Genomic DNA, 47,478 nt, shown 5'->3' with positions numbered 1-47,478 from the left:
AACTGAAACCGCACCGGCCAAGGGCCTCACCACACCGGACAGCGCACCGGACAACGAGACGGCACCCCCGCGCCCCAGATCGCTACGCGCTCCTCATCCCCGGCGCCCAACCCCCGTCTGGGGCTGGTCGTAGCCACCAACCTCGATCTCCGGCGCTCGATTCGTAATTGCGTTCGCATGAACACCCACACGGATGTACGTATCGACGTCTTTATGGTCATCGTGCACCCGGCCACCCCCTCCGCCCCCTTTCCTTCGCGATCACAGCACTGGATGGATGACTACTTTCCGTGCTCAGATAGATACGTTCCGTAATCACCGCGCGAAGGGACCCGTCCATGAGTGAGCCGCAGGCCACCGAGCAGCAGATCCGTGAGGCCCTCGCCTCCTCGCCCATCATCCTGGCCCCCGGGCCCCAAGAGCCGCCCACCCAGATCCCCCCGGTCCCGCATGACGTGTGGGACCTTCCCGGTGGCACTGCCTGGGTCTACTACGCCGAGGGCGGCGACCGGCTGACCAAGCCCGTGATCGCCGCCGACGGGTTCAACATGGGATCGAGCAGCATCGACATGCTGTGGCAGGGCCTGGACTGGGGGGAGTACGCCTTCTTCAGCGAGCTGCGCCGCCGCGGGCACGACGTCATCGTCCTCGGCTTCCACGAGCGCAGCGCCGCCATCCAGCAGAACGCGGACGCCGCGATCGAAGTGATCACCCGCGCCGGCAACGAGCGTCAGGGCAACCACCGGCTCGCCGTCGGCGGCTTCAGCATGGGCGGCCTCGTCACCCGCTACGCCCTCGCCAAGATGGAGGACCAGCAGATCGACCACCAGACCGGCCTCTACTGGTCGTACGACACTCCGCACCGTGGCGCCTGGATCCCCCTCGGCCTGCAGGCGTTCGCGCACTACTCGCGCAAGCTCAATGACGCCTTCTCCCGCCAGATCAACAGCCCGGCCGCCCGACAGCTGCTGGCCTGGCACATCGAGGAGTGGGACAGCAAGCCCGGCGTGGACGAGATGCGCGAACGGCTCCTCGCCGAGCTGAACCAGATGGGCAACTGGCCCGCGATCCCGGTCAAGATCGGCGTCGCCAACGGCGTCGCGACCGGTCAGGGCAACGGCATCAAGCCCGGCGACCACGCGGTCGAGGGCAAGGGCCTGTCCATCCTGGGCACCAACCTCTACGCCCAGCGCGGCGGCGACAACCAGATCGTCGCGACTCTGCGGCTGGTGACCCCGCCGCCGGCCAAGGAGGTACCGACCGACGACCTCCCCGAGATCGACGGGGCGCCCGGCGGCACCCTGGAGGGCTTCGGCATCCTGGCCGACAAGCTCAACGAGCAGCCGCCCATCCTCGGACTCAAGACCAACGCCCACGTCCGCCACCACTCGTTCGTCCCCTCCGTCAGCGCCGTCGCCATCCGCGACGTGACCACCGACGCCGACCTGTACGTGAACATCGGCGGCCTCAAGCCAGAGACGAGCGAACTCGACGACTTCAAGCTGGCCTCGCACAACGAGCCGCACACCCTGATGACCACGGAGCTCGGCGGCTGGATCGTCGAGCAGATCGTGAACCAGGGCTAGGAAAGTGCTGGTCGCAGCCGCTCGTTGAGGGCTGCGACCAGCCTGCTCGCCGCGTGGCGGACGACCCTCTGTGGGCACGGAACATCGCGGTAGGCGGCCTGACGGGTACGCCCAGCCCCGGACGGCCGTCGGCCGCCGAGACGGGAGAAGCGCGTAGCGATCTGTCGCGGTGGGCGAAGCCCCTGCCCTGGAACCGTGAGACGGCTGAGCCGAAAGAAGGACCGGCCCGTCCCTTTGGGGGGTTCCCGGCAGTCTTCGTTGATCCGGGGCGGGCCGGTCGGTCAAGGGTGGCCGCAGGCCATCGCGTAGCGACGCGACGAAGGAGCGCCCTTGAGGGACCGGTCCGCCCCGGGGAGACGATGGGACTGACGGGAACCCCCATACCCTCCCCGATCCGGTCCAGCGGACATCCCGCCCCCCGAAGCCCCGCCCCGCAGAGCCCGCCCCCTCCCATGGGTGCCGCTCGTCGGTGGCCGCGTTCGTCCGCGCCGCCGAGCCCGTGACCTTCGGGGCGCCGAGGTCCACGAGGCGGACTCCGAGCAGAGCACGCCCCACGCGCTGCTCAAGATGCTCGCCGCGCAGGAGAAATGAGGCACTGGAGCCAGCCCGGCGCCCCGGCGGTTCCTAGTCCTCCGGGGGGAAGACCGCTTCGCCCGTGGTGAGGAGGGTGATCGTGATGGCTTCCACCGGGCAGCCCTCGGCCGCCGTCAGGACCGGCTCGTTGGCGTCCGTCTGCGCCTCGCGGGGGTGGGACTGGCGGGCCGAGTCGAGGGTGAAGCCCGCCGGGGCGTGGTTCACGCACATGCCCGAGCCGATGCAGACCCCGCGGTCGACTTCGATCCGCCAGCGGTCGCCCATCACGCACCGGCCCCGGGGGCCTGGTATCCCGCCGGCAGGTGGATCATCTTGTGCTCCAGGTACTCGCTCAGCCCCTCGGGGCCGAACTCCCGCCCCACGCCGCTGTTCTTGTAGCCGCCGAACGGCCCCAGCATGTCCAGGCTGAAGGTGTTCACGTTGAAGGTGCCGGTGCGCACGCCGCGGGCGAAGTCGAGGCCGTGCTCCACGTCGGCGGTCCAGACGCTGCCGCTGAGGCCGAACTCCGAGTCGTTGGCCACGCGTACCGCCTCGGCCTCGTCCCCGTACGGGATCAGGCAGACCACGGGCCCGAAGATCTCCTCCTGGGCGATCCGCATCGAGTTGTCGACGTCCCCGAAGAGGGTGGGTTCGACGTACCAGCCCTGCTCCAGGGCGGCCGGGCGGCCGCCGCCGGTGAGGATCTTGGCGCCTTCCTCCTGCCCGATGCGGATGTAGTCCAGCGAGCGCCGCTGCTGCCGCTCGGCCACCAGCGGCCCGAGTTGCGTCGCCGGGTCGAGCGGGTCGCCGACGACCAGCGCCCCGGCGGCGGCGGCGAGGGCCTCGGCGATCTCCCCGTAGCGGCTTCGCGGCGCGAGGACCCGGGTCTGGGCCACGCAGGCCTGTCCGTTGTTCATCCAGGCGGCCGGGACGATCCCGGCGATGGTGGTTTCCAGGTCGGCGTCGGGGAGGATCACGGCGGCGGACTTGCCGCCGAGTTCGAGGGTGACCCGGGTCAGGTTGCGCGCGGCGACCTCCATGACGCGCTTGCCGGCGGCCACCGATCCGGTGAAGGCGACCTTGTCGATGCCGGGGTGGCCCACCAGGTACTCGCTGACCTCCCGGTCGGCGGGCAGGATCGACAGCACGCCCTCCGGCAGGCCGGCCTCCCGCGCGATGTCGGCCAGGATGTAGGAGTCGAGCGGGCACTCCGGCGAGGGCTTGAGGATCACCGCGGACCCGGTGAGCAGCGCGGGCGCGAGCTTGGCCGCGGCGACGAACTGCGGGACGTTCCACGGGATGACGGCGGCCACGACGCCGACCGGCTCGCGCCGCACCAGGATCGGCCCGAGCGCGCCCTGGCGGTGTTCCTCGTACGGGTAGTCGCGTGCGACGGTGATCGCGCCGTCGTAGACCATCATCGGGCCGAGCGCCTGGGCGAGGACGCTCCAGGAGTACGGGGACCCGTTCTGGGAGCTGATCGAGCGGGCTATCTCCTCGTGCCGGACGGCGATGGCGTCCTTGATCCGGGAGACGACGGCGATCCGCTCCTCCAGGGTCGTCCGGGGCCAGGGTCCTTCGTCGAAGGCCTTGCGCGCGGCGGCGACGGCGCGGTCCACGTCCGCCGCCGAGGCGTGCGGGACGCTGCCGATGACCTGCTCGGTGTGGGGCGAGACGACGGAGATGGTGGCGTCGCCCAGCGGATCCGTCCACTCCCCGCCGATGAACAGCTGTCCGTGTTCCACGAGCTCGGTCATGGCAAGGCCTCCTGCGGCTACCAGCGGGCTGGGCGTCGAAGAACTGATACCAGTTCTAGTTCCAGGAGTCCACGGCGCGGACACGACCGCCGGGACGGGGATCCGACGACTAGTCAGAACCCCTCCTGCAATGGTGGACTGGGGCGACCAATGCAACACGTTCTCGTTCCAGGGAGCCCGCATGACGCCCCTCGCCCCACCTCAGGTCACCGACCACGGCGGAGGCGTGTGGGGCATCAAGGTCCCCATCCCCGACAACCCGCTCGGGCACACCCTCGTCCACGTCCTCGACACCGGCCGCGGACCCGTCCTGATCGACACGGGCTGGGACGATCCGCAGTCCTGGGACACCCTCGTGGCCGGGCTCGCCGCGCTCGGCATCGCCGCCGCCGACGTCCACGGCGTGCTGATCACCCACCACCACCCCGACCACCACGGCCTGTCGGGGCAGGTCAGGGAGGTCTCGGGCGCCTGGATCGCCATGCACGCCGCCGACACCGAGGTCGTCGTACGGACCCGTTCCGCCGAACCCGGCGTCTGGTTCGACTACATGAGCGGGAAGCTGGCCACCGCCGGCGCCCCCGAGGAGCACATCGCCCCGCTGCGGGCGGCCCGGGCGAGCGGGCGGCTGCGGACCCTGCCCGGGCTGCGGTCCGCCGTCCCCGACCGGGAGATCGTCCCCGGCGAGCTGCTGCCCCTCGCCGGGCGCGCGCTGCGCGCGATCTGGACCCCCGGCCACACCCCCGGGCACGTCTGCCTCCACCTGGAAGAGGCCCACCCGGGGAACCTCCCCGGCAACGGCCGCCTCTTCTCCGGCGACCACCTGCTGCCCGGGATCTCCCCGCACATCGGCCTCTACGAGGACCCGCAGGACGAGCGGGTCACCGACCCCCTCGGGGACTACCTCGCCTCCCTCGAACGCGTCGGCCGCCTGCGCCCCGCCGAGGTGCTCCCCGCCCACCAGCACCCCTTCACCGACGCCCCGGCCCGGGTCCGGGAGCTGCTGGCCCACCACGAGGAGCGGCTGGCGGGGCTGTGGGAGCTGCTCGCCGAGCCCCTGACACCGTGGGGGCTGGCCGAGCGGATGCAGTGGAACCGGCCCTGGGAGCAGATCCCGTACGGGTCCCGGAACATCGCGGTCTCGGAGGCGGAGGCCCACCTGCGACGGCTGGTGAAACAGGGCCGGGCGGAAGCGGTCCCGGGCACGGACCCGGTCACGTACCGGGCGGTGTGACGTACCGGCCCGGCGCGGTGTAAGGGGCGCTCCCGGCCGGCGCCCCCCGCAGGCGGCTCCGGGCCGGCCCGGGACGGGCCGGTACAGTAAGGCCGTCGTCCACACTCCGTACGGGGGGAAGCCGGTGCGAATCCGGCGCTGACCCGCAACCGTGACCCGCACCGGCGCCGCCGGGGCGGGGAGCCGGGATGCCCCGTCGGGAGTGCGCGGCTCGTGCCGCCGGGCCCCCCGGCGGCCGGCACCGTCGAGGCATGCGGAGCCGGAGCCCGGTACCCGCGTGTGCCTGCCTCCGCTCCCCCAGCACGAGAGGCACCCGCCCCGCCATGAACGTCCGCCGCAGCGCCGCCGCGCTCGCCGCCTCCGCCGTGCTCTGCGCGGGCGCCGCCCCCGCGGCCCTCGCCGCCCCCTCCCCCTCCCCGGCGCCGGTCATCCCCTCCGGGCTGTTCGGCCAGGCCGACCCCACCTACGACGGCGTCTGGCGCCAGTCGTTCGCGCTGCTCGCCCAGCACACGGTCGGCCTGCGGCCCGCCCCGCAGGCCGTCGACTGGCTCACCGGCCAGCAGTGCGCCGACGGCGGCTTCGCCTCCTTCCGCGCGGACGCGACGAAGGCGTGCGACCCGGCGGCACCGCTCGACACGAACGCCACCGCGGTGGCCGTGCAGGCCCTCAAGGCGCTCGGCGGCCACGACGCGGCCGTCAAGAAGGGCGTGGACTGGCTGCGGTCCGTCCAGAACGAGGACGGCGGCTGGGCGTACGTCCCGGGCTCCCCGAGCGAGGCGAGCTCCACCTCCGTCGTCATCAGCGCGCTCGCCGCGGCGGGCGAGAAGCCGGCCGACGTCAAGTCGAAGGCGGGCAAGTCCGCGTACGACGGCCTGCTCTCCTTCCGGCTGGGCTGCGCCGCCGAGCCGGCCTCCGACCGGGGCGCCTTCGGGTACCAGCCGGCCGACGGCAAGCTCCCCGCCAACGCCGACGCGACGGCCGCCGCAACCCTGGCCGGCCTCGGCAAGGGCGCGGTCGTCACCCCGGCCGCCACCGACACCCCGGCGACCGCGTCGGCCTGCCCGGCGGGCGCCGCCGACCCGGCCGCCGCCGCCCAGGGCGCGGCCGGCTACCTGGCTGAGGCCCTCAAGAAGGACGGCCACCTCACCGCGGCCACCCCGGGCGCCGACCAGCCGACCCCCGACACCGGCAACACCGCCGACGCCGTCATCGCCCTCGCCGCGGCCGGCCACAAGCAGTCGGCGGCGGGCGCGCTGGAGTGGCTCAAGGCCAACTCGGCGCAGTGGGCGAAGGGCAACCCGGCGGCCCTGGGCACCCTGGTCCTCACCGCGCACGCGACGGGCACCGACCCGCGCGCCTTCGGCGGCACCGACCTGGTCGCGGCACTGAACGGGACGGGCCCGGCCCCGCAGACCCCGGCGACGGGCGGCATGCCCAAGGCCGGGGACAAGGACGGTTCCGGCAACGGCAACCTCGGCTGGATCATCGGGGCCGGCGCAGCGGCCGGCGTCGGCATCGGCTTCCTGCTGAGCGGCCGCCGCAAGAAGAACCAGGCCTGATGCGCAGGCTGGCCGCTCTCGCCGGCGCGCTCGGCGTCCTGTTCACCCTGCTCGCCGCGTCCCCGGCGCTCGCGTCGAGCTACCGCTACTGGTCGTTCTGGGACGGCGGCGCCAAGGGCCCCTGGACGTACGCGACCCAGGGCACCTCGGCCCGCCCGGCGGACGGGACCGTCCAGGGCTTCCGCTTCGCGGTGAGCAAGGACGCCGGGGCCGAGGCGTCCCGGCCGCGTACGGAGCCCGACTTCGCGGCGCTCTGCGCGGACACCCCTGCGGTGGCCGGCAAGAAGCGGGTGGCCCTGGTCATCGACTTCGGTCTGCCCGGCGACTCGCCCTCCGGCGAGGCCCCGCCGCAGGGCGGCCCGCGCACCGCCTGCGCGCAGGTGGCGCCGGAGGCCACCACCGCCGAGGCACTGGCCTCGGTGGCGAAGCCGCTGCGCTACAACAACGCGGCGCTGCTGTGCGCGATCTCCGGCTACCCGGGGCAGGGGTGCGGCGAGCCGCTCGCCGAGGGCGCGCAGGACGCGCCGAAGACCGCCCCCACCGGCGACGGCGGGCCCTCGGCGGGCCTGCTCGCGGGCATCGCGGCGGTAGCCGCCCTCGCGGCGGCCGCCGTCTGGCAGTCCCGCCGCCGCTCGCGATGAACCGCCTCCCGCACCCGCGCGCCGCAACCACGCACGGCGCCGCAGCCGGGCACCGGACCCCGGCGCGGGGCGGTCCGGTCGCGGCCGGTGGGCGCTCGCGCGTGCCGACGTACGAAAGGAAGGGCCTTCGCGCCGCCCCCGAGGCGCGTCGCGGCAACGCCCTGCACGCGGGGGCCTGGTGGGTGTGGGCGCTCGGGCTCGCCACCGCCGCCTCGCGGACCACCAACCCGCTCCTGCTCGGGCTGATCGTCGCCGTCGCGGGTTACGTCGTCGCCGCCCGCCGTACCGCCGCGCCCTGGGCGCGCTCCTACGGCGCGTTCCTGCGGCTCGGCCTGGTCGTCATCGGCCTGCGCCTGCTCTTCTCCGCCCTCCTCGGCTCGCCGGTCCCCGGGGCGCACACCGTGCTCACCCTCCCCGAACTGGCCCTGCCCGCCTGGGCGCAGGGCATCCGCCTCGGCGGCCGGGTCACCGCCGAGCAACTGGTCTTCGCCTTCTACGACGGCGCGAAGCTGGCCGCCCTGCTGGTGTGCGTCGGCGCCGCGAACGCGCTCGCGAACCCGGCCCGGCTGCTCAAGTCGCTGCCCGCCGCGCTGTACGAGGCGGGCGTGGCCGTGGTCGTCGCGATGACCTTCGCGCCGAACATGGTGGCCGACGTGGCCCGGCTGCGCACCGCCCGGCGGCTGCGCGGGCGCCCCACCGGCGGGGTGAAGGCCGTCCTCCAGATCGGCCTGCCGGTGCTGGAGGGCGCCCTGGAGCGGTCGGTGGCGGTGGCCGCATCGATGGACGCCCGCGGCTACGGCCGCACCGCGCAGGTTCCGCCCGCCGTCCGGCGCACCACCAACACGCTCACCCTCGGCGGGCTGCTCGGCATGTGCGCCGGTACGTACGGGCTGCTCGCGGCGGAGGGCGCCGTGTTCGGCCTGCCCGTCCTCATCCTCGGCCTGGCCCTGGCCCTGGCCGGGCTGCGCCTGGGCGGGCGGCGCAGCGTCCGTACCCGGTACCGGCCCGACCGGTGGGGCGGCCGGGCCTGGCTGGTCGCCGGTTCGGGTGCGGCGGTGGCGGCGCTGCTGGGCTACGCCGGGGCGCTGGACCCGGAGGCCCTGCGCCCGGGGGTGGTGCCGCTGGTCGCCCCGGCGCTGCCGCTCTGGCCCGCGGCGGCGATCCTCGTCGGCCTGCTCCCCGCCCTCGTGGCACCCGTACCGCCGAAGGAGGCGTCGTCGCTGTGATCCGGTTCGAGCAGGTGTCGGTCACCTACGAGGGCGCCTCGGCCCCTGCCCTGCGGGACGCGGACTTCACCGTGCCGGAAGGGGAGCTGACGTTGCTGGTCGGCCCGTCGGGAGTCGGCAAGTCGACCCTGCTGGGGGCCGTCTCCGGGCTGGTCCCGCACTTCACCGGCGGCCGGCTGCGGGGCCGGGTCACCGTCGCGGGCCGGGACACGCGCACGCACCGGCCGCGGGAGCTCGCGGACGTGGTGGGCACGGTGGGGCAGGACCCGTCGGCCCACTTCGTGACGGACGTGGTGGAGGACGAGCTGGCCTACGGGATGGAGTCCCTGGGGCTGCCACCCGCGGTGATGCGGCGCCGGGTGGAGGAGACCCTGGACCTGCTGGGCCTGAACGAACTCCGCGACCGCCCGCTGGCCACGCTGTCCGGCGGCCAGCGGCAGCGGGTGGCGATCGGCTCGGTGCTGACCCCGCACCCGCGCGTGCTGGTGCTGGACGAACCGACGTCGGCGCTGGACCCGGGGGCGGCGGAGGAGGTGCTGGCGGTCCTGCAACGCCTGGTGCACGACCTCGGCACCACCGTGCTGATGGCGGAGCACCGGCTGGAGCGGGTGGTGCAGTACGCGGACCGCGTACTGCTGCTGGACTCGCCGGGCGCGGCCCCCGTCCTCGGCAGCCCGGCGGAGATCATGGCGGTCTCCCCGGTCCACCCCCCGGTCGTCTCCCTCGGCCGCCTGGCCGACTGGTCCCCGCTCCCCCTCTCCGTCCGCGACGCCCGCCGCCTCTCACCCGCGTTGAAGGCCCGCCTCACGCACCTCCCGGCCCCGCCGGCCCACCCAGCCCCGCCGGCCGCTTCAGCCGCGCCGGCCCACCCAGCCCCGCCGGCGTTTGAGGCGCGGGGCGCGGGGCGGAGCCCCGAAAACCCGGCGCAGCCGGAGCCGCGCGGCGGGGCGGCGCCGCACACCTCCCGCTGGGCCCGGCTCCGCCGCAAGCGCGCCGGCGACTCGGAGCCGGCCGCGGCCCCGCCCCCCACCACCAACCCCGCGGAGCAACCGGCGCGCACCACCGACCTCACCCTCCGCCGCGCCCGCACCGAAATCCTCCACGGCATCACCCTCACCGTCACCCCCGGCGAAACCATCGCCCTCATGGGCCGCAACGGCGCCGGCAAGTCCACCCTCCTCGCCACCCTCGCCGGCACCCTCGCCCCCACCACCGGCGAGGTGCTCGTCGGCGGCCGCACCCCCCACCGCACGCCGCCCCGGGAGATGATCCGCCGCGTCGCGCTCGTCCCCCAGGACCCCCGCGACCTCCTCTACGCCGACACCGTCGCCGCCGAGTGCGCCGCCGCCGACGCCGATGCCGGGGCCGCCCCCGGCACCTGCCGCGCCCTGGTCACCTCGCTCCTCCCGGGCGTCCCCGACGACACCCACCCCCGCGACCTGTCCGAGGGCCAGCGCCTGGCCCTCGCCCTCGCCCTGGTCCTGACCGGCGAACCGGCCCTGCTGCTGCTCGACGAGCCGACCCGCGGCCTCGACTACGCCGCCAAGGCCCGTCTGATCGAGATCCTGCGCGCTCTGGCAGCCGACGGCCACGCCATCATCCTGGCCACCCACGACGTGGAGCTCGCCGCCGAACTGGCCCACCGCGTGCTGATCCTGGCCGGCGGGGAGATCGTCGCGGACGGCCCGACCGCCGAGGTCGTCGTCTCCTCCCCCGCCTTCGCCCCGCAGGTGGCCAAGGTCCTGGCCCCGGGCCGCTGGCTCACGGTCTCCCAGGTCGCCGCCGCCCTGTCCCGGGAGGGCCGCCCCGCATGACCCCGGCCCGCCCCCTGCGCGTCGGCCCGCGCGCGGCCGCCGCGCTGGTCCTCGTCACCCTCATCGGCATCGCCGCCTTCGGCTGGCCGCTGCTCGCCGGCGGCACCTCCGGCCTGTCCCACTCGCAGGACGCCCCCTGGCTCTTCGCGGCGCTCCTGCCGCTCCTCGTGGCGGTGGTCGTCGCCACGATCGCCGACCAGGGGATGGACTCCAAGGCCGTGGCGATGCTGGGCGTGCTCGCCGCGGTGGGGGCCGCGCTCCGGCCGCTGGGCGCCGGCACGGCCGGCCTGGAGCCCATGTTCTTCCTGATGGTGCTCAGCGCTCGCGTCCTGGGTCCCGGATTCGGTTTCGTCCTCGGCTCCGTGACGATGTTCGCGTCCGCGCTGCTCACGGGGGGTGTGGGGCCGTGGATGCCGTTCCAGATGCTGGCGCTGGGCTGGTTCTCGCTGGGCGCCGGGCTGCTGCCCGGGCCGGACCGGATCCGGGGGCGGGCCGAGCTGTGGCTGCTCGCCGCGTACGGGTTCGTCGGGTCGTTCGCGTACGGCACGCTGATGAACCTGCAGGGCTGGGTGCTCCTCCAGGGCATGGGCCAGGGCATTTCCTTCCACCCGGGCGAGCCGGTGTCCGCGAACCTGGCGCGTTTCCTCGCGTACTGCCTCGCCACCTCGGTCGGCTGGGACCTGGGCCGGGCCGCCCTGACCGTCGTGCTGACCCTGACGCTCGGCGGGACGCTGCTGAAAGCGCTCCGCCGGGCGACACGGAAAGCGGCGTTCGATGTCCCGATTTGCTTCGATATGCGTTGAAAGTGGCCCGGACCACACGCTATTTCGTTGTACGCTCGGTCACTCTGCGTGAGATTCGGGCCCTTCCGGGGTGAGGCGGCCCACAGGACGCACGTCACATACGGCACTCTTTAGTAGCCTCCGCGGGCCCGCTACAGGCGCCCTCAAACCGGCCCTGAGCTGGCCGGATGCGCCTGGCGGTCGCCAGGGGCCACAGGGGGCCGACTATGAAAGTGCCTAGTACCGGGGGCCGTTGCCAGGGCCGCCCGGACCTGGCTAACTGGTTGATGTCGCCACGGCGGCAGGGGCAACCGCCCCCCGCCCGACGAACCCCTCTCCTTCGCGTGAGTGGCTCACGCATGCTCCGGCATGCCGCGACCACCCTTGTCCCCTTCGGAAGGTTTCCTCCGTGTCCAACGCCGTCATCCGCCGCATCGCCGCTTCGAAGAAGACCCTCGCGGGTACCGTCGTCGCCCTCGGTGTCGCCGGTTCCATGCTCGCCACGGTGCCCGCCCAGGCGGCCCCGACGAGTGCCAAGGCGATCGCCCAGCAGATGATCAAGGACCCGGCGCAGTTCGCGGCCTTCGACCACATCGTTTCCCATGAGAGTGGCTGGGACCACACCGCCACGAACTCCGCTTCGGGCGCGTACGGCCTGGTCCAGGCCCTGCCGGCCTCGAAGATGGCTTCCGCGGGCTCCGACTGGAAGACGAACCCGGCCACCCAGATCAAGTGGGGCCTGGACTACATGAACTCCCGCTACGGCAGCCCCGTGGGCGCCTGGAACTTCTGGCAGTCGCACCACTGGTACTAAGCCGCCAGTGGCAGCAGACGCCGCACGACGCACCCCGGTGCGTGCGAGGGCCCCGGTGGCCGGCCTCCCCAGGCCGGCCACCGGGGCCCTCGGCTTTTCCCCATCCCACTGGGTTCAGTGGCCGCGCACCCGTACCGGGGCCCGGCCGCGCACCATCACAGCCGCTGGATGATCGTGCCGGTGGCCAGCGCGCCGCCCGCGCACATGGTGATCAGCGCGAATTCCTTGTCCCGCCGCTCCAGCTCGTGCAGCGCGGTGGTGATCAGCCGGGCGCCGGTGGAGCCGACGGGGTGGCCGAGCGCGATGCCGCCGCCGTTGACGTTGACCTTCTCCAGGTCCTGGTCGAAGACCTGGGCCCAGCTGAGGACGACCGATGCGAACGCCTCGTTGATCTCGACGAGGTCGATGTCCCTCAGGGACATCCCGGCCTTGCCGAGGACGGCGCGCGTCGCGTCGATCGGCCCGTCCAGGTGGTAGTGCGGGTCCGCGCCGACCAGGGTCTGGGCGACGATCCTGGCCCGCGGCCTGAGTTTGAGGGCGCGGGCCATCTTGCGAGAGGCCCACATCACGGCCGCGGCGCCGTCGGAGATCTGCGAGGAGTTCCCGGCGGTGTGCACGGCGGTCGGCATGACCGGCTTGAGCCGGGCGAGCGCCTCCATGGAGGTGTCCCGCAGCCCCTCGTCCCGGTCGACCAGCCGCCACATCCCCTGCCCGGCCGCCTGCTCCGCCTCCGTGGTCGGCACCTGCACCGCGAAGGTCTCGCGCTTGAAGCGTTCCTCGGCCCACGCGGCCGCGGCCCGCTCCTGGGACAGCAGGCCGAGCCGGTCGACGTCCTCGCGGCTCAGGCCCCGGCGGCGGGCGATCCGCTCGGCGGCCTCGAACTGGTTGGGGAGGTCGACGTTCCACTCGTCCGGGAAGGGCTTGCCGGGGCCGTGCTTGGAGCCCGAGCCGAGCGGGACGCGGCTCATGGCCTCGACGCCGCAGGCGATGCCGATGTCCATGACGCCGCCGGCGATCATGTTGGCGACCATGTGGTTGGCCTGCTGCGAGCTGCCGCACTGGCAGTCGACGGTGGTGGCGGCCGTCTCGTACGGCAGGCCCATGGCCAGCCAGGCGTTGCGGGCCGGGTTCATCGACTGCTCGCCGGCGTGGGTGACGGTGCCGCCGACGATCTGTTCGACGCAGTCGGGCTGGATCGCGGTCCGGGCGAGCAGTTCGCGGTACGTCTCGCCGAGCAGGTAGGCGGGGTGGAGGTTGGCGAGCGAGCCCCCGCGCTTTCCGATGGGGGTGCGTACGGCTTCGACGATGACGGGTTCCGCGGCCATGAGCTCGTCCTCTCCTGCACGGTGCCGGCGCGGCGGGCCGTCCCGGCGCCCCGCCCGAACTAGTACGCGTTCTACTTCTCTGCGCAGTCTTATGACCTGGGGGCCCGGCACGCAAGGGTCTTGCACGTTGCTTACACGGATTCCACACGCAACAGTTGACGCCGAGGCCCTTGCGACTTCTAGAACTCGTTACTACCTTCGAGCCATCTTCTGATGGGCCGTCAGACCTTGGAGTCGCCCGATGTCGTGTCCCGCGCTGCCCGAAGGCTTCGACGCCACCGACCCCGACCTCCTCCACGACCGGGTCCCGCTCCCGGAGTTCGCGCAGCTGCGGCAGACGGCCCCCGTGTGGTGGTGCGCCCAGCGGCGGGGCGTGACCGGTTTTGACGACGAGGGGTACTGGGCCGTCACCCGGCACGCGGACGTCAAGTACGTCTCCACGCACCCGGAGCTGTTCTCCTCGACCCTCAACACGGCGATCATCCGCTTCAACGAGCACATCCGGCGTGATGCCATTGATGCCCAGCGCCTCATCATGCTGAACATGGACCCGCCGGAACACACGCGCGTGCGCCAGATCGTGCAGCGCGGTTTCACCCCCCGGGCGATCCGCGGCCTGGAGCAGGCCCTGCGCGACCGGGCGCGGAAGATCGTGGAGGAGGCGCTGACCGCCTCCGCCGACGGCAGCTTCGACTTCGTCACCCAGGTCGCCTGCGAACTCCCCCTCCAGGCCATCGCCGAACTGATCGGCGTGCCGCAGGAGGACCGCTCGCGCATCTTCGACTGGTCGAACAAGATGATCGCCTACGACGACCCGGAGTACGCGATCACCGAGGAGGTCGGCGCCAACGCGGCGATGGAACTCATCGGCTACGCGATGAACCTGTCCGCCGCCCGCAAGGAGTGCCCGGCCAAGGACATCGTGACGCAGCTGGTGGCCGCCGAGGGCCAGGGCAACCTGGGCTCGGACGAGTTCGGCTTCTTCGTGCTGCTGCTGGCGGTCGCGGGCAACGAGACGACGCGCAACGCCATCAGCCACGGCATGCACGCCTTCCTCACCCACCCCGGGCAGTGGGAGCTGTACAAGGCGACGCGCCCGTCGACGACGGCGGAGGAGATCGTGCGCTGGGCCACGCCGGTGGTGTCCTTCCAGCGCACCGCCACCCGGGACACCGAACTCGGCGGCCAGAAGATCAAGGCGGGTGACCGGGTGGGGCTGTTCTACTCCTCCGCCAACCACGACGCGGAGGTGTTCGAGAACCCGGACGTCTTCGACATCACCCGCGATCCCAACCCGCACCTGGGGTTCGGCGGCGGCGGACCGCACTTCTGCCTCGGCAAGTCCCTCGCCGTCATGGAGATCGACCTGATCTTCAACGCGCTCGCCGATTCCCTGCCCGACCTGCGCCTCGCCGCGCCGGGCCCGCGGCGGCTGCGCGCGGCCTGGCTCAACGGCATCAAGGAACTACGGGTCGGCCACGGCCGCGGCTGAGCCGCGCTGCCGGCCCGGGACCCAGGGCGGCAGGGGCCGCTCCCGCCCACGCCCCGGCCCCTGCCGTCCGCTGGTCTACCGGTTCGTGACCTGCGAAACCGTTGTCCTGGCGGCGTCGGGGCAGCACACTGCGCGGATGAACCTTCAGGAACGCGGGACCGCCGACGCGGTGGAAGCCCGCTGGCAGCGCATGCCCTTGACGTGGCGGCTGGTACGGGACCGGGCCGAGTCCAAGACGCTGAGCCAGGGCGTCCTGTCACTGCTGGCGGCGGCCTCCGCCGAACCGCGGCTGCGCCGGCTGTACCCGTTCACCAAGCAGTGGACCCTGTGGTTCAGCTCCCGTACCAGCCCGCCGTTCAACGTCGACGTACCGGCGGTCGAGCCGCTGCCCGACGGCCGGTTCCGGGTCGGCGGTCCGCGTCCGGCGCAGGTGCTCGGCGAGGCCGACACCGCCGAGGCCGCCATCGCGCTCGTGGTGGCCCATCTCCCGGCGGACGCGCGGCCGTAGCCGGTCGTGTCCCGGGTGGCGGGCACGACTGCGGGGCCCCATCCTGGACGGACGCGGCGATCCACCGAAGGGGTGCCGGAGCAGAATCGATTCTGCTCCGGCACCCCTTCGGCCCGCGCGCCGTCGGCGTACACCCGCGTACGCGCGCGCGGGTCAGGCGCTGGTGCGCTCCCCCGACGGGCTCGCACTGCCCAGCCGCTCCGGCGTGCGCGGGCGCGGCACCGTGAGGCTGACGTCGGCCGGCGCCAGCGCGCCGCGCGGCCCGGAGAGTACGTAGACCAGCCCGAACCCGGCGGCGACCACGAGGGCGCCGCCGACGGCGTCGAGCACCCAGTGGTTGGCGGTAGCGACGATCGCGCACACCGTGATCAGCGGGTGCAGCGCCCCCAGCAGCTTCTGCCAGGTCTTGGGCGCCAGCACGACGATGACGATCCCGCACCACAGCGACCAGCCGAAGTGCAGCGAGGGCATCGCCGCGTACTGGTTGGAGATGGCGGTCATCGCCCCGTACTGAGGGTGCGCCAGGTCCTGCACCCCGTGCACCGTGTCGACGAAGCCGAGGTCGGGCATCAGGCGCGGCGGTGCGAGCGGGAACAGCCAGAAGCCGACGAGCGCGAGGACGGTGGCCAGGCCCAGCGAGGCGCGCGCCCAGCGGTAGTCGCCGGGGCGGCGCCAGTACAGGACGGCCAGGATGGTCAGCGGGACCACGAAGTGGAAGGAGGTGTAGTAGAAGTTGAAGAACGCCTTCACCGGGGGCGCGTTCACCACGGCGTGGTTCACGGCGTGCTCGATGTCGATGCCGAGCGCCTTCTCCATGCCGTGGATGAGGCTGCCGTTGCTCTCGGCGAGGCTGCGGCTGGTGGGTGCGGCGGCCCGGATGTGCGAGTAGAGCGAGTACCCCACCCGTATCAGCAGCAACTCCAGCAACAGGTTGGGGCGCGACAGCACGCGCCGCCAGAACGGCATCAGCGGCACGCGCGACCAGCGGGCGGCCGCGGGCCGCCCGTAGGCCGTCGGGACGGGCTCGCGCCAGTACGGGGACGACCGCGGGAGGAACGGTACGGCGCAGGCCGCCGCCAGCGCCGTCAGCAGCAGCACGTTGTCGCGTACGGGGGCCAGCGCGGCCAGGTTCGGCAGCAGCACGTCCGCGGACAGGGTCATGGCCAGGACCACGGCGACCGGCCACACCGTGCGGTCGGCGGCCCGCTTGCCGACCTTGCCGGCGACCGCGAGCAGGACCCACAGCAGCTGGTGGCGCCAGCCGGCCGGGGACACGGCGACGGCCACGCATCCGGTGATCGCGGCGGCGAGCAGCAGCTGCCCGTCGCGGGCGTAGCGGGCCGCGCGGCGCAGGCCGGTCCACATGACCGCGGCGGCCAGGGCGGCGTAGAGGACGATCTCGCCGGGGCCGCTCAGGCCGAGCCGCAGCAGGGCGCCGTGCAGGGACTGGTTGGCGAGGCTGTCGGGGGCTCCGCCGAGGCCGGTGCCCGCGATGTCGTGCACCCAGTACGTCCACGAGTCGCGCGGCAGGGACGCCCAGGACAGCGCGGTGGCGCCGGCGAAGGTCACGGCGGCGGCCTTGGCCCCGGCGCGTCGGCCGGTGAGCCACAGCAGCGGCGCGAAGAGCAGCAGGCCGGGCTGCAGCGCGGCGGCGAGGCCGACGAGGAACCCGGCCGGCCGCTCGGCGGGCACCCGGAAGACGGCCAGCAGCACCAGCAGGACGGGCAGCACGGCGGTCTGCCCGGGCGACGCGGCCTCCCGGACGGGCAGCGAGACCATCATCAGCGCGACCAGCACCGGCGCCGCCAGCAGCGCGGTGCGGCGGGGCACCGGATCGGGCAGCGCCCGGGCGGCCACCAGGCCGATCGCGGCGACGAACAGGAGGGTGACGCAGGTCCACGCCACCTCCAGCGAGGGCGCGGCGAACCCGGCGAACGGCTTGAGGACCAGCCCGGCGAAGGGCGTGCCGGTGAACTGGCCGGAACCGCTGTCGTAGAGCGAGCCGGGCAGGCTGCCGGGGAGGTGGAAGGCGCTGAGCCATTCCCCCGGTGGGACGCGCAGCACGACGGCGGCCTGTCTGACGGCGAGCACCGCCGCCAGCGCCCACAGCAGGAGGCGCGCCGCCCCGAGCCTTCCGCCATCGCCTATGACCCCGGCATGTCCGGGTCCACCCCTGTGCTCCGCCGCGTTAGCCACGCCTCGCCGGCCTCCCGCCCTGTTGACCGCAACCCTGACTTCGCCTGGCTGCCGCGTTTCATGCACCACTTGATTGCCTGGGGACGACGATATCCCGCGCACGATCCCTAGGATGGCGGGCATGAGCATCGTGAAGATCAACGCGCTGACCGTTCCCGCCGAGCAGCGGGAGGTGCTGGAGCGGCGTTTCGCCTCGCGGGCGGGGGCCGTGGAGGGTTCGGACGGGTTCGAGTGGTTCGAGCTGCTGCGTCCGGTGGAGGGCACGGACCAGTACCTCGTGTACACGCGGTGGCGTTCCGAGGAGGACTTCCAGGCGTGGATGGAGGGGCCGATGAAGGCGGCGCACCAGGGCGGTGGCGGCGGCGCGGGCGGTGAGCGGCCCAAGCCGGCGGCGTCGGGTTCGTCGGTGTGGTCGTTCGAGGTCGTGCAGCAGGCGGCGCCGAAGCCGCAGGGCTGAGGCGGACGGGCGGCCGCCGGGTCCTGCCGCGCGGCCGCCCGGTCTTGCTCGGGGCGGGTGTGGTCAGCCCCAGAAGGTGTTCTCCTCGTCGATGTCCTGGGTGCACTGGTCCATGTCGCTGACCTTGCCACCGACGATGGTGAAGAAGATGCCCTGGTGGATCTCGATGCCGCGGTCGGCCCGGTCGGCGCGGGTGGTGTGGAAGGCCATGGCGTGGCCGCGGCCGTCCACGAGCACGGACTGCAGCTCGACCCGCATGGTGCCGCCGGTCTCCTCGGCGAAGGCCCGGTAGAGGTCGAGGACGGCTTGGCGGCCCTTGTGGTGCCCGGAGAGCGGGTTGTCACCGGGCATGTGGTGGATGACGTCGGCGGTCAGGAGGGAGCCGAGCGTCTCCATGTCGCCCTTGTTGAAAGCCTCGTAGCCACGGCGGACCAAGGCCGCGTCGGGGTGTTCGGACATGGCGCCCACATCCTCTGATCGAAGCGATTTACCCCTTTTCACATCATCAGGCCGTGCCTGTGGATATTCCAGCGCGGCCGTCCGGTGGCCGCCCCAGAATGACGCCATGACCAGCGAACAGATCACCGCCACGGGCACCTGGCAGGTCGCCCCCGAACCGTTCACCACCGCCGACGCCACCGCCTTGCGCCGCGCCTACTACGCCGAGGTCGCCGGCCGGTACTGGCGCAGGCCCGTCACCGAGGCCGAGATCGACCAGGGCCTGTGCGACGACCCGGCCGACGGACTAGCCCTGCCGACTGGCGCGTTCCTGGTCGGACGGTACGACGGGCGCCCCCTGTCCTGCGGCGGGATACGCCTCCTGGACCCGGTGACCGCCGAGCTCACGAGGGTGTACGTCGACCCGCGCGCCCGCGGCACCGGCGGCGGGGCGGCCCTCCTCAGCGCCCTTGAGGACGCGGGCCGGGACCTTGGCGCCGCCCGGATCCGCCTGGACACCCGCTCCGACCTCGTCGAGGCCCGGCGCTTGTACGCGCGGCAGGGGTACGCGGAAATACCGGCCTACAACTCCGGTCCGTATGCGGAGCACTGGTTCGAGAAGCGGATATAGCGCAGCGACATGCCCGGCCGCGGCTCCGGCGGCCCCGACGTCGCTGACGCCGGCCTCGCTCAAGCGCACGGCGGCATCGGCCGCATTCGCCGCCTCCCTGCTGATCGGTGCCACGGCCCTTTCGGCGGGAACCGCGGCGGCTGCGGACGCTCCTGACCTCGAAAGGGTCTCCTGCGGTTTTCGACGCTGCGCGGGCTGCCCCGGACGGGCCTGATCGACGCCGCGACCTGGGCCGAACTGCGGTACGGCTGACGGCGGTAGCACCGGTCAGTGGTTGGAGTGGTCGCGGCGCGCGGAGGCGCCGTAGGGCTCCTCGGCCTCGGAGCCGCAGAGTTCCTCGTTGAGCTCCCTGACCAGGTCGGCCAGGTCGGTCGGCCGGTCGGGACCCCACCAATCACCGAGCAGCTCGGCGAGGGACTCCTGCCTGGCCTGCGCCAGCCGGGCCGCGGCCTCGCGGCCCCGGTCGGTCAGGATCAGCGGCAGTCCGTCGCGGACGGCGAGCCCGCGTTCCTCGATCTGGCGGGCGGCCTCCGTGACGGTCTTGATCGGGACGGTGGTGCGTTCCGCCAGGACCGCCGGCTCCACCGATCCGTACCTGTTGATCCGCAGCAGCATCCAGCTGGCGGCGGGCAGCAGATCGAAGCCGGCCTTCTCGGTGATCTTCTCGTAGACGTGACGGCGGCCTTCGCGACTGCCGAGCACCGACAGCGCCCGGGCCACCTCGTCCCGTGACGAGCGCTGGACCGGGTTGGTGGCTAGGGTCTCGCTCGCGTCGGGTGCGGTGACCGAACCGCGCAGCTTGTCCTCCTTGAGGAACCAGGCGACGACGAAGGCGACGAGGACCACGGGCACGGCGTACAGGAACACATCGGTGATGGCCGACGAGTAGGCGTCGAGGACGCGCGGCCGCAGATCGGCCGGCAGCTTCGCGATCGCCCGCGGGTCGGCCTCCAGGCCGTTCACGCTCACCCCGGGCGGCAGGGGAACCCCGGTGAGGGTGGCGGAGAGTTCGTCGCCCAGCAGGCTGTTGAAGATCGTGCCGAAGATGGCCACGCCGAAGGAGGCGCCGATGGAGCGGAAGAAGGTGGCACCCGAGGTCGCGACGCCCAGGTCCTCGTAGCGGACGGAGTTCTGCACCACCAGGACCAGTACCTGCATGACCAGGCCGAGGCCGACGCCGAACACGAAGAAGTAGAGGCTCATGACCAGGTCGGAGGTGGTGCGCTCCAACTGGTGCAGGAGCAGCAGCCCGACGGTGGTGACGGCGGTGCCCGCGATCGGGAAGACCTTCCAGCGGCCGGTGCGGCTGACGACCTGGCCGGAGGCGGTGGAGGAGATCAGCAGACCGAACACCATCGGCAGCATGTGGACGCCGGACAGCGTCGGCGAGACGCCCCGGACGACCTGGAGGAAGGTCGGCAGGTAGACCATCGCACCGAACATCGCGAAGCCGATGACGAAGCTGATCACCGAGCAGAGGGTGAAGGTGCGGATCTTGAACAGGCCCAGTGGCAGGACGGGTTCGGCGGCCCGCCGCTCCACGGCGATGAAGGCGACGAGCAGCACCGCGCCCAGCGCCAGGAGACCGATGACCTGGGCCGAGCCCCAGGCCCAGGTGGTGCCGCCGAGCGAGGCGACGAGCACGAGGCAGGTGGCGACGGAGGCGATGAGGAAGGTGCCGAGGTAGTCGATGGTGTGCTTCGAGGAGCGCCTCGGAATGTGCAGGGCGGCCGCGATGACCACGAGCGCGACGAGACCGATGGGGAGGTTGATGTAGAAGACCCAGCGCCAGGACAGGTGGTCCACGAACAGGCCGCCCAGCAGCGGGCCGAGGACGCTGGTGGCACCGAAGACCGCACCGAAGAGGCCCTGGTACTTGCCGCGCTCGCGGGGCGTGACGATGTCGCCGACGATCGCCATGGACAGGACCATCAGCCCGCCGCCGCCCAGGCCTTGCAGGGCCCGGAACCCGATGAGCTGCGGCATGTTCTGGGCCAGCCCGCACAGTGCCGACCCGATGAGGAAGATGACGATGGCGCCCTGGTACAGCTTCTTGCGTCCGTACTGGTCACCGAGCTTGCCCCACAGTGGAGTGGCGGCGGTGGAGGCGAGCATGTAGGCGGTGACGACCCAGGACAGGTGCTCCATGCCGCCGAGCTCGCTGACGATGGTCGGCAGCGCGGTGGAGACGATGGTCTGGTCGAGCGCCGCGAGGAGCAGGCCGAGGAGCAGCGCGCCGATGGCGACGAGCACCTCCCGGGAGGTGTGCTCCGAGCCCGGGCGGGGGCCCACCGACGTGGTCACTTCCTGTGCCATCGGCTCCTCCGTAGGTGTCGGGGCCCTCGGGCGGCCCGAAGGGCGGCCGTCGGCCACGGCGGACGGCCTGCCCCCGGGCCGGGCCCCTCGGGCGGGATCAACATTTCCATCCTGAGCGGTGTGTCCGGTTATGGCCTCTCGGGAGGTTGGGCGCGGCCTGGCGGGTCTGCATAATCGCTGGCATTGGCCAGGGAGGGTTTTCCAGTGAGCGCTGAGCGCTGTCCAGATTGCGGCGCCCCGGGCGCCGGCTGCGGGTGTGCTCCGGCGGCGGGTTTCGACCCCCTGCGCATCCGTCCGTACGTCAGCCTGTCCGAAACCGGCCAGCCGGGTGACGCGGGGCCGCACCCGCAGCCGGTGCTGGGCGCGATGGCGCAGCCGGGTGACGCCGACGCGACGCAGCTGCTGCCCCCGGTCCCGCCCGCACCGCCGGCAGGAGAGGGCACTCCGGCGTACGGCACCCCCGTACCGCCGCCGCAGCCCTGGCCGGACCACACGGTCCCGCTCCTTGCGGTTCCCCCGGCGCCGGTCAGCACGAAGGCCATGGCGGGAGGTGGGGGCGGGGCCGGGGGCCCGGAGAAGCGGCGAAAGCTGCCCCTGCTGCTGGCCGGCGCCGCCGCACTCGTCGCCGTCGGCGGGGTGGCCGTGGCCTTCGGCGTGTCCGCCGGTTCCGGATCGGGCGACGCGGCGCTGCTCGACGCGAAACCGTCCGCGCCGGCGGTGGACGTGGCCCCCGCCGAGCCGTCGCAGGGTTCGCCCAGCGCGTCGGCCGGCCGCTCGGCTTCGGCGTCCGCCTCGGCTTCGCCCTCGCCCAGCGCGTCGCGTTCGCCGTCGCCGTCCGCGTCACCGAGCGCGTCCCGTTCCTCGGCGGCGCCGTCCCGGACTCCTTCCGTCACGCCGAGCCGCACCTCTGCGGCCCCGCCGCCTCCGCCCGCCGCCCAGGGCCCGACCCTGCGCTACGGCGATTCGGGCCCGGAGGTGAAGAGGCTCCAGCAGCTCCTCGCCGGGCAGGGCCTGTACCGCGGCAAGCCCGACGGCAGGTTCGGCAAGTCCACGGAGGACGCCGTGTCGGAGTTCCAGTGGTACAACGACATCACCGCGGACCCCTGGGGCGTCTACGGCCCCGCGACCCGCAAGGCCCTGGAGGGCTAGCGTCCCGGGCACGAGCGGGGCCCCGCGCCCGGATTCACCATTCCCGGGTCGCGATGAGCTCCTCGATGTCCGCGTCCGCGAATCCGTAGGCCGACGCCACGAACCAGAAGTCCTCGGCGATCTCCTCGCGCGCGACGGTGTCGATCCCGCTCCCGGCCGCCTCGAAATCGGCCTCCAGCAGGTTGAAGGCCTCCGTCGCCGCGTGGGTGAGTACGTACAGGGCCGCCAGGTCCGGCGGCCGCTCCGCTTCTATCCGCTCGCACAGCCCCATGAGGATCGCCCGGCCCCTGCCGAGGACGTGATCCGGGAAGTACGGATCGTCGTACAGCCGCCGCAGCATGCCGTGCTCCGCCACCTGCTGGTTCGTGATGGACATGGCGCCTTCCCGTCGTCTTCGCCACCGATGGGCCGATGGGCCGATCATGCACCGCAGGTCTGACAAAGCACCGCGAGGTGCGCCTCCATGCGTCCACGCCCACGGCCGGCGCGAGCGCGGACGGCACCGCGCCGGAGGGCGGTGGCGCGAGTCCCGCCAGATTTTGTATAGTGAGGGAACAAAGTGGTTCCGTCCTCACTCCCTGACCGGTGGACGGAACCACTTGTTCTCTTTTGCCCCTTTGTCTGGAGTCCCGCCGATGTCGGCCAGCACCACCAGCAACGCACCCGTCACAACCGTCGCCCTCTCCGCCAAGGCCCTGCTCCTGGACATGGACGGCACGCTCGTCAACTCCGACGCGGTGGTCGAACGGTGCTGGCGCGACTGGGCAGTGGCCCACGGACTGGACCCGCAGGAGGCGCTCGAGGTCGTGCACGGCCGCCAGGGCTACGCCACGATGGCGATCCTGCTGCCCGGACGCCCGATGGAGCTCAACCACGCGGAGAACGCCGAGATGCTCGCCCGCGAGACGGCCGACACCGACGGCGTGGTCCCCGTCGAGGGCGCCCCCGAGTTCATGGCGGCCATCGCCGGCCTGCCGCACGCGCTGGTCACCTCGGCCGACGCCGCTCTGGCCCGGACCCGCATGGCGGCGGCCGCACTGCCGATGCCCCGCGTGCGGGTGACCGCCGAGTCGGTCGGCGCCAGCAAGCCCGACCCCGAGGGCTTCCTCAAGGGCGCCGCCGAGCTGGGCGTGGAGCCGGCCGACTGCATCGTGTTCGAGGACTCGGCCGCCGGGATCGCCGCAGGTCAGGCGGCCGGAATGCGGGTGATCGGGATCGGCCCGCGCGCGGCCGCGCACGCCCCGACGGCCCATGTCCCGGACCTGCGGTCGGTACGCGTCGACACCGCGCCGGACGGCGCCCTCCGCCTCACGCTCACCACGACTGCCTGAGCGCCACCGGCCCCGCCCGCTACGCCACGGGCCGGAACCGCGCGACGCCATCGGCCGCCGCCGCGTGCGCGGACGGGCCGACCCCGCGACCGGGCCGTACCCGCGGCCCCACGCCGCCACCAGCGGCCGCCGGCCGGGCGCGGGCGGCGCACACCGCCGGCGGCCGCCGCGCCCGGCCTCCGCCTCAGCCCGTGATCGCCTCGTACAGCGAGAACCCGGCCAGCGCCGCCATCACGCCGGCCGCCACCTTGGTGATCAGCCTCAGCGGCACGTACTTCATGAGCGTGCGCCCACCCAGGATGCCGATGCCGGCGACAGCCCACAGGGCGAGCACGGCTCCGATGCCGACCGAGACGGGGTTGCCGTACCGCGCGGCGAGGTTGGCGGTCATGATCTGGGTGAGGTCACCGAACTCCGCCACCAGGATCAGCATGAATCCGGCGCCCGACACCTTCCAGAAGGACTGGTCGGCGGGCGGCTTGACCTCTTCCTCGTCGTCGCTCTTCTTCAGGAGCAGCATCGCCGCGCCCGCAAGGAAGAGCACGCCCACGACGGCCTGCACCAGCCGGTGCGGGAGCAGCGTCAGCACGCTGCCCGCCGCGATGGCGAGCCCGACGTGCAGGGCGAAGGCGGCGGCGACGCCCGCGAAGACGTAGGACGCGCGGTAGCGGGTGCCGAGCATCAGTCCGGCCAGGGCCGTCTTGTCGGGGAGTTCGGCGAGGAAGACGACGCCGAAGGCGATCGCCAGGACGCTGAAGCTGAACACTGGGGCAGAACCTCAATCGGTCGGGCAGGACGCCGTCGGCACCGAGAGACCTGGGGTGGATCAGGGGTCGCTTCGGCTCGGCGGCGCCCTGATACGGCACCACGCGGTATGCGCGGCTCCAGGACACTGCGGCCGAAGGTCTCGCTGGCCGACCGCTGACGCGGCCTGCCTCCGGGCGCCGGCTGGTGTGACCCAGCAGTATGTCGACGGTCCGGCGAAGAGCTACTCCCCTTCTGCGTCTCCAGGGTACGTGATGCCCGTCGGCGAGCGCGAGCGTCCGGAATGTGATGTTCGCCCCAGCTCGCCCAGCCGCTCACCCCGATATGTCAACTTCCCTGCCGACCATGCGGCTTGAACACCTTGATGTGACGTGCCCATGTCGAGAACCTGTCATCTGGCGCCCACCCGTCGGACATCTGGCGCCACCACGATGACGGCGACCCGCCGGGGTCGCACGCCCCCCACCCATCAAGGGAGCCTCCCATGGCGCTCATACCCTCCGTCTACGCGCGTCGGGCCGGCCGGATCGGCGTCCTCGCCGCGGCCGCCGCGCTCGCCGCCCTCACCTCCCTCGTCAGCGCCCCCGCCGCCCAGGCCTCCCCGCCCGCGCCGATCAGCGCCGCGGCGGCCCGTTCGTACCTGGCCACGGTGACGCCGGTGGCGGAAGGTTCCCTCACCGGCTACAGCCGCACCCTCTTCCCGCACTGGATCACCGTCTCCGGCAGCTGCGACACCCGCGAGACCGTCCTCAAGCGGGACGGCTCGGGCGTGGTCGTCTCCTCCTCCTGCGCGGCCGTCAGCGGCAGCTGGTACTCCGAGTACGACGGCGCCACCTGGACCGCCGCCTCGGACGTCGACATCGACCACGTGGTGCCGCTCGCCGAGGCCTGGCGTTCGGGCGCCTCCTCCTGGACCACCGCCAAGCGGCAGCAGTTCGCGAACGACCTCACCCGGCCGCAGCTCATCGCGGTCACCGACAACGTCAACCAGTCCAAGGGCGACCAGGACCCGGGCACTTGGCTGCCGCCCCGGACCGCCTACCGCTGTACGTACGCGCGGATGTGGGTCGAGGTGAAGCAGTACTGGGGCCTGAGCATGAACTCCGGCGAAAAGACCGCCCTGGTCAACGTCCTCAACGGCTGCTGAGACCGGCTCTCGCCGCATGCTCCTCGCCGCCGGAAGCGGACGGCGATCTTTCTCCCCCGTCAGGGGGAGGCCAGGCTCCCCCTCCACCCCGTACCGTGACCGAAGGGGCTGAGGAGGAGGGGGGTTCGATGGCCGGACTGCGTCTGGGGCCGCTGCTGCGCTACGTCGACTGGGAGGACGGCGGCTCCGCCACGGTATGGATCGAGGCGGACCGCCCGTGCACCGCCGAGGTGCGGTGCGCGGACGGCGCCGCCGGGAGCGTGCGCACCTTCCAGATAGCCGGCCACCACTACGCGTTGGTCCCGGTGACGGCCCTGACCCCCGGTACGACCACGGCGTACGAGGTGCTGCTCGACGGCGTCCGCGTGTGGCCGCTGCCGGGCAGCGGTTTCCCGCCGAGCACCATCACCACGCCCGCGGTCCGCGGCTCCGGCGGGGCCGCACCGGAGCTGCGGGTGACCTTCGGGTCCTGCCGGCAGGCGGCGCCGCCGGCCGGCCGGCGCGGGCCGCACGGGCCCGACGCGCTCGACACCCTCGCGGCGCGGCTGGCGGCCGAGCCGCAGGCGGTCCGGCCCGACGTCCTCCTCCTGCTGGGCGATCAGGTGTACGCCGACCAGCTGTCGCGGGAGACCCGGCGCTGGCTCGCGGCCCGCCGGGACCTGCGGGAGGCTCCCGGCGCGCAGGTCGCGGACTACGAGGAGTACACCCGGCTCTACTACGAGTCCTGGCTGGACCCGGAGATCCGCTGGCTGCTGTCGACGGTGCCCAGTCTGCAGGTATTCGACGACCACGACGTCGTGGACGACTGGAACACCAGCGCGGCCTGGCTGGCGGGGATGCGGGCGACGCCTTGGTGGCAGGAGCGGGTGCTCAGCGGGCTGATGTCGTACTGGGTGTACCAGCACCTCGGCAACCTCTCGCCCGCCGAGCTCGCGGCCGACGAGCTGTACGGGGCGGTCCGCGCCTCCCCGGACGGTACGGAGGCGTTGCGCGCCTTCGCGGCCCGCGCGGACGCCGATCCCGGTTCGGTGCGGTGGAGCTACCGGCGCGACTTCGGCCGCTCGCGCCTGCTGATGGTGGACACCCGGGCGGCGCGGGTGCTCGCCGAGGACGGCCGGGCGATGCTGGACCCGGCGGAGCAGCAGTGGCTCCGGGAGAACGCCCTGGCCGGACACGGCGGGTACGACCATCTGCTGATCGGGTCCTCGCTGCCGTGGCTGATGCCGCCGCTGATCCATGACGCGGAGGTGTGGAACGCGGCGCTGTGCCGTGGGGAACGCGGTCCGCGGTGGGCGCGGATCGGGGAGGACCTGCGCCGGCGCGCCGATCTGGAGCACTGGGCGGCGTTCCCGGGCTCGTTCGCGGCGCTGAGCGATCTGGTCGAGGAGGTGGGGACGGGTCCGCGGGCTCCGGCGACCGTCATGGTCCTGTCGGGGGACGTGCACCACGCGTATGTGGCCGAGCCCCGAATACCCAGCACCTCAAGGGTGTTCCAGCTGACCTGCTCGCCGGTCCACAACTCGATCCACCTGGCGGTGCGACTCGGCTTCCGGCTGGGCTGGTCGCGGGTGGGGCGATGGCTGGGGCGCGGCTTCTCCCGGCACGGTCGTACGGGCCGGCCGCCGCTGAGCTGGCGGCGTACGGGCGGACCGTGGTTCGGCAACCAGCTGATGACGCTGGCGTTGGCGGGGCGGACGGCCCGGCTGTGGCTGGACCAGGCCCGTTCGGGCGGTTCGGGGGCCCGGCTGGTGACGGTGCTGGACCGGCGGCTCACCGAACCGGAGTAACGCGTACTGCCGGACGTGCTCCGGGCGTTGGCGGTCCTCCGGCCGGGTGGGGCGCGGCTGTCGGCCACCGTGGCGGGCGGGCCGTGCGCGCAGGCTGCCGGACCGGCGGCCCCGGGGCTCGGGGGCGGTGGTGCGCGGCGTACGCTGTATGGCTGTCAAGCCGCCCCTGCCGCTCCCCGCGACGACGCGGCGCTTCGGACTGGGGAGTCCCGCTGTGCTTGAGACTCTGGGTTCGCTGACCACGAGCCCCTGGATCTATGCCGTGGTGGCGGCGTCCGTCGTGCTCGACGTGTTCCTGCCGGTGTTGCCGAGCGGCGTTCTGGTGATCACCTCCGCGGCCGCTGCGGCGGCGGCCGGGGCCGCGGGTTCGCCGGCGCCGGTGCCCGCGCGGGTGCCGGACATCATGGCGCTGCTGGTGATCGCGACGACTGCTTCGGTGCTGGGTGACATGGCCGCGTACCGGCTGGCCCGGCGTGGCGGGGCCCGTCTGGACCGGGCCATCGCCCGCTCGCGCCGGCTGACCCGGGCCCATGAGCGGCTCGGCGCGGCTCTGGCGCGCGGTGGCGGTGCACTGGTGGTGATCGCCCGCTTCGCGCCGGCGGGCCGCTCGGTGGTGTCGCTGGGTGCGGGCAAGACGCAGCGCGAGGTGCGTGAGTTCCTTCCGTGGTCGGTGCTGGCGGGCATGGCGTGGGCCGGTTACAGCGTGGCGCTGGGCTATTTCGGCACGCAGTGGCTGGGCGCCGCCTGGCTGGGCACGGCGGTCTCGGTGATCGCCCTGTTCGCGGCGGGCTCCCTCGCGGTGTTCCTGCTGCGCCGTCCGGTCCCGTCGGCGGCGCCGGCCGCGTAGGCCGTCCCGTCGGCCTGCCGGCCGGATGCGCGCGGGGGCGGGTGTGGGCCGGCCGGGGCAGCGGGTCACCCGTTCACCCGGCAGCGATCGCCGGGCGGGGCCGGGGCTTCTAGCGTCCTGAGCACGGAGCGCGACCGAATCCGCGTCACACCCGTGTCCTGGCCGCGCCGTTCCGAGGAGCCCGAGGAGTTCACTCCATGCCCGCTACCCATAAGCGGTACCGCCTGACGGGGGCCGCTGCCGCGACGCTCGTCATCACCGCCGCCACGCCCGCCACGTTCGCCCACGCCAACGCGACCGCATCCGTCTCGCCCGGTGTCGTCGCCCCGGGCAGCCGGGTCGACCTCAGCGTCACGGGCTGCGGCACCCGCACCGGCAGGGCGTCCTCGCCCGCCTTCGGGAACGTCCAGCTGAGCCCCGGCAACGCGCAGGCGACCCGGCTGTCCGGCAGCGCCATCGTCTTCGGCAGCGCCGTGACCGGCTCGCACCCCGTCACCTTCGAGTGCGGCGGCGCCGGCGGTGAGCGCGTCACGGCGACACTGAACGTCAGCCTGGGCGCCGCCCGTGGCGGGCTGGGCGGCAGCGTGGACTCGATGGGTACGGGCCCGGTCGCCATCGGCGGCGCACTCGTCGCCAGTGCCCTGGGCGCGGGTCTGTGGGTGCTGCGCCGGCGCCGGGAACCGCACGCCTGACGTCCTGTCTCACCGGCTCTGCGCGACCGGCTCCCGCCCCCTTACGTGCACGCCGTCGAGGAGCACGGCCGTCGCCTCGGCGATGGCGTCCACGGCGGCGTCGAAGACTTCCCGGTTGTGCGCGGCGGGCGCCCGGAACCCGGACACCTTCCGCACGTACTGCAGGGCGGCGGCGCGGATCTCCTCCTCGGTGGCCTTCTCGGGGATGGCGGGCGGGCGCAAGGTCTTAATGGAACGGCACATACCTCCACTATCGCTCGGCACCCGGGAGTTCGGCTCCGGACAGTTTCATGATCAGACCGGCCTGGAGCCGTCCCCGCAGCTCCGGATCGGCGACCTCGTCCAGCAGCCGGACCGCCTGCGCCATCGACTCCGCCGAGCGCCGGTCGTCGCGCAGCGCGGCCGTCTGACCGGACATGTGCCGCAGCGCGACGTCGGCCCGGCGGTGGAAGAGCTGCCCGATGAGGGTGACGACCAGGCCGACGGAGCTGGTGACGACCCCGAGGTACAGGTCCCCGCTGCTCTCGGCCTTCCACACCGCCAGCGCCACCCCGCCCAGCAGGATCACCGCCCCGGCCCCGGCGAAGCGCTGGCTGGTCACGAAGCTGCTGCGGGCCTGGGTGAGTCCGTAGGCGTAGTACTCGACGAGGAGGGGCGTGAAGTCGTCGCCCCGGGCAGCGGTCCTGACCGGCAGCCCGCCGACGTCCGCGTACTTCGGCTCGCCCGCCTCCGGCCCGGGCGCCGGAAGCAGCGCGAGCAACCGCTCCCGCTCGGCCTCCCGCCGCCGCTCGAACCCCAGCGCGGCCCGGCGCTCCAGCACGACGTACGCCGCCCCGCCGACGAGCACCCCGGCCAAGGCGACCCACCCACCCCACTCCCCCATCCCCCGACCATCCCACGCCCCACCCCCACCGCCAAGACCGCGGCCGCGCTCTTTCGCCGCGCCATCACGACGCCTCCGTGCCGGCGGGCACGGAGGCGTGGTGGCCGCGCGTGCGCTACGACACGTCGGCGCGCACACCCTCGCCGATGAGCCCGTCCGTATAGGTGACCGTCTTCGCGGTGAACGAGCCCTTGCCGGTGACGGCGCCGCTGATGTTCTCGCCCGGGGCCAGTTCGACGGTGTCGATCTGGTTCTCGTCCGCCGCGAGCTGGGAGGCGTGCTTGGTGCCGTTGGTGTCGGTGATGGTGAAGTAGAGCGGGTTGACGTTGATCGGCTTCGCCGAGTTGTTGGTGACGGTGACGGACACGCTGGTGTAGCCGTCGCCCTGTGCGAGGACGCTCGCCTTGAAGTCCGTCTTCTGGGCGGTGACCGCGACCGGCTGCTTCTTCTCCGGCGCTTTGGAAGGCGGGGCCTCCGGGGCCTTCGCGGGCTGGGAGGCCGCGGCGGCCGGTCGCTCAGGGCTCTTCTGACCGTCGCCACCGGAGATCAAGGCGCCGACCACTGCGAGCAGGACGACCACGCCCACGACACCCAGGCACGAGAACCCGACGATCTTGCCGGTGTTGGACTTCCTCGGCGCCGGCGGGGGCGGGTAGCCGTACCCGGGCTGGGGCGGGCCGGACGGCGGAAACTGATGGGACATGAGACCCCCACGGGACGAGTGCGAATCCGGCCACCGTAGGGCCACCTGAGCACACGCGTGGCGCTGTGCCCGAACCGTGACATCCTGCGGGGCAGCCGCCTGGCGGCCCCGGCCTCTCTCGCCCCCCGACGATCACCGGGAAGAAGCCCGGCGGGCCCCGCCGCCGAGGGCCTCCAGGATGTGGGGCCAGGCGGCTTCGCCGAGGAGCGCGTCGGCTTCGGGGGTTCCTCCGTACCGGAAGCGCGGCGACGCCGGGGCGGGGCCCTCGCCGGGGAGACGGGGCCGGTGGCCGGCGTCGTCGCGGGCGATGATGCGCACGGGCGCCCCGGCCGAGCGCCGGCGTGCTGCGAGTTGCTCGGCGAAGGGAAGCGACGGCCACATCGCGTCGTCCCCGCCCGCGACCAGCAGCAGGTCGGCCCTGGTCTCGTCCACGGGGATGCCGGCCGGCGCGAGCAGGTGGGCGAAGGTCCGCTCGCTGCGTTCGTACCACCCGCGGATGGCGACGGGGCCCGTACCCGGCTCCGTGGGCGCCCACGCGTCGTCCATCGGCACGAAGGGCAGCGGCTGCTCCCGCCAGGTCCAGCAGGAACGGTACGGCCGATGCGCTCCGTCCCGGCCGGGACCGACGTTGCACCAGACCCGCGAGGTGGGCGACAGCGCGATGACCACGTCCACGCGCGGGTCGTGCACCGCCGTCAGCAGAGCCGCCTCCGCCCCCTTGGAAAGACCGAGTATTCCGATGCGTCGCGCCCCGCCCAGCCGGAGTTGGTCCACGGCGGCGGTGAAGGTCTCCAAGGGGACTTCACAGATCCCCGGCGTTTGCCCGGGCCCGCCGAACCAGCGGATCGCCATGGCTGCGAAACCCTGCCGGGCGAGAAGCCGCGCCCGCTCGCGCTCCACCCGCCCACTGGACCCGCCCAGAACCAGCACCCCAACCTCACTGCCCCGCACGGGAGCAACGACAACCCCCTCCCAAGTCGCCTTGAGCACCCGCTCGATGATCTCCACACGCTCCCCCACCGCCGCACCTGCCTACTGCCGCAAGCGGAAGCGAACCTCCCGGCGGCCTTCTCATCGAGGCCGACCCCGGATGGTCAGCCTGCGGCCCTGGTCCGGGCTGCTCCTCGGCCACCATGTCCACCCTGCGCGGCATGACCGTCAGGTGGGGCGGTCCCCCGGGACGGAGGAGGACCCTGGGGTCGAGGGTGACCATTCTGCTATCGCTGCGGGCCACCACGCCGAGGCCGTGGACGACAAGTTGGAGGAGACCGGGGGTGTTCACCGCCCCGGCAGTCCGTCGAGCGGTGGGACGTCTACCCGTCTCCTACCGGGAGTCGAGGACGCCGGACTGCCGGTGTGCACCATGCGCGGCACAGCGGCACAGCGGCACAGCGGCACAGCGGCGACGCTGCATCCCGCTGCCGGGGTGCCTACACGGCTCGTGGTCCAGATGCGAAAAGACCCCCCGCCGGGATCGGCGGGGGGCCTTTGTGCTGGTGGGCGCGCACGGTTTCGAACCGCCGACATCTACTTTGTAAGCTCGCCCGGCTACCGCCCACCGGCCACCGAGGCCAGACCGCAAAGCAGAACCTACGCTCGACCGCCGGAGAACGCCGCCATACACCCACGTTGATGTCACCCGTAGATGTCAGCGGCCGCCCCTAACAGGTCACTTCTTCCTCCGGAGCTTCCGCATCTTCGCTTCGGCCTCCTTCTTCTTCCGCTGCGCCACTCCAAAGGCGGTCCAGGCGCCCTGATGCTTCGCGCACTGCCCGCTTCCGATGATCGCCTTGTTCCGGCAACGCCCACCATCCTGCGTCGCCGCCCCACACCGCGGCTGAGTCACATCGTCCCCTCCTCGCTCATCATGCGTGAACACCCATCAAGGTGGCGTAGCCGACGGGGCGCGAGGAGGGCACACACAAGGCCGATTGAAGCGCAGGGTCGCACGCCCGGCCTCATCAGGAGCCTGTCGGTTGGGCACTGGGGGATCAAGAATCTTGTGATTGGTAAGCCAGGAACTAGCGGAACCGGGTGCCAGGGAACCTGAGGCTGGCCCTGGCACCATCCGTGACCGTACGCGGCGGTCGTTGTCATGCAGTTAGACACTCACCGCCGAGCCGGCGCGATCCCTCGTTACCAACGTGGTATTGCGCCTTGCCCGCGCCTCGGAAGAGGTAAAGAGCGAGGGCCGCAGCGAGCATCACGAACAGATGAGTAATCACGGCAACGATCACCGGAACCACCTCGTCAGTTCGGCAATGATTGATGTGGTTACGGCACTTGCTGTACTGCCGCCGAGGGGAAGAGCCAGCCATACGTAGACCTCAGGGGGGCACATGCAATGGTCGACAATTGCCGCGACAGCGGTGGGCACGGTGCTTGGAGTGCTCGCCACCCTCGCTGCCGATCACGTTCGCTGGCGGCGCGACCTGACGGAGCGGGATCGTGACAGGCTGCGCACCACATTCACGGAGTATCTCGCAGCCCTCTCTGAGGCCAGGGACGCATTCTCCCGGGCGGAAGCATCCTCTGAACACGCAGAAAAGGGCATGTCGCAATTGGCGAACACGGCGTGTACACAGCACAGCAGCAACTGGAGTTGGTGGCAAACCAGCCGATCCCCGAACAGGCCCATCTCGCCACTCTCAGCGTGCTCGACTTCTATGACGTCGTGGTTGCCGGCCACGCCTCGGCCTCCGGTGAGTTCATCCAGGCCTGGCGAGCCGTCCGCCGGGCCCGCGCCGCGTTGATCGAAGAAATGCGGAAGGCCCTACGGCGAACTTGAGGCGCAGGCCATAGATGCTGGGACCGCCATGACCTGCCACCCCAGAGGCCGACACGTTCCGGCACCAGACAGAGGACAGGCTCCCGTCCGCCTTCATCCAGTGTTGACGAAGCAGTACCAGCTGTACGGGTCGCTGGCGTTTCGATAGCTCGCTATAGCCGCCGGGTTGTTGTACTGCCAAGCGCAGGCGGCTCCCATGTCGATCCCAGCACGCTCAGAAGCTCGATGGCACTTCCACCCGAAGGCGTTGGGTTGCTCAAGCACCGCACCCCAGTACCCAATCGACTTGCAGTAGCCGCCGAGCTCCACGCCACCCAGCACCGTTACAGCGTGTACTGGCGCACTAGAGATGAGCGTTGTACCGCTTGCCAAGATCAGTCCAGCAAGCGCAGCTCCACACAGCCTTCGAACACTCATGGGATCACCCCAAGACGTTTGCGGCCTTGTTATATGCGATAAATCAGGCGCCCGCCGCCCACTGCCTTCGAAACTTCCCCGAGCCGCGGGCTGGGCAATTAGGTGCTGAATTCAAACGCCATTCGAGACGACGCCGCCAAGCGGACGGTACCGCTCTGGGAAAAAGCAATCCCAGCAACAGGTCGAGGTTCGATCAGACGGCTCCACTTGCCCGTTGCATCCAGTTTGCGCGGCCCCGTGAGGTATGTCGACTGAGGCTGGCGGAGCGGCTTTGGCCGGTGTCCTGCCCGGGCTGGGGTCGAGCATGATCAGGGGGCCGTACGCTGGTTGGCGCTCGGTCAGGTCTTTGGGCCTGACCGCAATGTGATCGAGTGGCCCCCTGGTCTTGCTGACGCGGGACCCGAACCGGGGAGGTGGGCAAAGCCGTGGAGCCGACCGCCCCAGCCACAGCGGGTTTCTCCCACCATCTACCCGAGCCGTAGGCGCGCGGCCGGCGGTCCGGGCGGGAGCGGGGCGGAGGCAGGAGCGCAGGCCCGGGTGACGGGCCGCGCGCGCCGCGCTGTGCGCGGCGAGTGCCTTGATGAAGTAGGGAAACTCTTACCGCGCCGCCCGGCTCAGAGCGCGAAGGGCTCGTATGACAGCTCGGTCCACGACCTTCTCGGCGTTCAGGCCTGGATCGAGGTCCCAGTAGATGTAGTTGCTGATGTGGGGGCGTCGCAGTCCCAGCCTCCGGGCGTCCACGGGTCGTGATGGAGATCCTCGGGCACTCGCAGATCGCGGTCACCATGAACATGTACGCGCACGTCGTGCAGGACACGCAGCGCGAGGCCGTCGGGCACATGGACCGGCTGCTCAGGACCCGGCGCGACCGCCCCTGACTGCATCCGTTGATGTCGGATATAGATGTCAAAGGCCCCCAACCATGATCGGTTGGGGGCCTTCGTGCTGGTGGGCGCGGACGGTTTCGAACCGCCGACATCTGCTTTGTAAGAGCAGCGCTCTACCCCTGAGCTACGCACCCGTGGATGAGTGGACAGCCTACATGGAGGGCGCACCCCCGGCGCAAACCCGTTGCCGTAGGGGAGAATGGAGCGGGGCATGGCGGACGCGGCACGGGAGAGGGATTGTGACAACGGCATCCCGGCGGTGGTTCGGTGGGCGGGACGAGGGCCGGCGGGCGGATGCGCAGGCGGCGAAGGATGCCGCCGCGGCCGCGTTCTACGAGCTGGATACGGCGCAGCGGGACCTGCGGATCTCGATGGAGACCATCGCGGCGGCGGACGGGTCGCCCGCCGCGCGGCAGGCGGCGGAGGGGTTCGTCGCGCTCGGGCAGCGCATCGACCAGGTCAGCCAGGTGTACATCGAGGCCGTCGACGCGCACGACCTGGACCGGGTCGACCTGGAGGGCTCGGTCGCGGCCCAGGCCCGGCAGCAGCTGACGCGGGCGCGGGACGAGCTCGTCCGGGTCAAGGGGGAGCTGGACCGGTTCCAGCAGGGGCTGCAGCCGCTGCTGGACAAGGCCGAGACACAGCTGGCCCGGGTCGCGCCGGCCCGGGAGCGGGCGAAGGCGGCGCTGCTGGCGGCGAGCGACGCGCTGGACTCGGTCCGCGCGAACGGGATGCGGGCCGACGACCTGGCGGCCCGGCTCGCCGCGCTGGGCCCGGAGCTGACCAAGCTGAACCAGGGCGCGGCCCGGCACGGGGTGCAGGAGACGGTGCAGCGCGCCGACCGGATCCTGCGCGACGCGGAGGCGGTACGGGCCGAGGCGGCCAGGCTGCCGGAGCGGGCGGCGGAGGTCGACCGACGGCTGGTGAGCCTGCGGACCCGGGCGCAGGCGCTGCGCAACCGGGCGGACCGGGTGGATCCGGTACTCAGCGAGCTGCGCCGCCGGTTCAGCGCGGCGTGCTGGCAGGACCTGCAGCACGTCCCCGAGCAGGCGGTACGTGAGGTCGCGCGGGCCGAGGAGAAGCTGGCGGAGGCCGGCCGGGCCCGGGAGGGCCAGCGGTGGGCCGAGGTGGGGGCGCTGATCGAAGAGGTACGGGCCGGTCTGGACGCGACCGACGAGGCGGTGTCGGCGGCGCAGGACCGGCTGACGCGGCTGGAAGCGGTCGCCCGGGACCCGCAGGACGAGGTGCGCCGGACCCGTTTCGCGATCCGGGACGCGCAACGGCTGGCGATGGAGGGCCGTAGCGTGCCCGATCCGCGCCACGCCCGGCCGCTGGACGAGTCGGTGGCGCGGGTGGAGCGGGCGCTGGCCGGCCTGGAGGGGCGCCACCCCGACTACTGGCAGTTCCTCCAGGAGATGGAGGGGGTACGGGCATCCGTGAACCGGGTGGTGAACGACATCCGGGCGGAGCGCGGCCACGCCTGAGGCCCGGGCGGGTCCGGGGTTGTCCGGACGGTGCCCGCGGCGGATGCTGGGAGGGACCTCAGGCAGCCGTCAGGCAGAGGAGGCCGCCATGGCCACTCACGCTGCTCCGCACATGCGGCGGCCGGTCGGTGCCCGGCTCGACGAGCACCTGCCGGTCGATCACAAGCTCAGCCAGGTGTACCGGGCGGGCGCCGGCCTGACCGGGCTGCTGCTGATCGTGTTCGGCGTCCTGGGGCTGGTGCACCGGATCGGGTTCTTCGACACCGGCGGGGACACGGTGCTGGCACTGAACACGAACGGGGCGCTGAGCGTCCTGTCGATCTGCATCGGCGCGCTGCTGTTCTACGGGATGGTGGTGGGCGGGAACTTCGCCTCGACCCTGAACATCGTGCTGGGTCTGCTGTTCATCGCGAGCGGGTTCGTGAACCTCGCGCTGCTGGACACCGGGATCAACTTCCTGGCGTTCCACATCCCGAACGTGCTGTTCAGCTTCGTGGTCGGCGTGATGCTGATGTGGTTCGGGATGTACGGGCGGGTCGGCGGCGGCCTGTCGCACGACAACCCGTACTGGCGGGCCCGCCATCCCGAGGAGGCGGCCCGCGAGGACCGGGCCGCGGCCAGGCGGGCGCTCCGCACCGGGCGCGCGCCGCACCCGTGACGCCGGACGCCGTGACGCCTGGCGCCGTAACGCCTGGCGCCGTGAGGCCGGCCGCCGTAACGCCTGGCGCCGTGAGGCCGGCCGCCGTGACGCACGTACCCGCGATGCACGCACCCGCGACGGCGGTGCGGCTAGCCTGTGCGCATGCCTCGTTACGAATACCGCTGCCGTACCTGTGACGACACCTTCGAGGTGAGCCGTCCGATGGCCGAGTCCTCGGCGCCCGCCGACTGCCCCGCCGGCCACGCCGACACCGTCAAGCTGCTCTCCGCGGTCGCCGTCGGCGGCGCCGCCCGCGGCGGCCCGGCCGCCGCCCCCGCCCCCGCCATGGGTGGCGGCTGCTGCGGCGGTGGCGGCTGCGGCTGACCGGCCGCGACCGGCCGCCGGCCGGCGCTACCGCTTGCGGGAAAGGGTCAGGCCGTCCGAGATGGCGAGCAGCACCGACTCCATGCGGTCGTCGGCCAGCACATGGTCGTTGAACGCCCGGATGGCCGCCGCCGCGCCCGTCGCCGCCTCGTCGAGCACCCGCCCGTGGAAGAGGGTGTTGTCGCTGACGATCAGGCCGCCCGGCCGCATCCGCGGCACGAGCTCCTCCCAGTAGGCGATCTGGTTCTCCTTGTCGGCGTCGATGTAGGCCATGTCGATGTGCGGCTCCCCCGGCATCGCGCGCAGCGTCTCCAGTGCCGGGGCGATCCGCAGGTCGATGCGGTCCGCGACGCCCGCCGCCTCCCAGGCCTGCTTGCCGTACGCCGTCCACTCCTCGGAGATGTCGCAGGCGATCAGCGCGCCGTCCGCGGGCAGGGCCTGCGCCATGGCCAGGGTGGAGAAACCGGTGAAGGTGCCGATCTCCACGATGCGGCGGGCCCCCGTCAGCCGGACCAGGAAGGCCAGCAGCGGCCCCTGCTCCTGCGCCGACTGCATCCCCGCCGATTCGGGGAACTTCTCGTACGTGGTCGTCACGAGCCCGCGCTGGATGGCGTCCAGCGGGGGGTTGTGGTCGAGCACGTACTGGTAGAGCTCGTCAGTGATCTTGGTGCTGTTGCCCTTGGTCATGCGCCCAGTGTGCCGAGTTCGCCGACCGCGCGCCGGAACGCGCGCACGATTTCCTCGCCCGCCAGGACGCCCGACTCCGCGAGCGCCGTGACCGACCCGGCGGTCCAGCCCGCGTCCGCGAGTTCGCCGTGGCCCGGCCGCCATCCCCGGTCCGCCGCCAGCAGCAGATCGGCGTCCAGCAGCGAGTCACCGGCCGCCAGGGTGGTGGTGGCCCCGGTACGGCGGGCCACCTCCCGCATGGCCGCGCTCTTGGTCAGCGGACGCGGGACGGCGTAGATCTTGCGGCCCTGCAGGGACACGGTCCAGCCGCGCCGCTCCGCCCAGGACACCAGCGCCTTGAGCCACTCGTCCGGGACCAGCGCCCGCTCCACGACCAGGTACGCGAACAGGTCCTCGGCCACCCGTGCCTTGCGCAGCCACGCCGGATCGGCGGTCGCCAGCAGGTGGTCGTGCACCTCGGTGAGCGGGGCGCACTCCTCGGCGAGCCGCGCCGCGACCTGCCGCCGCCAGTCCCGGTCCGGCACGCCGTCCACGAGCAGCTGTCCGCCGTTGGCGCAGATCGCGTACTTCGCCTGGCGGCCGGGGAAGCGGATGCGCTGGTACTGCTTGCGCGTCCGGGTCGTCGTGGGGACCCAGACGACGTCCGGGTCCGCGGTCAGCTCCGCCAGCAGGGCCGCCGCGGTCTCCGTCATGTACGACAGCGGCTTGCTCTCGTGGATCTCCACGCACAGCAGCCGGGGCGCCACCGGGTCGGGCATGGTCAGGCCGAGCGCGGCCGCCGAGTAGATGAGGGTGCGGTCGAGGTCACTGGCTACGAGGACGGTCACTTGGCGGCCACGGCCTTTCCGTCGGCGCCGGTGGCGCCGCGCGTGAAGCGGGGGTGGATGAGTCCCACGCAGGTGTAGGGCAGCCCGTCGACCTCTTCGACCGGCACTCCGCGCTGCTCGGCGAGCAGGCGTACGTGGTCCAGGTCGGCGCCGGCGCCGCGCTGCGCGAGGATCTTCCACGGCACGCGGCGCAGCAGCACCCGCGTCGTCTCGCCGACGCCGGGCTTGACCAGGTTCACGTCGTGGATCCCGTACTCCTCGCTGATCCGCTCGACGGCCGCCCAGCCCGCCCAGGTCGGGGTCCGGTCGGCCGCCAGCAGTTCCTTGACCTCGGCGTCGACCGCCTCGGCCACCTCGTCGAAGCGGGCGGCGACGGCGTCGACGAACGCGACGGACACGTCCGCGCCGGCGAGCTCGCGGTAGAACTTCGCGCCGTGGAAGTCGGCGGGCCCGACCAGGTCGGACCTGAGCACAGTACGCGAGACGAGTCCCGAGACGGTGGAGTTGAGGCAGGCGGAGGGGATCAGGAAGTCCTCGCGGGTGCCGTACGTCGCCACGCAGGAGCCGGGGTCGGCGAGGACGACGATCTCCGGGTCGAAGCCGTCGAACTCCGCCAGGGCGTCGCGCAGCTCCCGGGTGATGGCCCCCTTGCCCGTCCAGCCGTCGACGAAGACGACGTCGGCGGGGTCGTGGCGGGCGGCCAGCCAGCGCAGCGCGTTGGCGTCGATGCCGCGGCCGCGCACGATGGAGACGGCGTAGTGCGGCAGGTCCAGGCCGTGCCGGGCCTGCGCCCAGCGCCGCATCAGCACACCGACGGGGGTGCCGGCGCGGGCGAGGGAGACGAGCACGGGGGACGGCGACCGTTCGGCGAGCACCGTTTCGGTGACGGTGCCCACGGCGCGGGCTATTCGGGCCGCGGAGGCGGTCAGCGCGCTCTGGTAGAGCCGCTGGTAGTCGGGGGACGGCTGGTATTCCACGGGCAGCGACTCGGCGTAGTGCGCGCCGCCCGCCTGGATGGCCTCCTCGCGCTCCTCGGTCGGGGCCTCCAGCTCGACCGCCGAGAAGTCCTGGAGCAACCAGCCGACGTCCTCGGCCGGGTAGGAGGAGAAGGCGGGCCCGCGCAGGGGCTCGGTCATGATCGGCTCCTGCCGGTCGGAAAGGTCGGGACGAGCGGGACGAGCGGGACGGGAGGCCCCGGCGGAGTGCTGCTGTGCGGCGGACGGCACCACCCCCGCCCCCGGTACGTACGACGGCACGACCACCAGCAGCACCTGCCCGGTGTGCGGGGCGAGCCGCGCGAGCAGCCCGTCGGGGGCGTGCAGCGCGTCGGTGTCGCCGCGGGAGTCGACGACGGCGACGACGGCGTCGAAGCCGGCGCCCGCGACGTTGTACGCGTACCGCTCCCCCGGCCCGTCGGCGGGCCCGTCGTGCGCCGGGAAGGTCAGCCGGGTCCGGATGGCGTAGCCGGGATCGTCCACGGCGAGCACCGGCGAGCGGGTGGTGGTGGAGAAGCGGACCTCGCGCGCCCCGGACTCCTCCAGGGCCCGCGCGAGCCGCAACGGCGCGTACATGAGCTCCTCGTTGCCCAGCACCAGGACCCGGCGGGCCCCGGCCCCCAGCTCGGCGTCGATCCGGGCGGCCAGCGCGGGCAGCGCCGCCTCCAGCCGGGCCCGGTGCGCGGGGGTGAAGCCGTGCCGGCCCCCGTCGGGCAGCCCGGCGGGCCAGTCCAGGCCGACGCGCCGGACGGGCGCGGCCGGGCCGGTGCCGGCCGGGGTTTCCTGGGACTCGTACTCCTCGACCAGCGCCTGCCCCCTGGCCAGGACGTCCTCGGGCAGCCCGACCGTCCCGGTGGCGAGGGCGACGAGGTCGATCCGGGCCCCGAGCCCGGCGGCGAAGGCGTCCAGGCGCTCGCGGTCGGCCGCGGAGCGCATGTCGACGAGGGCGACCACGACGTAGTGCGGGCGGGGGTGGCGGGCGTGCAGGTCGCGGATGGTGTTCAGGACGGTGTTGCCGGTGGAGAACTCGTCGTCCACCAGGACCAGCGGTCCGCTGCCGGTCAGCAGCTTCGGGTCCGCGGGGAGCAGCAGGTGCGAGGTGGCGTGCGAGTGGGCTTCCTCGAAGCCGCCCGCGGGCTCCACGCCGGGCACGGGGCGGCGGGTGGAGTGCAGGTAGGGGGCGGTGCGCAGGCCGTCGGCGACGCTGTGGCCGAGGCCGGTGGCGGTCTCGGCGTACCCGAGGACGACCGCGTCGGCGGCCGCCTCTCCCAGCAGCTCCCGGACGCGTTCGCCGAGCCCGTGGCCGGCGGCGTGGACGGCCGCCGGGGACTGCGGGACGTGCTTGCCCAGGATCCGGGAGACCAGCAGGTGGGCGCGCTTGGGGTTGCGCCGCAGGGCGAGCCCGAGCAGGTCCCGCAACGGCGGCTGTCCGGGCTGCGACTGCCCGGGCGCCGCGCCCTGTTCCAGGCGTACGCCCAGCCGGTCCGCGACCCAGGTTCCCGACCACACCTCGTCGATCGTCTTGCCCTTCTTCATGGAACGCTCCGAAAACCGCGTGTGCGACGGCGGCGGGTTCATACCTTGAGCCCGGCCGTGAGCAGGTCGACGAAGCCGACCTCCTCCCTCGCCACACCGAAGACCTCGGCGCGCAGCATGGTGCGCTCGGCCCAGGCCCGGTGGGGCTTCACCTCGTTCATCTTGTTCGTGTAGGCGGAGCGCATGACACCGCCGCCGCCGCGCTCGGGGCGCAGGATGTCCTGGGCGTCGCTGAACTCCTCGTGGGAGACCACCGACAGCGCGTGGACGGGCGTGACGTGCGCGGGGTGGATGCAGGTCTTGCCGAGCAGTCCGTTGGCCCGGTCGAGTTCGATCTCGCGCAGCAGTCCGTCGAGGTCGTGCTCGATGAGGGCGGTGCGCAGTTCCTCGACGCCTTCCGCGAGGAAGGGGCTGCGGCGCAGTTGCGGCTTGAAGAGGCGCTGCTGGCTGCGGAAGTACTCCCAGACGGGACCGGTGACGGTGAAGCCGGTGCCGTCGGCGCGGCTGAGGACGTTGACGACGTCGGCGATGACGCCCGCGACGATCTTGACGTCGTAGGCGGTCATGTCGGGGGTGCGGCGCAGTCCGTATACGGAGCAGAAGTCGGTCACGCCGAGGCGCAGGGCGAGGACGCGCTCGCGGTAGCGGTTCACGGTCCGGGAGATCCCGGCGAGTGCCTCGACCCGGGTTTCGAGGTGGAGCAGCTCGGGGGTCTCCAGGACGGGCATGGCGTACAGGGGGGCGGTGCCGCTCGCCCGCTCCGCCTGGGCGACGGCGTCGAGGAAGGCGGTTCCGCGACTCTCCGTGAACTTCGGCAGTACGAATCCGGCCAGGTGCCGCGCCGAGCCGCCGAGGCGGCCCACGAGGTCGGGAATCTGTTCGGGCGTGCGCACCCGGATGAAGAGGAGCGGCGGCTCGGCGCCGTCCTCGTCGAGCGCGGCGAACTGCCGGATCAGGTTGGCCTCGCCCTCCGTCACCTCGCCGTCGCTGATGGAATCCTCCAGGCAGAGGACCATGGAGACGACTCCGCGGGCCGCCTGCTTGCGGATGTCGTCGGCGAGGCGGGGGCGGATCGCCGGACTGTAGAGGGTGGCGCCGAGTCCGGCGGCGAGCGTACGGGCGGGGGAGGCGGCGGTGAATTCGGCCGGCTCCTGGTGGAAGAGGTCCTTGCGGACGCTGGGCGAAATGTGCCCGAAGTGACGCATGTGCTTCCCCCGTACTGCCTCGGCGGCCCAACTGGCGTGGCCGGTAATAGTACGTACGAATACAAGTCAAGAGTTCCGCAAGCACATGAAGTTCAGGTAACCCTCTTGCACCATGCCCAGGTCCCGGGTCCCGTACAAGTGGCTACGGGCATGTGACTACGGGGGGCCGCATTGTCCAGGTCACGGCCGGGAGGGCAGGATGACCGGCATGACGCACGCGATGCAGAAGGGCTCGAACATCCCGGTGTCCGCCGTGGCGGTCCGGGCGGTGCTGCGCTGGACCACCGGACCCGAGGTGCCGGACGTGGACGCGTCCGCACTCCTGGTGGGGGCGGACGGGCGGGTGCGCTCCGATGAGGACTTCGTGTTCTACAACCAGCCCCGGCACCCGTCGGGGGCGGTGTGGCGCCTGGGCAAGAAGCAGATCGGGGACGCGATCACCGACGCCGTCCAGGCGGACCTGCGGACGGTGCCGGCCGTGGTGGACCGGGTTCTGGTGGTGGCCTCCGCCGAGGACGTGCCCTTTCAGCGGATCCATGACCTGCGGATCCTGCTGTACGACGCCACCTCCACCGGCGGCTCCGAGCCGCTGGCCTACTTCGACGTGCACCCGGAGACGGGTGCCGAGACGGCGCTGATCTGCGGCGAGCTCTACCGCCGGGCCGAGGGGTGGAAGTTCCGCGCCCTGGGTGAGGGGTACTCGGACGGCCTGGTGGGGCTGGCGACCGACCACGGGATCTCGGTCGACGAGAACGCGCCCGACCAGGCGGCGAGCCCCGCGCCCGGACCGACCGACGAGCAGACGGCCGCGATGGCGCCGCCGACGCCTCCGGTGCCCGCGGTGCGCCCGGCGCCCGCGCCGCCGACCCAGGCCCCGCCGGCCGTCGAGCCGGCCTACGGCTACCCGCAGCCGGTGTCCCCGGTGCCCGGGCCGGGCGGCGACTCCGCCTTCCGGCTCCCGGCGCAGGGCCCGCAGTTCATCCGCCGCTGACCGGCGCACCGTCCGGGCCGTCCCGGCCGGGGCCTGAGCGGAGCCCCGCGGGGGGCACCGGTCAGGCCTTGGTGCTCTTGTAGCCCCGGCCCCACTGGAGCCCCCACCCGTACAGCCGGTCCAGCTCGGCCTGGAACCCGTAGACGAACTTCACCTCGCGGCGCACGGTCAGCTCGCCCTTGACGGTCTCCAGCGAGACCACGGCGCAGGACCGCGCCTGCGGGTGGCGCTCCTCCAGCTGGATCTCGATCCGCGGACCGGTGCTGGGATACAGGGTGACCAGGGCGTGGGTCCGGTCGAAGGCCGGGGTCTGGTCGTAGATGTAGACGAAGACCAGCAGCCGCTTGATCTCGTCGGCGTGGTCGAGGTTGACGAATATCGTCTCGCCCGAGGGCGCGCCGAACCGGTCGTCGCCGCTGAGCTTCACGTACGGGGGACTGTTGATGTCGCCGTGCAGGTTGCCCAGGGGCTGGACGACGCCCCGCGTCCCGTCCGTCAGCTCGTACAGGCAGCCGATGTCGAGGTCGACGTTGACCATGCCCTGGGTGTGCGCCTGCACCATGTCGGGCTTGAAGAGCTTGAACGGGTGGCGCAGCAGCCGGCCGCTCTGGCCGGAGCGGCCGCCGATGTCGGAGGTGCGCATCCGCCACGAGAGGTTGACCCGCAGGTTTCCGTGGACGGCCCCCTGTTTGGTGAGCGAGACCGTCGGATGCCTCCTGGTCAGCTCGATCGCGTTGGACGAGGCGCTGCCCGAGTCGAAGCGCATCGCGCGGGCGCCCCTGATGCCGTCGAAGAAGCCGCTGCCGAAGACGCTGTCGAAGAGACCCATTTCCCCTACCCCCCTGAAACCCCGCACGTACGGAAGCGGGGCGGCCGGGCCCCGGACGAAGTCCGGGGCAGGGTCCGTGGACCCTCAGGCCGCCCCGCACATGGAGCGTTCCGCATTCCCGCCGGGCTCATGCCTCGACGGGAACTCCTTCCAGTTCGGCCAGGCGCTTGTTGCGGCGCACGGAGGACCAGAAGGACCAGGCGATCAGCAGGACGCCGACGAGGCCGGTGATGACCTCGTTGATCTCGTACTGGATCGTGACGAGGAGGATCACGGCGAGCGCGCCGATGGCGTAGTGCGCGCCGTGCTCCAGGTACACGTAGTCGTCGAGGGTGCCCTGGCGGACCAGGTAGACCGTCAGCGACCGGACGTACATGGCACCGATGCCGAGGCCGAGGGCCATGAGCACGATGTCGTTGGTGATGGCGAAGGCGCCGATGACCCCGTCGAAGGAGAACGAGGCGTCGAGGACTTCGAGGTAGAGGAACATGAAGAACGCGGCCTTGCCGGCCATGACGACGGCCGGGACGGCGCTGCCGCTCCGCTTCGCTTCCTCCTCGGCCTCGTGTTCGGCCTCTTCGTCCTCTTCGAGCTTGTTCTCGAAGTAGCCGGAGAGACCACCGACGATCATGTAGGTGATCAGACCGGCGATGCCGGCCACCAGGACCGTCTCCGCCTTGTCGACGTGGACGCCGCCGTGCTGGTGGGCCTGGGTCGCGAAGGTCGCCGAGGTGATGAGCAGTGCGATCAGCGCGATGCACGCGGACAGCATGTCGATCTTGCCGAGCTTGGCCAGCGGACGCTCCAGCCAGGCGAGCCACTTGATGTCCCGGTCCTCGAAGATGAAGTCGAGGAAGATCATCAGCAGGAACATGCCGCCGAAGGCCGCGATCGCCGGGTGGGCGTCCGTGACCAGTTGCTGGTAGCGGTCCTTGTCGGTCAGCGCCAGATTGACGGCTTCGATCGGCCCCAGGCTGGCGGTGATCGCGACGATCACGACGGGGAACACCAGCCGCATGCCGAAGACCGCGATCAGCACACCGACCGTGAGGAAGATCTTCTGCCAGAAGGCATTCATCTTCTTCAGGATTCCGGCGTTGACCACCGCGTTGTCGAAGGACAGCGAGATCTCAAGGACGGACAGGATCGCCACGATCCCAAAAGCGGTCCACCCCCCGTAGAACACCGCTGCGGCCAGACCGAGCGCAGTGACTGCGAACGACCAGCCGAAGGTTTTGAGAACCACTGGCACCCCATCGTGTTGTACGGCTTTACGAAACGTTGACCCCGAAGTCTAGAGCGATGCCCCGCAGCCCCGACGCGTACCCCTGTCCCACCGCCCTGAACTTCCATTCGCCCCCGTACCGGTAGACCTCGCCGAAGATCATCGCGGTCTCGCTGGAGGCGTCCTCGGTGAGGTCGTAGCGGGCCAGTTCCTGGCCGTCGGCCTGGTTCACCACGCGGATGAACGCGTTGCTGACCTGGCCGAAGCTCTGCCGGCGGGCTTCCGCCTCGTGGATGGAGACGGGGAAGACGATCTTGTCCACCTCCACCGGCACCTTGGTGAGGTCGATGATGATCGACTCGTCGTCGCCCTCACCCTCGCCGGTGAGGTTGTCGCCCGTGTGTTCGACGGAGCCCTCGGGGCTCTTGAGGTTGTTGTAGAAGACGAAGTACGAATCGCCGAGCACCCGGCCGTCGCGGCACAGCAGCGCGCTGGCGTCGAGGTCGAAGTCGGCGCCCGTGGTGGAGCGCGCGTCCCATCCGAGACCGACCAGGACCCGGGTGAGGTTCGGTGCGGCCTTGGACAGGGAGACGTTGCCCCCCTTGGCGAGTGTGACGCCCATGTTGTGGTCCTCCCCGGACGACGTGGTGATGGTGGTGCGGTGGTGCCGGCACTGCGGTCGGGCTGGTGGCGCTGCGGTCGTGCTGCTGCGGTCGTGCTGGGTGCCATCGGTAGAACCGGTGGTTCCGGTGGTGCTGGTAAAGCCGGTCCGGCGCCGTACACACAGTGCACGGCGCCGGACCGGAAGCGGCTGCGGGTCACAGCCGGCTGGCTGAGGCCAGGGCTCAGACGTTGACGCCGAAGTCCTGGGCGATGCCGCGCAGGCCCGAGGCGTAGCCCTGGCCGATCGCGCGGAACTTCCACTCCGCGCCGTTGCGGTACAGCTCGCCGAAGACCATGGCGGTCTCGGTCGAGGCGTCCTCGGAGAGGTCGTAGCGGGCGAGCTCGCTGTTGTCGGCCTGGTTCACGACCCGGATGTAGGCGTTGCGCACCTGGCCGAAGCTCTGCTGGCGGGTCTCGGCCTCGTAGATCGAGACCGGGAAGACGATCTTGTGCACATCGGCCGGGACGCCGGACAGGTTGACCTTGATGGCCTCGTCGTCGCCCTCGCCCTCACCGGTGGTGTTGTCACCGGTGTGCTCGACCGAGCCGTCCGGGCTCTTCAGGTTGTTGAAGAACACGAAGTTCGAGTCGTTGGCGACCTTGCCCTGGTCGTTGGTCAGGATCGCGCTGGCGTCGAGGTCGAAGTCGACTCCGGTGGTGGTGCGAGCGTCCCAGCCCAGACCGACGATGACCGCCGTCAGGTTAGGCGCGGCCTTGGTCAGCGAGACGTTGCCGCCCTTGCTGAGGCTGACTCCCACGGGTCCTCCATTGGGTTTCGATGTGGGGCTGCGCCCCTTCGTGCGGTTGCTGTCGGATCAACGTTTCGATCCTAGTGACGGGTTCCCGCCCGTCACCGGATTTCCCGCGGATCGGGCGACGTACCCGTCAGAGGCTGTCGAGGGCCTCGATGTACTCGTTCAGGTCACGCGCGTCGGGCAGCCCGTTGACGACGGTCCAGCGCACGACGCCGTCCTTGTCGATGATGAAGGTGCCGCGGACCGCGCAGCCCTTGTCCTCGTCGAAGACGCCGTAGGCGCGGGAGGTCTCGCCGTGCGGCCAGAAGTCGGAGAGCAGCGGGTAGTCCAGGTTCTCCTGCTCGCCGAAGACCCGGAGGGTGGGCACCGAGTCGTTGGAGACGGCCAGGAGCTGGACCTCGTCGTTCTGGAAGCGGGGGAGCTGGTCGCGCAGCTCGCACAGCTCACCGGTGCAGACGCCGGTGAAGGCGAACGGGTAGAAGAGCAGCACGACGGCCTTCTCCCCCCGGAAG

The 47,478-nt window shown here is 72.2% G+C and carries 45 protein-coding genes, 1 tRNA gene and 1 riboswitch (1 of these 47 running past the window's edge); of the genes, 24 read left to right on the top strand and 22 right to left on the bottom strand.

Annotated elements, in window-relative coordinates; all coding sequences use genetic code 11:
• The first annotated feature begins 338 nt into the window (after window positions 1–338).
• Window positions 339–1,586 carry an esterase/lipase family protein gene (locus tag ACWGH1_RS19920; protein WP_453408863.1) on the top strand — a complete coding sequence of 416 codons (1,248 nt, stop codon included), beginning with the start codon at window positions 339–341 and terminating at the stop codon, window positions 1,584–1,586.
• Window positions 1,587–2,210: 624 nt separating this feature from the next.
• On the opposite strand, the gene ACWGH1_RS19915 is transcribed toward ACWGH1_RS19920, so the two are convergent.
• Both ACWGH1_RS19915 and ACWGH1_RS19910 read right to left on the bottom strand, forming a co-directional pair.
• Complete coding sequence (locus ACWGH1_RS19915; RefSeq protein ID WP_453356390.1) at window positions 2,211–2,444, bottom strand: ferredoxin; 234 nt, start codon at window positions 2,442–2,444, stop codon at window positions 2,211–2,213.
• Window positions 2,444–3,916 carry an aldehyde dehydrogenase gene (locus tag ACWGH1_RS19910; RefSeq protein ID WP_453356389.1) on the bottom strand — a complete coding sequence of 491 codons (1,473 nt, stop codon included), beginning with the start codon at window positions 3,914–3,916 and terminating at the stop codon, window positions 2,444–2,446. The genes ACWGH1_RS19915 and ACWGH1_RS19910 overlap by 1 nt, the downstream gene beginning before the upstream one ends.
• Window positions 3,917–4,097: 181 nt before the next feature.
• Between ACWGH1_RS19910 and ACWGH1_RS19905 the strand changes: the two genes are divergently transcribed.
• From ACWGH1_RS19905 to ACWGH1_RS19875, 7 genes are all read left to right on the top strand, one after another.
• Window positions 4,098–5,150, top strand: coding sequence for an MBL fold metallo-hydrolase (locus tag ACWGH1_RS19905; RefSeq protein WP_453356388.1), 1,053 nt, complete (start codon window positions 4,098–4,100; stop codon window positions 5,148–5,150).
• A gap of 115 nt (window positions 5,151–5,265) precedes the next feature.
• A riboswitch (cobalamin riboswitch) is annotated at window positions 5,266–5,343 on the top strand.
• Between the two features lie 130 nt (window positions 5,344–5,473).
• Window positions 5,474–6,709 carry a prenyltransferase/squalene oxidase repeat-containing protein gene (locus ACWGH1_RS19900; RefSeq protein WP_453408862.1) on the top strand — a complete coding sequence of 412 codons (1,236 nt, stop codon included), beginning with the start codon at window positions 5,474–5,476 and terminating at the stop codon, window positions 6,707–6,709.
• Window positions 6,709–7,350: an SCO2322 family protein gene (locus tag ACWGH1_RS19895; protein ID WP_453357057.1), complete on the top strand. Its 642-nt coding sequence runs from the start codon at window positions 6,709–6,711 to the stop codon at window positions 7,348–7,350. Before ACWGH1_RS19900 ends, ACWGH1_RS19895 begins: the two co-directional genes overlap by 1 nt.
• Before the next feature lie 101 nt (window positions 7,351–7,451).
• Entirely contained in the window at window positions 7,452–8,576 is a 1,125-nt protein-coding gene (locus tag ACWGH1_RS19890) for an energy-coupling factor transporter transmembrane protein EcfT (protein WP_453357056.1), read from the top strand.
• Entirely contained in the window at window positions 8,573–10,390 is a 1,818-nt protein-coding gene (locus tag ACWGH1_RS19885) for an ABC transporter ATP-binding protein (RefSeq protein ID WP_453408861.1), read from the top strand. The genes ACWGH1_RS19890 and ACWGH1_RS19885 overlap by 4 nt, the downstream gene beginning before the upstream one ends.
• Window positions 10,387–11,193 carry an ECF transporter S component gene (locus ACWGH1_RS19880; RefSeq protein WP_453357347.1) on the top strand — a complete coding sequence of 269 codons (807 nt, stop codon included), beginning with the start codon at window positions 10,387–10,389 and terminating at the stop codon, window positions 11,191–11,193. The genes ACWGH1_RS19885 and ACWGH1_RS19880 overlap by 4 nt, the downstream gene beginning before the upstream one ends.
• Window positions 11,194–11,581: 388 nt before the next feature.
• Complete coding sequence (locus tag ACWGH1_RS19875) at window positions 11,582–11,986, top strand: aggregation-promoting factor C-terminal-like domain-containing protein (RefSeq protein ID WP_453357346.1); 405 nt, start codon at window positions 11,582–11,584, stop codon at window positions 11,984–11,986.
• Window positions 11,987–12,141: 155 nt separating this feature from the next.
• Here the strand turns inward: ACWGH1_RS19875 and ACWGH1_RS19870 are convergent, their stop codons facing one another.
• Window positions 12,142–13,311: a steroid 3-ketoacyl-CoA thiolase gene (locus tag ACWGH1_RS19870; protein WP_453356856.1), complete on the bottom strand. Its 1,170-nt coding sequence runs from the start codon at window positions 13,309–13,311 to the stop codon at window positions 12,142–12,144.
• Window positions 13,312–13,552: 241 nt separating this feature from the next.
• Here ACWGH1_RS19870 and ACWGH1_RS19865 point away from each other — a divergent pair, with 241 nt between their 5' ends.
• Window positions 13,553–14,803 carry a cytochrome P450 gene (locus tag ACWGH1_RS19865; protein ID WP_453356857.1) on the top strand — a complete coding sequence of 417 codons (1,251 nt, stop codon included), beginning with the start codon at window positions 13,553–13,555 and terminating at the stop codon, window positions 14,801–14,803.
• 136 nt (window positions 14,804–14,939) lie between these two features.
• Window positions 14,940–15,311 carry a DUF6193 family natural product biosynthesis protein gene (locus ACWGH1_RS19860; protein WP_453356858.1) on the top strand — a complete coding sequence of 124 codons (372 nt, stop codon included), beginning with the start codon at window positions 14,940–14,942 and terminating at the stop codon, window positions 15,309–15,311.
• Between the two features lie 153 nt (window positions 15,312–15,464).
• Here the strand turns inward: ACWGH1_RS19860 and ACWGH1_RS19855 are convergent, their stop codons facing one another.
• Window positions 15,465–17,507, bottom strand: coding sequence for a bifunctional glycosyltransferase 87/phosphatase PAP2 family protein (locus tag ACWGH1_RS19855; protein WP_453357252.1), 2,043 nt, complete (start codon window positions 17,505–17,507; stop codon window positions 15,465–15,467).
• A gap of 121 nt (window positions 17,508–17,628) precedes the next feature.
• On the opposite strand from ACWGH1_RS19855, the gene ACWGH1_RS19850 reads away from it, so the two are divergent.
• Entirely contained in the window at window positions 17,629–17,964 is a 336-nt protein-coding gene (locus ACWGH1_RS19850) for an antibiotic biosynthesis monooxygenase family protein (RefSeq protein ID WP_453357253.1), read from the top strand.
• Between the two features lie 63 nt (window positions 17,965–18,027).
• Here ACWGH1_RS19850 and ACWGH1_RS19845 read toward each other — a convergent pair whose 3' ends face one another.
• Window positions 18,028–18,423 carry a nuclear transport factor 2 family protein gene (locus ACWGH1_RS19845; RefSeq protein WP_453355665.1) on the bottom strand — a complete coding sequence of 132 codons (396 nt, stop codon included), beginning with the start codon at window positions 18,421–18,423 and terminating at the stop codon, window positions 18,028–18,030.
• Between the two features lie 106 nt (window positions 18,424–18,529).
• Here ACWGH1_RS19845 and ACWGH1_RS19840 point away from each other — a divergent pair, with 106 nt between their 5' ends.
• Window positions 18,530–19,033, top strand: coding sequence for a GNAT family N-acetyltransferase (locus ACWGH1_RS19840; protein ID WP_453355666.1), 504 nt, complete (start codon window positions 18,530–18,532; stop codon window positions 19,031–19,033).
• 267 nt (window positions 19,034–19,300) lie between these two features.
• Here ACWGH1_RS19840 and ACWGH1_RS19835 read toward each other — a convergent pair whose 3' ends face one another.
• On the bottom strand, window positions 19,301–21,349 hold the full coding sequence (locus tag ACWGH1_RS19835; RefSeq protein ID WP_453355667.1) for a DHA2 family efflux MFS transporter permease subunit: 2,049 nt from the start codon (window positions 21,347–21,349) through the stop codon (window positions 19,301–19,303).
• Window positions 21,350–21,715: 366 nt separating this feature from the next.
• On the opposite strand from ACWGH1_RS19835, the gene ACWGH1_RS19830 reads away from it, so the two are divergent.
• Window positions 21,716–22,498, top strand: coding sequence for a peptidoglycan-binding domain-containing protein (locus ACWGH1_RS19830; protein ID WP_453408860.1), 783 nt, complete (start codon window positions 21,716–21,718; stop codon window positions 22,496–22,498).
• 34 nt (window positions 22,499–22,532) lie between these two features.
• Here ACWGH1_RS19830 and ACWGH1_RS19825 read toward each other — a convergent pair whose 3' ends face one another.
• Entirely contained in the window at window positions 22,533–22,874 is a 342-nt protein-coding gene (locus ACWGH1_RS19825; protein WP_453355669.1) for a DUF5713 family protein, read from the bottom strand.
• A 259-nt stretch (window positions 22,875–23,133) separates the two neighbouring features.
• Here ACWGH1_RS19825 and ACWGH1_RS19820 point away from each other — a divergent pair, with 259 nt between their 5' ends.
• Window positions 23,134–23,829: an HAD-IA family hydrolase gene (locus tag ACWGH1_RS19820; protein ID WP_453408859.1), complete on the top strand. Its 696-nt coding sequence runs from the start codon at window positions 23,134–23,136 to the stop codon at window positions 23,827–23,829.
• A gap of 184 nt (window positions 23,830–24,013) precedes the next feature.
• On the opposite strand, the gene ACWGH1_RS19815 is transcribed toward ACWGH1_RS19820, so the two are convergent.
• Entirely contained in the window at window positions 24,014–24,595 is a 582-nt protein-coding gene (locus ACWGH1_RS19815; RefSeq protein ID WP_453354577.1) for a TMEM165/GDT1 family protein, read from the bottom strand.
• 492 nt (window positions 24,596–25,087) lie between these two features.
• On the opposite strand from ACWGH1_RS19815, the gene ACWGH1_RS19810 reads away from it, so the two are divergent.
• The 4 genes from ACWGH1_RS19810 to ACWGH1_RS19795 all read left to right on the top strand — a co-directional run bounded on the left by ACWGH1_RS19810 (window position 25,088) and on the right by ACWGH1_RS19795 (window position 29,067).
• Entirely contained in the window at window positions 25,088–25,741 is a 654-nt protein-coding gene (locus ACWGH1_RS19810) for an HNH endonuclease family protein (RefSeq protein WP_453354578.1), read from the top strand.
• 128 nt (window positions 25,742–25,869) lie between these two features.
• On the top strand, window positions 25,870–27,528 hold the full coding sequence (locus ACWGH1_RS19805; RefSeq protein ID WP_453354576.1) for a DUF7800 domain-containing protein: 1,659 nt from the start codon (window positions 25,870–25,872) through the stop codon (window positions 27,526–27,528).
• 214 nt (window positions 27,529–27,742) lie between these two features.
• The gene (locus ACWGH1_RS19800) at window positions 27,743–28,375 is read left to right on the top strand and encodes a DedA family protein (protein ID WP_453354575.1); all 633 of its coding nucleotides are present in this window, start codon (window positions 27,743–27,745) and stop codon (window positions 28,373–28,375) included.
• Window positions 28,376–28,572: 197 nt separating this feature from the next.
• Window positions 28,573–29,067, top strand: coding sequence for a hypothetical protein (locus ACWGH1_RS19795; RefSeq protein ID WP_453354574.1), 495 nt, complete (start codon window positions 28,573–28,575; stop codon window positions 29,065–29,067).
• A 9-nt stretch (window positions 29,068–29,076) separates the two neighbouring features.
• Here the strand turns inward: ACWGH1_RS19795 and ACWGH1_RS19790 are convergent, their stop codons facing one another.
• The 4 genes from ACWGH1_RS19790 to ACWGH1_RS19775 form a co-directional block, all read right to left on the bottom strand.
• Window positions 29,077–29,310: a DUF2277 domain-containing protein gene (locus tag ACWGH1_RS19790; protein WP_453354573.1), complete on the bottom strand. Its 234-nt coding sequence runs from the start codon at window positions 29,308–29,310 to the stop codon at window positions 29,077–29,079.
• Window positions 29,311–29,317: 7 nt separating this feature from the next.
• Window positions 29,318–29,950, bottom strand: coding sequence for a TRADD-N-associated membrane domain-containing protein (locus tag ACWGH1_RS19785; protein ID WP_453354572.1), 633 nt, complete (start codon window positions 29,948–29,950; stop codon window positions 29,318–29,320).
• Between the two features lie 115 nt (window positions 29,951–30,065).
• Entirely contained in the window at window positions 30,066–30,653 is a 588-nt protein-coding gene (locus tag ACWGH1_RS19780; protein WP_453354571.1) for a DUF4352 domain-containing protein, read from the bottom strand.
• Window positions 30,654–30,785: 132 nt separating this feature from the next.
• The gene (locus ACWGH1_RS19775; protein WP_453354570.1) at window positions 30,786–31,673 is read right to left on the bottom strand and encodes an acyl-CoA thioester hydrolase/BAAT C-terminal domain-containing protein; all 888 of its coding nucleotides are present in this window, start codon (window positions 31,671–31,673) and stop codon (window positions 30,786–30,788) included.
• A 1,555-nt stretch (window positions 31,674–33,228) separates the two neighbouring features.
• On the opposite strand from ACWGH1_RS19775, the gene ACWGH1_RS19770 reads away from it, so the two are divergent.
• Both ACWGH1_RS19770 and ACWGH1_RS19765 read left to right on the top strand, forming a co-directional pair.
• A complete protein-coding gene (locus ACWGH1_RS19770) occupies window positions 33,229–33,441 on the top strand; it encodes a hypothetical protein (protein ID WP_453355257.1) in 213 nt (70 codons plus the stop codon).
• Window positions 33,442–34,607: 1,166 nt separating this feature from the next.
• Entirely contained in the window at window positions 34,608–34,736 is a 129-nt protein-coding gene (locus ACWGH1_RS19765; RefSeq protein ID WP_453355256.1) for an integrase, read from the top strand.
• A 68-nt stretch (window positions 34,737–34,804) separates the two neighbouring features.
• Here the strand turns inward: ACWGH1_RS19765 and ACWGH1_RS19760 are convergent.
• Window positions 34,805–34,879: transfer RNA gene (locus tag ACWGH1_RS19760), tRNA-Val, on the bottom strand.
• A gap of 105 nt (window positions 34,880–34,984) precedes the next feature.
• Between ACWGH1_RS19760 and ACWGH1_RS19755 the strand changes: the two genes are divergently transcribed.
• The 3 genes from ACWGH1_RS19755 (at window position 34,985) to ACWGH1_RS19745 (ending at window position 37,253) form a co-directional block, all read left to right on the top strand.
• Entirely contained in the window at window positions 34,985–36,229 is a 1,245-nt protein-coding gene (locus ACWGH1_RS19755; RefSeq protein ID WP_453355255.1) for a hypothetical protein, read from the top strand.
• Window positions 36,230–36,317: 88 nt separating this feature from the next.
• Window positions 36,318–36,887: a DUF4383 domain-containing protein gene (locus ACWGH1_RS19750; protein ID WP_453355254.1), complete on the top strand. Its 570-nt coding sequence runs from the start codon at window positions 36,318–36,320 to the stop codon at window positions 36,885–36,887.
• A 144-nt stretch (window positions 36,888–37,031) separates the two neighbouring features.
• Window positions 37,032–37,253: an FmdB family zinc ribbon protein gene (locus tag ACWGH1_RS19745; RefSeq protein ID WP_453355253.1), complete on the top strand. Its 222-nt coding sequence runs from the start codon at window positions 37,032–37,034 to the stop codon at window positions 37,251–37,253.
• 27 nt (window positions 37,254–37,280) lie between these two features.
• Here ACWGH1_RS19745 and ACWGH1_RS19740 read toward each other — a convergent pair whose 3' ends face one another.
• From ACWGH1_RS19740 to ACWGH1_RS19725, 4 genes are read right to left on the bottom strand one after another with little or no spacing between them, the layout of a single operon-like run.
• Window positions 37,281–37,940: an O-methyltransferase gene (locus ACWGH1_RS19740; protein ID WP_453355252.1), complete on the bottom strand. Its 660-nt coding sequence runs from the start codon at window positions 37,938–37,940 to the stop codon at window positions 37,281–37,283.
• The gene (locus ACWGH1_RS19735; RefSeq protein ID WP_453355251.1) at window positions 37,937–38,767 is read right to left on the bottom strand and encodes an HAD family hydrolase; all 831 of its coding nucleotides are present in this window, start codon (window positions 38,765–38,767) and stop codon (window positions 37,937–37,939) included. The genes ACWGH1_RS19740 and ACWGH1_RS19735 overlap by 4 nt, the downstream gene beginning before the upstream one ends.
• Window positions 38,764–41,298 (bottom strand): phosphoribosyltransferase, encoded by a 2,535-nt coding sequence (locus ACWGH1_RS19730; RefSeq protein WP_453408858.1) that lies wholly within the window; start codon window positions 41,296–41,298, stop codon window positions 38,764–38,766. The genes ACWGH1_RS19735 and ACWGH1_RS19730 overlap by 4 nt, the downstream gene beginning before the upstream one ends.
• Window positions 41,299–41,336: 38 nt before the next feature.
• Window positions 41,337–42,503: an HpcH/HpaI aldolase/citrate lyase family protein gene (locus ACWGH1_RS19725; protein ID WP_453355772.1), complete on the bottom strand. Its 1,167-nt coding sequence runs from the start codon at window positions 42,501–42,503 to the stop codon at window positions 41,337–41,339.
• Window positions 42,504–42,711: 208 nt separating this feature from the next.
• Here ACWGH1_RS19725 and ACWGH1_RS19720 point away from each other — a divergent pair, with 208 nt between their 5' ends.
• A complete protein-coding gene (locus tag ACWGH1_RS19720; protein ID WP_453355774.1) occupies window positions 42,712–43,494 on the top strand; it encodes a TerD family protein in 783 nt (260 codons plus the stop codon).
• A 61-nt stretch (window positions 43,495–43,555) separates the two neighbouring features.
• On the opposite strand, the gene ACWGH1_RS19715 is transcribed toward ACWGH1_RS19720, so the two are convergent.
• The 5 genes from ACWGH1_RS19715 to ACWGH1_RS19695 form a co-directional block, all read right to left on the bottom strand.
• Entirely contained in the window at window positions 43,556–44,323 is a 768-nt protein-coding gene (locus ACWGH1_RS19715) for a TerD family protein (protein ID WP_453408857.1), read from the bottom strand.
• Window positions 44,324–44,450: 127 nt separating this feature from the next.
• Window positions 44,451–45,569, bottom strand: a complete 1,119-nt coding sequence (locus ACWGH1_RS19710) for a DUF475 domain-containing protein (RefSeq protein ID WP_453357550.1) — start codon at window positions 45,567–45,569, stop codon at window positions 44,451–44,453.
• Window positions 45,570–45,594: 25 nt separating this feature from the next.
• Window positions 45,595–46,170: a TerD family protein gene (locus ACWGH1_RS19705; RefSeq protein ID WP_136214178.1), complete on the bottom strand. Its 576-nt coding sequence runs from the start codon at window positions 46,168–46,170 to the stop codon at window positions 45,595–45,597.
• Between the two features lie 223 nt (window positions 46,171–46,393).
• Window positions 46,394–46,969: a TerD family protein gene (locus ACWGH1_RS19700; protein ID WP_136214179.1), complete on the bottom strand. Its 576-nt coding sequence runs from the start codon at window positions 46,967–46,969 to the stop codon at window positions 46,394–46,396.
• A gap of 127 nt (window positions 46,970–47,096) precedes the next feature.
• Window positions 47,097–47,478: the 3' portion of a peroxiredoxin gene (locus ACWGH1_RS19695; RefSeq protein ID WP_453357779.1), read on the bottom strand. 77 nt of this gene lie beyond the right edge of the window; the window shows 382 of its 459 coding nt (coding positions 78–459); the start codon falls outside the window, past its right edge — the gene reads right to left on this strand; it ends in the stop codon at window positions 47,097–47,099.

Source organism: Streptomyces sp. NPDC054883 (assembly GCF_053610645.1).
Note: the sequence above shows the minus strand (reverse complement) of the source record. Positions and strands in the feature narration are given on the sequence as shown.

Coding starts and splice junctions, on each gene's coding strand:
- ACWGH1_RS19905 (WP_453356388.1), top strand. CDS start 4,098: ATGACGCCCCTCGCCCCACCTCAGGTCACCGACCACGGCGGAGGCGTG.
- ACWGH1_RS19715 (WP_453408857.1), bottom strand. CDS start 44,323: ATGGGTCTCTTCGACAGCGTCTTCGGCAGCGGCTTCTTCGACGGCATC.
- ACWGH1_RS19750 (WP_453355254.1), top strand. CDS start 36,318: ATGGCCACTCACGCTGCTCCGCACATGCGGCGGCCGGTCGGTGCCCGG.
- ACWGH1_RS19745 (WP_453355253.1), top strand. CDS start 37,032: ATGCCTCGTTACGAATACCGCTGCCGTACCTGTGACGACACCTTCGAG.
- ACWGH1_RS19900 (WP_453408862.1), top strand. CDS start 5,474: ATGAACGTCCGCCGCAGCGCCGCCGCGCTCGCCGCCTCCGCCGTGCTC.
- ACWGH1_RS19795 (WP_453354574.1), top strand. CDS start 28,573: ATGCCCGCTACCCATAAGCGGTACCGCCTGACGGGGGCCGCTGCCGCG.
- ACWGH1_RS19720 (WP_453355774.1), top strand. CDS start 42,712: ATGACGCACGCGATGCAGAAGGGCTCGAACATCCCGGTGTCCGCCGTG.
- ACWGH1_RS19705 (WP_136214178.1), bottom strand. CDS start 46,170: ATGGGCGTCACACTCGCCAAGGGGGGCAACGTCTCCCTGTCCAAGGCC.
- ACWGH1_RS19840 (WP_453355666.1), top strand. CDS start 18,530: ATGACCAGCGAACAGATCACCGCCACGGGCACCTGGCAGGTCGCCCCC.
- ACWGH1_RS19730 (WP_453408858.1), bottom strand. CDS start 41,298: ATGAAGAAGGGCAAGACGATCGACGAGGTGTGGTCGGGAACCTGGGTC.
- ACWGH1_RS19825 (WP_453355669.1), bottom strand. CDS start 22,874: ATGTCCATCACGAACCAGCAGGTGGCGGAGCACGGCATGCTGCGGCGG.
- ACWGH1_RS19790 (WP_453354573.1), bottom strand. CDS start 29,310: ATGTGCCGTTCCATTAAGACCTTGCGCCCGCCCGCCATCCCCGAGAAG.
- ACWGH1_RS19820 (WP_453408859.1), top strand. CDS start 23,134: ATGTCGGCCAGCACCACCAGCAACGCACCCGTCACAACCGTCGCCCTC.
- ACWGH1_RS19880 (WP_453357347.1), top strand. CDS start 10,387: ATGACCCCGGCCCGCCCCCTGCGCGTCGGCCCGCGCGCGGCCGCCGCG.
- ACWGH1_RS19865 (WP_453356857.1), top strand. CDS start 13,553: ATGTCGTGTCCCGCGCTGCCCGAAGGCTTCGACGCCACCGACCCCGAC.
- ACWGH1_RS19915 (WP_453356390.1), bottom strand. CDS start 2,444: ATGGGCGACCGCTGGCGGATCGAAGTCGACCGCGGGGTCTGCATCGGC.
- ACWGH1_RS19785 (WP_453354572.1), bottom strand. CDS start 29,950: ATGGGGGAGTGGGGTGGGTGGGTCGCCTTGGCCGGGGTGCTCGTCGGC.
- ACWGH1_RS19870 (WP_453356856.1), bottom strand. CDS start 13,311: ATGGCCGCGGAACCCGTCATCGTCGAAGCCGTACGCACCCCCATCGGA.
- ACWGH1_RS19780 (WP_453354571.1), bottom strand. CDS start 30,653: ATGTCCCATCAGTTTCCGCCGTCCGGCCCGCCCCAGCCCGGGTACGGC.
- ACWGH1_RS19765 (WP_453355256.1), top strand. CDS start 34,608: ATGGAGATCCTCGGGCACTCGCAGATCGCGGTCACCATGAACATGTAC.
- ACWGH1_RS19725 (WP_453355772.1), bottom strand. CDS start 42,503: ATGCGTCACTTCGGGCACATTTCGCCCAGCGTCCGCAAGGACCTCTTC.
- ACWGH1_RS19910 (WP_453356389.1), bottom strand. CDS start 3,916: ATGACCGAGCTCGTGGAACACGGACAGCTGTTCATCGGCGGGGAGTGG.
- ACWGH1_RS19805 (WP_453354576.1), top strand. CDS start 25,870: ATGGCCGGACTGCGTCTGGGGCCGCTGCTGCGCTACGTCGACTGGGAG.
- ACWGH1_RS19740 (WP_453355252.1), bottom strand. CDS start 37,940: ATGACCAAGGGCAACAGCACCAAGATCACTGACGAGCTCTACCAGTAC.
- ACWGH1_RS19830 (WP_453408860.1), top strand. CDS start 21,716: ATGGCGCAGCCGGGTGACGCCGACGCGACGCAGCTGCTGCCCCCGGTC.
- ACWGH1_RS19920 (WP_453408863.1), top strand. CDS start 339: ATGAGTGAGCCGCAGGCCACCGAGCAGCAGATCCGTGAGGCCCTCGCC.
- ACWGH1_RS19895 (WP_453357057.1), top strand. CDS start 6,709: ATGCGCAGGCTGGCCGCTCTCGCCGGCGCGCTCGGCGTCCTGTTCACC.
- ACWGH1_RS19845 (WP_453355665.1), bottom strand. CDS start 18,423: ATGTCCGAACACCCCGACGCGGCCTTGGTCCGCCGTGGCTACGAGGCT.
- ACWGH1_RS19850 (WP_453357253.1), top strand. CDS start 17,629: ATGAGCATCGTGAAGATCAACGCGCTGACCGTTCCCGCCGAGCAGCGG.
- ACWGH1_RS19860 (WP_453356858.1), top strand. CDS start 14,940: ATGAACCTTCAGGAACGCGGGACCGCCGACGCGGTGGAAGCCCGCTGG.
- ACWGH1_RS19835 (WP_453355667.1), bottom strand. CDS start 21,349: ATGGCACAGGAAGTGACCACGTCGGTGGGCCCCCGCCCGGGCTCGGAG.